General features: G+C 42.2%; 35 protein-coding genes and 1 pseudogene (1 of these 36 running past the window's edge). 4 read left to right on the top strand and 32 right to left on the bottom strand.

Annotated elements, in window-relative coordinates:
• Nucleotides 1-206: 206 nt before the first annotated feature.
• The 9 genes and pseudogenes from FZC76_RS06805 to FZC76_RS06765 form a co-directional block, all read right to left on the bottom strand.
• Nucleotides 207-1,572 (bottom strand): annotated as a pseudogene (locus FZC76_RS06805) (IS3 family transposase).
• Nucleotides 1,573-1,905: 333 nt separating this feature from the next.
• Nucleotides 1,906-2,418 carry an acyltransferase gene (locus FZC76_RS06800; RefSeq protein ID WP_148987487.1) on the bottom strand — a complete coding sequence of 171 codons (513 nt, stop codon included), beginning with the start codon at nucleotides 2,416-2,418 and terminating at the stop codon, nucleotides 1,906-1,908.
• A complete protein-coding gene (ppaX, locus tag FZC76_RS06795; protein ID WP_148987486.1) occupies nucleotides 2,411-3,061 on the bottom strand; it encodes a pyrophosphatase PpaX in 651 nt (216 codons plus the stop codon). Before ppaX ends, FZC76_RS06800 begins: the two co-directional genes overlap by 8 nt.
• Nucleotides 3,051-3,995 carry a nucleoside recognition domain-containing protein gene (locus tag FZC76_RS06790; RefSeq protein ID WP_148987485.1) on the bottom strand — a complete coding sequence of 315 codons (945 nt, stop codon included), beginning with the start codon at nucleotides 3,993-3,995 and terminating at the stop codon, nucleotides 3,051-3,053. The genes ppaX and FZC76_RS06790 overlap by 11 nt, the downstream gene beginning before the upstream one ends.
• A gap of 55 nt (nucleotides 3,996-4,050) precedes the next feature.
• Complete coding sequence (lgt, locus tag FZC76_RS06785; RefSeq protein WP_148987484.1) at nucleotides 4,051-4,917, bottom strand: prolipoprotein diacylglyceryl transferase; 867 nt, start codon at nucleotides 4,915-4,917, stop codon at nucleotides 4,051-4,053.
• A gap of 22 nt (nucleotides 4,918-4,939) precedes the next feature.
• Nucleotides 4,940-5,878: an HPr(Ser) kinase/phosphatase gene (gene hprK / locus FZC76_RS06780; RefSeq protein ID WP_060664420.1), complete on the bottom strand. Its 939-nt coding sequence runs from the start codon at nucleotides 5,876-5,878 to the stop codon at nucleotides 4,940-4,942.
• A 346-nt stretch (nucleotides 5,879-6,224) separates the two neighbouring features.
• A complete protein-coding gene (locus FZC76_RS06775) occupies nucleotides 6,225-6,587 on the bottom strand; it encodes a phage holin family protein (protein WP_187441979.1) in 363 nt (120 codons plus the stop codon).
• A complete protein-coding gene (locus tag FZC76_RS06770; protein ID WP_148987483.1) occupies nucleotides 6,584-6,784 on the bottom strand; it encodes a PspC domain-containing protein in 201 nt (66 codons plus the stop codon). The genes FZC76_RS06775 and FZC76_RS06770 overlap by 4 nt, the downstream gene beginning before the upstream one ends.
• 1 nt (nucleotide 6,785) lies before the next feature.
• Nucleotides 6,786-8,000, bottom strand: a complete 1,215-nt coding sequence (locus FZC76_RS06765; RefSeq protein ID WP_148987482.1) for a DUF4097 family beta strand repeat-containing protein — start codon at nucleotides 7,998-8,000, stop codon at nucleotides 6,786-6,788.
• Nucleotides 8,001-8,296: 296 nt separating this feature from the next.
• On the opposite strand from FZC76_RS06765, the gene FZC76_RS06760 reads away from it, so the two are divergent.
• Nucleotides 8,297-8,704, top strand: coding sequence for a hypothetical protein (locus FZC76_RS06760; RefSeq protein ID WP_148987481.1), 408 nt, complete (start codon nucleotides 8,297-8,299; stop codon nucleotides 8,702-8,704).
• Between the two features lie 68 nt (nucleotides 8,705-8,772).
• Here the strand turns inward: FZC76_RS06760 and uvrA are convergent, their stop codons facing one another.
• On the bottom strand, nucleotides 8,773-11,649 hold the full coding sequence (gene uvrA / locus FZC76_RS06755) for an excinuclease ABC subunit UvrA (protein ID WP_148987480.1): 2,877 nt from the start codon (nucleotides 11,647-11,649) through the stop codon (nucleotides 8,773-8,775).
• A gap of 7 nt (nucleotides 11,650-11,656) precedes the next feature.
• A complete protein-coding gene (gene uvrB, locus FZC76_RS06750) occupies nucleotides 11,657-13,636 on the bottom strand; it encodes an excinuclease ABC subunit UvrB (RefSeq protein ID WP_148987479.1) in 1,980 nt (659 codons plus the stop codon).
• Nucleotides 13,637-13,847: 211 nt separating this feature from the next.
• Here uvrB and FZC76_RS06745 point away from each other — a divergent pair, with 211 nt between their 5' ends.
• Entirely contained in the window at nucleotides 13,848-14,369 is a 522-nt protein-coding gene (locus tag FZC76_RS06745; RefSeq protein ID WP_148987478.1) for a hypothetical protein, read from the top strand.
• Between the two features lie 23 nt (nucleotides 14,370-14,392).
• Here FZC76_RS06745 and FZC76_RS06740 read toward each other — a convergent pair whose 3' ends face one another.
• From FZC76_RS06740 to FZC76_RS06730, 3 genes are all read right to left on the bottom strand, one after another.
• On the bottom strand, nucleotides 14,393-14,611 hold the full coding sequence (locus FZC76_RS06740; protein WP_148987518.1) for a DUF2198 family protein: 219 nt from the start codon (nucleotides 14,609-14,611) through the stop codon (nucleotides 14,393-14,395).
• Between the two features lie 97 nt (nucleotides 14,612-14,708).
• Complete coding sequence (locus FZC76_RS06735) at nucleotides 14,709-15,131, bottom strand: hypothetical protein (protein WP_148987477.1); 423 nt, start codon at nucleotides 15,129-15,131, stop codon at nucleotides 14,709-14,711.
• Nucleotides 15,132-15,447: 316 nt separating this feature from the next.
• A complete protein-coding gene (locus FZC76_RS06730; protein WP_148987476.1) occupies nucleotides 15,448-17,025 on the bottom strand; it encodes a peptide chain release factor 3 in 1,578 nt (525 codons plus the stop codon).
• A 150-nt stretch (nucleotides 17,026-17,175) separates the two neighbouring features.
• Between FZC76_RS06730 and FZC76_RS06725 the strand changes: the two genes are divergently transcribed.
• Nucleotides 17,176-17,445 carry a hypothetical protein gene (locus FZC76_RS06725; RefSeq protein ID WP_262372460.1) on the top strand — a complete coding sequence of 90 codons (270 nt, stop codon included), beginning with the start codon at nucleotides 17,176-17,178 and terminating at the stop codon, nucleotides 17,443-17,445.
• Nucleotides 17,446-17,752: 307 nt separating this feature from the next.
• Here the strand turns inward: FZC76_RS06725 and gntK are convergent, their stop codons facing one another.
• The 3 genes from gntK to gnd form a co-directional block, all read right to left on the bottom strand.
• Nucleotides 17,753-19,291 (bottom strand): gluconokinase, encoded by a 1,539-nt coding sequence (gene gntK, locus FZC76_RS06720; protein WP_187441978.1) that lies wholly within the window; start codon nucleotides 19,289-19,291, stop codon nucleotides 17,753-17,755.
• Nucleotides 19,292-19,351: 60 nt separating this feature from the next.
• A complete protein-coding gene (locus FZC76_RS06715) occupies nucleotides 19,352-20,698 on the bottom strand; it encodes a GntP family permease (RefSeq protein ID WP_148987474.1) in 1,347 nt (448 codons plus the stop codon).
• Between the two features lie 236 nt (nucleotides 20,699-20,934).
• Nucleotides 20,935-21,831, bottom strand: coding sequence for a phosphogluconate dehydrogenase (NAD(+)-dependent, decarboxylating) (gene gnd / locus FZC76_RS06710; RefSeq protein ID WP_148987473.1), 897 nt, complete (start codon nucleotides 21,829-21,831; stop codon nucleotides 20,935-20,937).
• A gap of 172 nt (nucleotides 21,832-22,003) precedes the next feature.
• Here gnd and FZC76_RS06705 point away from each other — a divergent pair, with 172 nt between their 5' ends.
• A complete protein-coding gene (locus tag FZC76_RS06705) occupies nucleotides 22,004-22,861 on the top strand; it encodes a MurR/RpiR family transcriptional regulator (protein WP_148987472.1) in 858 nt (285 codons plus the stop codon).
• Nucleotides 22,862-23,084: 223 nt separating this feature from the next.
• On the opposite strand, the gene FZC76_RS06700 is transcribed toward FZC76_RS06705, so the two are convergent.
• The 15 genes from FZC76_RS06700 to secA all read right to left on the bottom strand — a co-directional run.
• The gene (locus tag FZC76_RS06700) at nucleotides 23,085-24,092 is read right to left on the bottom strand and encodes a DUF1646 family protein (protein ID WP_148987471.1); all 1,008 of its coding nucleotides are present in this window, start codon (nucleotides 24,090-24,092) and stop codon (nucleotides 23,085-23,087) included.
• Between the two features lie 142 nt (nucleotides 24,093-24,234).
• Complete coding sequence (locus FZC76_RS06695) at nucleotides 24,235-25,140, bottom strand: hypothetical protein (protein ID WP_148987470.1); 906 nt, start codon at nucleotides 25,138-25,140, stop codon at nucleotides 24,235-24,237.
• A 51-nt stretch (nucleotides 25,141-25,191) separates the two neighbouring features.
• Nucleotides 25,192-26,643: an MBOAT family O-acyltransferase gene (locus FZC76_RS06690; RefSeq protein ID WP_148987469.1), complete on the bottom strand. Its 1,452-nt coding sequence runs from the start codon at nucleotides 26,641-26,643 to the stop codon at nucleotides 25,192-25,194.
• A gap of 43 nt (nucleotides 26,644-26,686) precedes the next feature.
• Nucleotides 26,687-28,081, bottom strand: coding sequence for an AMP-binding protein (locus tag FZC76_RS06685; protein ID WP_148987468.1), 1,395 nt, complete (start codon nucleotides 28,079-28,081; stop codon nucleotides 26,687-26,689).
• Nucleotides 28,074-28,322 carry an acyl carrier protein gene (locus FZC76_RS06680; protein ID WP_148987467.1) on the bottom strand — a complete coding sequence of 83 codons (249 nt, stop codon included), beginning with the start codon at nucleotides 28,320-28,322 and terminating at the stop codon, nucleotides 28,074-28,076. Before FZC76_RS06680 ends, FZC76_RS06685 begins: the two co-directional genes overlap by 8 nt.
• 254 nt (nucleotides 28,323-28,576) lie before the next feature.
• Nucleotides 28,577-29,773 carry a PDZ domain-containing protein gene (locus FZC76_RS06675; RefSeq protein WP_148987466.1) on the bottom strand — a complete coding sequence of 399 codons (1,197 nt, stop codon included), beginning with the start codon at nucleotides 29,771-29,773 and terminating at the stop codon, nucleotides 28,577-28,579.
• A 90-nt stretch (nucleotides 29,774-29,863) separates the two neighbouring features.
• Nucleotides 29,864-31,342: a S41 family peptidase gene (locus FZC76_RS06670; RefSeq protein WP_148987465.1), complete on the bottom strand. Its 1,479-nt coding sequence runs from the start codon at nucleotides 31,340-31,342 to the stop codon at nucleotides 29,864-29,866.
• 311 nt (nucleotides 31,343-31,653) lie between these two features.
• On the bottom strand, nucleotides 31,654-32,997 hold the full coding sequence (locus FZC76_RS23760; RefSeq protein ID WP_148987464.1) for a murein hydrolase activator EnvC family protein: 1,344 nt from the start codon (nucleotides 32,995-32,997) through the stop codon (nucleotides 31,654-31,656).
• A gap of 105 nt (nucleotides 32,998-33,102) precedes the next feature.
• Nucleotides 33,103-33,996, bottom strand: a complete 894-nt coding sequence (gene ftsX, locus FZC76_RS06660) for a permease-like cell division protein FtsX (protein ID WP_148987463.1) — start codon at nucleotides 33,994-33,996, stop codon at nucleotides 33,103-33,105.
• Complete coding sequence (gene ftsE / locus FZC76_RS06655) at nucleotides 33,986-34,672, bottom strand: cell division ATP-binding protein FtsE (RefSeq protein WP_148987462.1); 687 nt, start codon at nucleotides 34,670-34,672, stop codon at nucleotides 33,986-33,988. The genes ftsX and ftsE overlap by 11 nt, the downstream gene beginning before the upstream one ends.
• Before the next feature lie 392 nt (nucleotides 34,673-35,064).
• Nucleotides 35,065-37,488, bottom strand: a complete 2,424-nt coding sequence (locus FZC76_RS06650; RefSeq protein ID WP_316246592.1) for a S8 family serine peptidase — start codon at nucleotides 37,486-37,488, stop codon at nucleotides 35,065-35,067.
• A 304-nt stretch (nucleotides 37,489-37,792) separates the two neighbouring features.
• Nucleotides 37,793-38,125 carry a cytochrome c551 gene (cccB, locus tag FZC76_RS06645; protein WP_148987461.1) on the bottom strand — a complete coding sequence of 111 codons (333 nt, stop codon included), beginning with the start codon at nucleotides 38,123-38,125 and terminating at the stop codon, nucleotides 37,793-37,795.
• 60 nt (nucleotides 38,126-38,185) lie between these two features.
• Nucleotides 38,186-39,055, bottom strand: a complete 870-nt coding sequence (locus FZC76_RS06640) for a YitT family protein (protein WP_148987460.1) — start codon at nucleotides 39,053-39,055, stop codon at nucleotides 38,186-38,188.
• 238 nt (nucleotides 39,056-39,293) lie between these two features.
• Nucleotides 39,294-40,392, bottom strand: a protein-coding gene (gene prfB, locus FZC76_RS06635; protein ID WP_148987459.1) for a peptide chain release factor 2 whose coding sequence is annotated in 2 segments (ribosomal slippage) — nucleotides 39,294-40,319 and nucleotides 40,321-40,392 — 1,098 coding nt in all. Because the reading frame shifts where the segments join, the coding sequence is not laid out codon by codon here.
• A 501-nt stretch (nucleotides 40,393-40,893) separates the two neighbouring features.
• Nucleotides 40,894-42,267, bottom strand: partial view of a preprotein translocase subunit SecA gene (gene secA, locus FZC76_RS06630; RefSeq protein WP_148987458.1) — the 3' portion only. Its footprint extends 1,137 nt past the window's final position; the window shows 1,374 of its 2,511 coding nt (coding positions 1,138-2,511); its start codon lies off the right edge, out of view; the stop codon is at nucleotides 40,894-40,896.

Genomic DNA, 42,267 nt, shown 5'->3' with positions numbered 1-42,267 from the left:
GGAGATGAAGACCTCCGTGACGAGGAAAAAAGAGTAGAGAGGTCCTCATAGAGTTGATGAAGACCTGGGTGACGTGGAAAAAAGAGTAGAGAGGTCCACATAGGGGTGATGAAGACCTCCGTGACGAGGAAAAAGGAGTAGAGAGGTCCTCATAGAGGTGATGAACTGCCCCCCGTCAAGTAGACACTCGAAATAATAAAACAAGACTAAGCTGTCTTAGCCCTGTATTCTAAAGGGCTAAGGCCGTTTAATCGTTTTTGATAACGGTCATGATTATAAAAATGAATGTACTCATCAATCGCCTCTTTAAGGTCCTCAAACGTTTCATATTTCTCTAAATAATACTTCTCGCATTTCAATGTCCCCCAAAAAGACTCTATTGGTCCATTATCAATACATCGTCCCACTCGGGACATACTATGAGTCATCTTTGCTTTATCAATTTTTCTTTTGAATTCAAGGTGGGTATATTGAAACCCTCGATCACTATGTAAAAGCGGTTGTTCACCATTCAACATGGCAGTTGCTTGATCCAAGGTTTTAAACACTAGCTGATTGTTATTTTTAAGTCCTAAAACGTAACTAATAATAGCCCCATCAAATAAATCCCGAATCGCACTCAAATAAGCCTTTGTGGCCTTACCGAACTTAAACTCTGTAACGTCCGTCACCCACTTTTCATTTGGCTTTTCCGCTTGGAATTCTCGGTTTAGCAAGTTTTGGGTAATATGATTAGGGATCGCTTTTTTGTAACGGCTCTTTTTTCTTCGAATAATGCTTTGAATGCCTAAAACACGCATTAATCTATAGATTCGTTTATGGTTATAAGATGTTCCTAATCTTCGATTTAAAGTAATGGTCACTCTCCGATAGCCATAAATCCCCTTCACTTTTTCGAATAAAGTAGTAATCTCTTTTATTAATTTTTCACTTTCCCGTTCACGTTTTGAAGGCTCGCGTTTCAACCATTTGTAATAGGCAGACCGGGAAATCTCCGCAATGTCACAGAGCATCACGATAGAAAACCCTTCTTCTTGTTCAAGTTCGTGAATAGCTAAATACTTCTCCTCATGGCGTATCTGACTTATTTTTGCCTCCTTTCGATCTCCTCCAGCTTTTTTAGAAATGCGTTCTCAGCTCGCAATCGTTCATTTTCCCTTTCCAGCCTCTGCATCTCACGTTTTATCTTCTGTTCAGGAGAAAGTTCCACTTCTTCCTTTTTCCTCCCACGTTTATCCTGGAGGGCTTCTTCGCCACCATTCTCATACTTTTTCACCCATTGATATACTTGTTGGTAAGAGACCTTGAAATCCATTTTTGGAGGACAGATTTACTTGATATTTCATACTTCCTAACAAGTTCTTTTTGAGAGTACCCCCCGTTAAGGTATTCACGGACTACCCTCAGCTTATATTCCTTCGTATACTCCTTCGAGGTAGGGTATAAACCTTTCTCCCCCAGACTCTCATACCTATCTATCCAATTATATATAGTGGAGGGACTAACATTATTTATATGGGCTAAATCTGTAATAGTGTGCGTTCGTTTTTCCCAAGCCTTTATGACATTGATCTTGACAGAGAAAGAACTGGCATTTTTTTACATAATAAATACTCCCCTTAGCGGAAACAGATTTTTGTTTTTTTATCTGTCTACTTAAAAGGGAGCATATCAGTATGAAGACTTCTCTGGCTCAAAATTCGTGCTAGACAGGTCTTCATACAGGGTATGAAGACTTCTCTGGCTCAAAATTCGTGCTAGGCAGGTCTTCATACAGGGTATGAAGACTTCTCTGGCTCAAAATTCGTGCTAGACAGGTCTTCATACAGCTTATGAAGACTTCTCTGGCTCTTTGGAAAGGCCCTCAATATACTCTTAACTTTACCCAACCTTACAGCCTGCCTGTTAAAACCTCATCCGCTCCTGCATTTCCTCTTTCGTGTAGATGACGCGCATTGGGTTTCCGCCAACGAAGGCACCTTCTGGGACGTCTTTATGTACAAGGGTGCCGGCGGAGACGATGGCCCCGTCTCCGATGATGACACCGGGAAGGATCGTCGTGTTGGCACCAATCATAACTTCGCTTCCTATTTCGACATCGCCGAGACGGTATTCCTTGACCAGATATTCGTGGGCAAGGATGGTGGTGTTATAGCCAATGACGGTGTTCCGGCCGACGCTTATTTTTTCCGGGAACATGACATCAAGCATGACCATTAAGGCAAAGGAGGTTTGCTCGCCTACCTTCATGCGTAAAAATGTGCGGTAGAGCCAGTTTTTCATTCCTAAAAAGGGCGTGTATCTGGCAATCTGAATGACAGCAAAGTTTTTCACGACTTTTATAAAAGGAACGGTTTTGTAAACATGCCATAGGGAATTCGCGCCCTCCACCGGGTAGCGGGTCGTCCTTCTACTCACCCTCGGTCACTCCTACAAGTGGCAACAAGTCTTGCATATGAGTGAGCATATAATCAGGTTCAAAGGATTGAAGGTATTCGACTCCTTTAATTGTCCAGCTTACTGCTGCCGTTTTCGTTCCGGCATTTTTTCCTGCTAAAATGTCGTGAAAGTTGTCGCCTACCATGATTGCCTCTTCAGGCGTTGAGCCAAGCTGCTGCAGGGCAAGGTGGATTGGTTCCGGATCTGGTTTGGCATTTGAGACATCATCAAGGCAGACGACCACATCAAAAAACTGGTCAAGGCCCGTCAACTTAAGTCCCATTACTACAGTCTGACGCATTTTTGTTGTCACAATTCCAAGCTTCAGGCCTTTTTCATGCAAAAGCTTTACTGTTTCCAATACCCCTTCAAACTCTGTTACATACTCGTCATGTTTGGTCATATTGAAGTCGCGATAATGGGCAATCATTTCGTCCACTTTTGACTCATCCATTTTTACGAATGTATCGTATAGAGGAGGGCCGAGGAAAGTAAGGACATCATCGCGGCCATACTGATCTGGATAATAATGATTTAATGTGTGAAGGAACGACTCAATAATAAGGTCGTTTGTATCTATTAGTGTTCCATCTAGATCAAAAAGCACGGTGTTAATGGTCATAAGAGGCTTCCTTTCTTTTTGCAAGTTCTAGCCGTTTCCAAATGAAAGCCACGGCAATCGTGAGGAGAATGGCTGTTGTAATTCGAATCGCTAGTAGCGGCCATACAGGGATGCCAAGCGGAATGAATATAAGCGTATCCTCCACCACCGCATGACAGGCAACGAGAAAAATAAACGCAAGTGTCAAATCCTTCTTACTTACATTATCCTCTTTAACCGCCTGAATCATAACTCCTGCTCCATAGGCAAGGCCAATTACTAGACCGGCCGCCATGGTAGTTGACGTATTCTCTTTCATCCCAAGCACACGGGTAAACGGCCCCATCCACTTAGAGAACACAGCCAACCAACCAAGCTCCTTCATATATTGCACAAGAACCATAAGCGGAATGACGATAATTGCAAGCTGCAGGATACCCATCAGACCACGTTGTGTGGCATCAAGGATAATAGGGAAAAAGCCTGTTACAGCCTCTTCAGATTTTGCGACCATGCCATACTGAGCAAGTTCGCCTCCACCTTTCCAAACCAAATTGATGATAATGCCCGCAGAAAAAGCTAGGCCGAGTCGGACAGCTAAAATCACCCATATTTTCAACCCTACTTTTGCCGCTACGGTGGACTCTACTAAAAGATTATGGGAAAACGAGAGCATCACAGCCAAAATAAAGACTTCTTTTACGGTAAGGTCCAAGGTAAGGATGGCACCGATTCCAGCATACAGGTTAAGAAAATTCCCGATGACAAGCGGGATGGCTGCTTCACCTGACAGGCCGAAAATCCCCATAATCGGCGCGATTGCTTTTATAAGATATTGCAGGACCGGTGTATGCTGAAGAATGCCGACAAGGAGTGTGACTGGAAAAATAACTTTCCCCAGTGTCCACGTCGTCCCCAGCCCCACCTTCAGCCCGCGTTTAAATGTTTGCATCATGAAGCTCCTCCCCCTTTGAAGTAGCCGCTCCATTTTTTTCTGTTGGAGGCTTTGCTTATTTGGTCGCTTCAGGTGTATTTTTCTTTGAGTCCATGTAACGTTCTTTATTTTCTGGATCTAAGTAACGTCTGTTAGCCATTCCAAGCACACGACGCACAATGATAAGTGCGATGGCAAGGACGACCAGTCCAATGGAAATAACTTGTGCTACTCTTAAAGACTCCGTCAGCATCAAGCTGTCTGTACGCATTCCTTCAATAAAGAAGCGTCCGATCGAATACCAAATCACATAACTTAAGAAGAGTTCCCCACGTCTTAGATTCACTTTTCTCAGTAAAAGAAGCAATCCGAAACCAAACAAATTCCAAATAGATTCATAAAGGAAAGTTGGGTGGTAGTACGTCCCGTTAATGTACATTTGGTCGATGATGAAATCCGGTAGGTAAAGCCCCTCCAAGAATTCTCTTGTCACTTCCCCACCATGGGCTTCCTGGTTCATGAAGTTCCCCCAACGGCCAATTGCCTGACCGAGGATGATACTTGGTGCACCAATATCGGCAATCTTCCAGAACGAAATCCCCCGAATTCTTGCAAAAATAACCCCAGTGGTGATGGCTCCAATCAGACCGCCGTGAATCGCAAGTCCACCTTCCCAGATCTTCAAAATATCGCCAGGGTTTTGAGAATAATGATCCCACTGAAACGCAACATAATATAGTCTTGCACAAAGAATAGCAATCGGAATGGCAAACAAAACAAGGTCGACGAATACATCTTTATTAAGTCCACGTCTTTCAGATTCCCTTGTGGCAATCCATAATCCAAGCAGTGCTCCTGTACCAATAATGGCTCCATACCAGTAAACCGTAATCGGCCAACTGATCATGACCGGATTTAACGGCTCAATGTTTCCTAACAACATGTTCCCCACACTCCATTATTTTTTAAATGTCTTCATGCTCATTTTCATTATTAATAACACCTGACAAACGGTTGGAGAATTGTTCGGCAGCATTCATGCCCATTCTCTTCAAGCGGAAATTCATCGCTGCTACTTCAATGATTACAGCCAAGTTTCGTCCAGGACGAACAGGTACCGTTAAGCGAGTCACTTCAGAATCAATGATCTTCATTTTTTCTTCATCCAACCCAACACGGTCGTACTGCTTGTTTTTATCCCATAGCTCAAGATTAATGACAAGCGTAATGCGTTTGTAGCTGCGCACCGCTCCCGCTCCGAAAAGGGTCATCACGTTGATGATACCAAGACCCCTGATTTCAAGCAGATGTTCAATCAGTTCCGGTGAATTACCAATAAGTGTATCCGTATCTTCCTGTCTGATTTCGACGCAATCATCAGCCACCAATCGATGCCCTCTTTTTACAAGCTCAAGTGCCGTTTCACTTTTACCAACACCACTTTTCCCGGTGATAAGCACGCCGACTCCGTAAATGTCGACAAGGACGCCGTGTACTGCGGTTGTCGGTGCAAGCTTCCCTTCTAAATAATTCGTCAGATGGGAAGACAGCCTTGTCGTTTTCATCGGTGAGCGCATAAGTGGCACACTTTCGTACTCTGCCGCTTCCACGAGTTCAGGCGGAACTTCCATGTCTCTTGACACAATGATGCCCGGAGTGATGTCTGTGCAGAGCTGACTCATACGCTCTCTTTTTTCCTTCGGTGTAAGCCTTTCAAAAAAAGACAGCTCCGTTTTTCCGAGCAACTGAATTCTCTCTGCCGGATAGTAGGTAAAATAACCGGCCATCTCTATACCAGGTCGGGAAATATCGCTTGTTGCAATCGGACGATTCACGCCCTCTTCCCCACCAATCAATTCAAAATTAAACTTCTCAATTAGATCCTTTGTCCGAACCTTTGGCACAGCCAAAACCTCCTTCAGTATGGAAACACCCTGATGTGTATGTAAAAATGAGTGTTACGCTTCCTATGTAAATCAACCTTTTCTCATTTTAGCACTATTTGACTTTTTTATTAAGTGGGAGCTTTGGAGGAGGGGATTTATATGAGGATTTGGAATCTCTGAGCTGGTGATTGGAGCAAAAGGCGTAGACTCCAGCGGGAAAGTAGCGACAATGTTGAGACCCCGCAGGCTTGCCGAGGAGGCTCAAGGTCGCCCCCGCGGAAAGCGAAGCCGTTTGCGGAAAACAACAGCGGTTTCATACAGAGAAAAAACGCGAACCCTGAATCTTTCAGGTTCGCGTTTCATGTTAATTCTTTTTCTGCAATGGCTCGACAATCGCCTTCTGGATTAACAGATTTAAAATCGAAATGACTATCGCTGCTAAAATGGCTGTACCGAAACCATCAATATTGAATGCATCCCCCATCAAGAAAGCAGTCAACATAAGCGTAATCGCATTAATCACAAACAAGAACAACCCCAAACTAAGCAGCGTAACAGGCAAAGTCAAAATGACCAGGATTGGTTTTACAATGGTATTCAACACTGCCAAAATCAAACTTGCAATGATTGCTGCACCGACACCGCTCAGTTGGAACGAGTCAAAATAGCCCGCAACCACAATCAATATCAATGCATTAACGAGAATACTGATAGCCCACCTCATCAGTGTATCTCTGACTCTTCATTAGGAAGTAGAAAAGTTAAAACAAAGTACGTGACAATCAGGGGCATTATTCCTGTTGGGAACAACAGAATGACAAAAATAACACGCAATAGATTGGAATCTACCCCTAGATATTTCCCTAGACCTCCAAGCACACCCGCAAGCTTGCGGTCGTTTTTGGAACGAATAAGACGTTTCATATTACTTCACCTCATATGGTTTGATTAAAATAGAGCCTGTTGTCGTTTCCGCAAGAATGTATGTGAGCGGAGCATCTTCCTTTTTCGCCTTAAAATGAAGCGCCTTTTGCACCACTTCATTTTTCTCCTCCACAACATCCATTCCTGGAACCTCACAAGTAAAGCTTCCAAGATTCGTTTTCAATTCAGCTTCCAACGCATTTTCAATTGGAATGAACAGATCCACGCTACCCGTTTTGGTTTTCGCCATAATGGAACGGACGGAAGATCCAGTCAACTCTCCAACCACATTCCCATTAAAGCTTTGCACATCGAGCTTTTCAATATCTCCGCGAACCTTCAACATGCCGTTAATCGTTTCCGCTTCGATTTCTTTCGCGTCGCAATCTGTCAATTTAATATGACCGTTTGCCGTTTCCGCTTCAATGTAATCGCTTCTTAAGTTCTCCCATGTTAACGAGCCATTTGCCGATTTCATTTTCATCGACTTTACCTGTAAACCTTCCCCTGATATCGGCCCATTAAACATGCGAATATTCAAGCTATCATATTTCTCTTCTGGTACATAAACCGTTGCATTCACTTTTATATGCTTCTTCTGTACAGAAAAACGCAGTTTCCCAGCTTCTATGGAAAATAGTACTTCACTCAGGAAAGCTTTCCGCGCATCATCTTGTGAGTTCTCCTCATAAACCTTTGCCTCACACTCTATCTTCACATCGTTCTCTTTCCAAGGAACCACCTTAACCGCGCCATTCGCCACATCAAGGTCGATATGCTGCAAATGCACATCCGATTGTTGGAAAATATGTTGGATTGAGATAGAAGGACCAAAGTTAAAATCCAAGTCCAAATCTTTAATCTTCTGCAACGCACTTCCAACAAAATCTAAGATATTATTTTTAAAAGAGGACGCCTGCTTGCTGTAAGAATCAAATTTTGATTTATCAAAAGAGCTGGAGCCACCTGACGAAGAGCCTGCTGATTCATTTTTTGAATTAGAATTAGAGAAAACCTTGGTAGATAGGGCCTTAAAAATATTATCCTCCGCTTCCTGAGACCCTTTTGCATCCTTCGCAAGCTCAGAAACAATTTCATCCTGTCGCAAACTCTTCTCTTCACTATTCTTCTCCAAACTCTCCAATAAAATAATCGCCTCTTCCGCTGTCAGCTTCCCTTCCTCCACCAACTTCAAAATACGCTTACGCTCTTCCATACATAACATCCTCCTCTTATATAAACTCCATTAAACATTCCTAAAAACATCTACAGTATTTCTACGACTGATTAAACTAAAAGTTTCACTTTCTGCTTCTACTCTTAGTTTGGCATAAAATTTGCGAAAAGGGGTCAGACCCCGGCAGGATTTTTTATACCCATGTCGTACGCCTCAAGTCTTATTAGTTTGTTGCATATAATAAATCAATTTGTATTCTTTGAGTCTCCTTCACTCAAGGTGGTATAATGGTTCTAGTTTCTGGGTATAGATTGTGTGGAAGGAGTGAAATGGATATGGATTTTATTATGGATCATTTGTTGACAATCATTATTGTTCTGGTCATTTTATTTGTGGTGATCCCTTTCTTGAAAAGCATTTTATCTAAACTTGTTATGATTGGGCTGATACTTGCCGGCTTGATTTTCTTTGGTGTACTGGGTCCTGATTTCACTGAGTCTTCCTCTAATTATGTGGAGAATACCATTCGTCCAGTCGTGACGAACGAAATAGATAAAGCAAATTTTCACTATGATGAAGTGTCAAAAGAGTACAAGATTCAAAGTGCCTCATTTCATCTTAAAGGAAAACTAAACGAAAATACTGGCGAAATTCGTTTCAAAGACAAAACCTATGAGATGGATGTTCGATTCTTACAAGATATTATTGAAAAGAAAGTTCAAGAACAAGAGACAAACCAGTAGAAATATAAAAAAGGAGGATGGTTGCCTAATTGGCTTAACCTTCCTCCTTTTTCATCTAATTCTCAAAGTCACCCTTTACTAACCGCTTCGACTTGTTTTACTTTCTGATCCATTCGATCACGGTCACGTAGTAAAACCGGTCGGAGGTATTGCCCAGTATAAGAAGCTTCGACCTCAATGACCTCTTCTGGTGTACCGGTGGCAATAATACTGCCTCCTTTGTCTCCACCTTCAGGACCAAGGTCGACCATGTAATCCACCGCTTTGATAACATCTAAATTATGCTCAATTACGAGAACGGTATCCCCATTCTCTACTAGTCGTTGTAGCACCTTCAACAGTCTCGAGATATCATCCACATGTAAGCCTGTCGTCGGTTCATCCAAGATATATAGAGAGCGACCTGTAGATCTACGGTGCAACTCTGATGCAAGTTTGACACGTTGCGCTTCCCCACCAGATAGAGTGGTTGCCGGTTGACCGAGTGTAATATAACCTAAGCCAACATCGTAAATAGTCTGCAGCTTCCTCTTAATTTTCGGTATGTTTTCAAAGAAACTCACTGCATCCTCAACGGTCATTTTCAAAATATCATCTATATTTTTCCCTTTATACTGCACTTCAAGCGTTTCACGATTATAACGTTTACCATGACACACTTCACACGGCACATACACATCAGGAAGAAAATGCATTTCAATCTTGATAATTCCATCCCCACGACATGCCTCACAGCGGCCACCCTTCACATTGAAAGAGAAACGACCTTTCTTATATCCTCGCACTTTCGCTTCATTGGTAGAAGCAAATACATCACGGATATCATCAAATACCCCTGTGTAGGTCGCTGGGTTAGAACGTGGCGTTCTTCCAATTGGAGACTGATCGATATCAATTACTTTATCAAGGTGGTCAATTCCCCGGATCTCTTTATGTTGGCCAGGTTTGGTTTTCGCATTATGCAAACGCTGCGCAAGAGCCTTATGCAAAATTTCATTGATCAGCGTACTTTTCCCTGATCCTGACACCCCTGTTACTGCCACAAAACACCCAAGCGGAATTTTCACATCTACATTACTCAAGTTGTTTTCGTTCGCACCGATTATTTCAATGAAGCGGTCCTTGACGACTTTTCTTTCTGTCGGAAGTGGAATGAACTTCTTGCCTGACAGATATTGACCGGTCAAAGAGCTTTCGTCGTTCATTACTTCCTCAGGTGTACCAGCTGAAATTACCTGACCTCCATGAACACCTGCCCCTGGTCCGATATCAAGCAAATAATCCGCTGCCATCATGGTGTCTTCATCATGCTCGACTACAATTAACGTATTACCTATATCACGCATGTTCTTAAGCGTTTGAATCAATCGGTCATTGTCTCGCTGATGAAGTCCGATAGACGGCTCATCCAGGATATAAAGAACTCCGGTAAGTCTTGAACCAATTTGGGTTGCCAGACGAATCCGTTGTGCTTCTCCACCAGAAAGCGTTCCGGCAGCACGACTCATCGTCAAATAATCCAGCCCGACATTATTCAAGAAGCCGAGGCGTTCCTCGATTTCACGCAAAATCATATTGGCAATCTTTCTTTCCTTTTCCGTCAGCTCAAGGCTCTCAAAGAAATCCAGAGCTTCGACTATAGAAAAGTTCGTCACATTTCCGATATGCCTATTGTTGATAAGTACGGATAAACTTTCTAACTTCAAACGGTTCCCTTTACAAGTAGGACATGGTTGCTGAGCCATATACTTTTCCATCTGTTCACGGATGTAGTCGGAACTCGTCTCCTTATAGCGTCTTTCCACATTGGGGATAACTCCCTCAAAGATGATATAGTTTTCCCTCACTTGGCCAAAGTCATTTTCGTAGCGGAAGTAAATTTCTTCCTTACCACTACCATAAAGAATTTTATCCAAAAGATTCTTGGGGATATCCTTTACTGGTACCTCCATGTCAATGCCGTAGTGATTGCAAACAGCTTGCAGCATTTGTGGATAATATTGTGAACTTGTTGGCTCCCAAGGTGCAAGTGCATGCTCTTTGAGGCTGAGGTTCTTATTAGGCAACACCAAATCAATGTCCACTTCAAGCTTTGTGCCTAAACCATCACATTTCTGGCATGCTCCATAAGGGCTGTTAAAGGAAAACATTCTTGGTTCTAATTCACCAATAGAGAATCCACATTGTGGACAAGCGTGATGCTCGCTGAAGAGCAGTTCCTCTTCCCCAATTACATCCACAATCACCTTTCCTTCCCCAAGCCTGATAGCCGATTCTAATGAATCTGACAGACGGGTTTCTACGCCTTCTTTTACAACGATACGGTCTATTACTACTTCAATGGAATGCTTTTTGTTCTTTTCCAACTCAATATCGTCGGATATTTCCATCATTTCACCGTTCACCCGCACCCGCACATAACCTTGCTTTTTTATATCCTCAAGTGTTTTCACATGCGTCCCTTTACGGCCTTGAATCACAGGCGCTAAAATTTGAAGTTTGGTCCGTTCGGGGTATTCCATGATACGGTCTACCATTTGTTCGATGGTTTGAGAAGATATCTCGATACCGTGTTTTGGACATGTCGGCCTACCTACCCTTGCAAAAAGAAGACGAAGATAATCATAGATTTCGGTTACCGTTCCCACGGTTGAACGAGGGTTACGGCTTGTCGTTTTCTGATCAATAGAGATGGCAGGGGAAAGCCCTTCAATGGCATCCACATCCGGTTTGTCCATCTGTCCAAGGAATTGGCGCGCATAGGCAGATAGGGACTCCACATAACGGCGTTGTCCTTCTGCATAGATGGTGTCAAAGGCTAGAGAGGATTTCCCCGATCCTGAAAGCCCCGTGAGCACCACTAATTTATCGCGGGGAATCGTTACATCAATGTTTTTTAGGTTATGGGCTCTGGCCCCTTTTACTACTATTTTATCCATTGCCATCCTTATGTCATCCTTCCGCTTTGAGCTCCAAGATGAGGTCACGAAGCTCGGCTGCACGTTCGAAATCGAGCGCTTTTGCCGCATCTTTCATTTCCTGCTCCATGCTTTCTATGAGCTTTTCTCTTTCTTTCTTGTTCTTCGGTCTGAGTGTTGGTACTTTGCCTTCGTAATTGCCATCTTCCTCGGCTACGAAAGTCGCTCGGATAAGTTCCGGAACCTTTTTCTTGATCGTTGTCGGCGTTATGCCATGCTCTTGGTTATAAGCCTCTTGAATTTCACGGCGACGTTTTGTTTCATTTATTGCAATATCCATGGATTTTGTTATTTTATTAGCATACATGATGACTTTACCGTTTGAGTTACGGGCCGCACGTCCGATGGTTTGAATCAAGGAGCGTTCAGAACGAAGGAAACCTTCTTTGTCTGCATCGAGAATGGTGACAAGGGAAACTTCCGGGATATCGAGACCTTCTCTCAAAAGGTTGATTCCGATCAAGACATCATGTTTACCCATTCTCAGTTCCCTAATTATCTCAATCCGCTCAAGCGTCTTGATTTCAGAATGCAGGTACGCAACTTTAATACCGAGCTCCTTCAGGTACGCGGTAAGATCCTCTGACATCTTCTTCGTCAAGGTAGTGACAAGGACCCTTTCATCCTTTTCCACTCGCTGATGAATTTCACCGATCAAGTCGTCAATTTGTCCTTTAATCGGACGAACTTCAATGATTGGATCTAGCAGTCCGGTCGGTCGGATGATCTGTTCCACCATTTTTGGTGTATGCTCTAGCTCGTATGGTCCTGGTGTTGCAGAAACATAGACAAGTTGAGCGGTTTTCTTTTCAAATTCCTCAAACCTTAAAGGACGGTTATCCTTAGCAGACGGCAGGCGGAACCCATGGTCTACCAGGACTTGCTTTCTTGCCTGGTCTCCATTAAACATCCCTCTGATTTGAGGAAGCGTAACGTGGGACTCATCAATTACCAGCAAGAAATCTTCTGGGAAGAAATCCATTAGGGTGTATGGTGTCGAGCCAGCCGGACGCAGTGTCAGGTGACGGGAGTAGTTCTCAATTCCAGAACAAAAACCCATTTCCGCCATCATTTCAAGGTCATAACGGGTCCGCTGCTCCAGTCGCTGCGCTTCTAACAGTTTGCCTGCTTCGCGAAGTTCTTCCAGTCGCTCTTCTAATTCTGCCTGAATATTGACAATGGCTTTTTTCATCTTCTCTTCGCGGGTTACGAAGTGGGAGGCCGGGAAAATGGAAACATGGTTACGATCTCCAAGAATTTCCCCTGTTAGTGCATCCACTTCTCGTATACGATCTATTTCGTCGCCGAAAAACTCCACGCGAATGCAGTGTTCGTCACGGGATGCCGGAAAAATCTCCACCACATCACCGCGAACCCGGAATGTCCCGCGCTTGAAGTCAATATCATTTCTGCTGTACTGGATGTCTACTAAGTCGCGCAGTAACACATTTCGTTCTTTTTCCATACCTGTTCTTAAGCTGACAACAAGGTCACGATATTCCTCCGGTGACCCCAAGCCATAGATACAGGACACACTGGCGATGATGATAACGTCGTTACGCTCAAAAAGGGAAGCCGTTGCCGAGTGGCGGAGCTTATCAATTTCATCATTGATGCTTGCGTCTTTTTCTATGAATGTATCAGTGGAAGGTACATACGCTTCTGGCTGATAGTAATCATAATAACTAACAAAATACTCGACTGCGTTGTTAGGGAAAAATTCCTTGAACTCACTATATAATTGCCCTGCCAACGTCTTGTTGTGGGCGATAATTAATGTCGGTTTGTTTACTGCCTGTATCACATTGGAGACAGTAAACGTCTTACCTGTACCTGTTGCGCCAAGAAGTGTCTGATGCTTTTTTCCGTTTTTGATGCCTTCTACAATCTCCGCGATCGCGGTCGGCTGATCTCCATCCGGCTTATATCCAGAAACTAACTCAAACTGTTCCATCCACAAAAAGCCTCCATTTCCGTTCATCTAACCTCTACCAATATTCTATCACAACATTGCCCTAAAAAAACAAAAATACGAACTGATATTCGTGTTTTTTATAAAAATTATCTCTTTTCTCTATACCCGTCTATGTTGCGTTTAAATAATGTTTTCTATATTCTTATCATTATCATGTATTGGGAATCGGAAACTTCATTTAGGGAGATTTATGATGAAAAAGTTTTTTGGCAGTACTAACAATAGAAAAATGTTCCGCTTAGCTTGGCTGATTATATTCATGGCGGGGTGCTCGTCCCACGATATTCCAGAAGAAACGCTAGATTTTCCTTATCTAGATGAACGTGCATTGGAACGTCCCGAGGAAGAATTGACCTACAGTGAAGTGAATGGAGCGTATGTCCATGATTTCATCAAAGCTAATAAAGACAAGTCAGTTAGGTGGACTGCAACGGTGACGCGTGTAGAAAACAATTCTACTTATGAACTGCAGGAACCGCTACTCCCGGCCATTCTTGTTACTTTTGCAGATGATTTAACCCCCCCACCTAAAGTTGGGGACGTTCTTACTTTTGAAGGAGTTCTTACAGGTTATGGAGAGACATTTGGCAAAGACCCACTTTGGGTAGTGAGACCTGCCAGACTAGTTTCCACAACAGCTGAAGAACAAGAAGCATTGTTCACCTACCAACAAGCAGCCCAACAAGCAAAAGAGGGAGCAGACCTTCCGTAATCCGGAAAAGCCGCTCCCTCTTTTTATTTGAATTTCCCTACCATTTTTCTTGCATATAAAAATCCAATCACTAAAGAAAGGACGTCCACAACAATAACAAACCATTCGTTCCCATGTCCTTTAAAAATGGAAACTAAAATGAGGGCTACCGCCAAACCTGTACCTACATACAGGTTATAGGTTACTCTTGTAAAAAGGACCACGAGCAGCGCAGGGATAATCAATGCTAAAACCAGCTTCACCAACAATCTGAAAACCTCTTTTCTATCTCATCCGAAAATCTTCTATTGTTAGTATAGCAGTTTTTTTAGCTCTGTATAAAGAGAATTCATGCACTCATTATTCCACTTCCACAGCTATCTCTGCCACGCTTCTCAATTTCTTTTGTTTATTCGCCAACTGAATTTTATTTACAAATGTAAGGAGGGACTGTCTGTCGTTATCATTTTCAATTAAAAATTCTACCAAGTATGTATATCTTCTCTTTTTTACATTTGCCTGAACTCCAAGGATATTGGCTTTAAATTCAAGCAACTGATTGGCAACCATGAATTTTAATCCTAAAAGAACATTACTGTCTTCAGGAATCTGCACCCTACTGATAAAGCGCAATTTCTCCATATTTAGCTCTTCCATGTACACTTTCGTACTGCCCGTCGTCACCTCACGGCCGTTCACTTGTAAAATGGTCATCCCACCGACTACAAAATGTCTTGTTCTGTATAGCCCTAGCCACATTAACTTATCCTTTTGATCACCCACCAAGCTGCCCCCTAATCCCGTGCTTTTTGTTATTATATCGTCCGGGGAACCAAGTTTTTTAGGGTTTCTCCTCATTTGTTGGCATTAAATTATCTAGCCAAGTGATGAAGACATTCTCAACCGCAAAAATCTCTCGAAAGTGTCTTCATTCACATCATGAAGACACTCTCAACCAAAAAACTTCCCCGGGATTGTCTTCATCACACTTATGAAGACATTTTCAACAAGAAAACTCCCTTGAAAGTGTCTTCATCCAACAAAAAAGCCCAAAACACCCTGCCTGAAAGGGTATTCTGAGCTTCATATAAATAAAAACTTAGTCCTCATCCGCCATAATATCAATCAAGCCGACTTTCGGGTTCTTATCTTGAAACCAACGTAAGGAAAAGTCATTATCAAACAATGCAACATACTGGTCGTTACGGTCTTTCACCAAAATGTTACGGGAGTCAAACAACGAAGTATCCACGTCTTGGCTTTCCAACCAACGCGGAATTTTCGAGCCAATCATGTTGTAAACGACTTCCACATTGTACTCGCCCTTCATGCGGTACTCGAATACGTCCAATTGAAGCTGACCAACCGCTCCGAGAATATAGGCTTCTGTACCGTATTGACGGAACAACTGGATGGCACCTTCCTGCACAAGCTGAGTGATACCTTTTCCGAATTGCTTCCCTTTCATGACGTTTTTCGCTTCTACTTTTACGAAAAGCTCAGGAGCAAACGTCGGGATCTCGTCGAATTCGACTTTTTGATTGCCGCCGCTGAACAGAGAGTCGCCAATCTGATACACACCCGGATCATAAATACCGATGATGTCACCAGGGTAGGCATGGTCTACCGTCTCACGGTCAGATGCCAAGAACTGTTGGGACTGAGTCAATTTAATGGATTTACCTGTTCTGCTTACCTGTACCGTCATTCCACGCTCAAACACACCGGAACAAATGCGCAAGAATGCCAAACGGTCGCGGTGAGCGGGGTTCATGTTCGCCTGGATTTTGAAAATAAAGCCCGAGAACTCTGTAGATTTCGGCTCTACTTTCCCCTCTTCTGTCTGACGCGGCTGCGGCTCGCTTGCAAGATCCAAGAACGTACGGAAAAACATTTCCACACCAAAGTTGGAGATGGCACTTCCGAAGAACACAGGAGTCTGCAAGCCATTCTTCACTTTGTTAATATCAAAGTCGTTCCCTGCTTCTTCCAACAGTTCAAAATCTTCTTTTGCTTGAATAAAAGTCGGGTGAGTAGAAATCTCCTCCACAGCATCCAGTTCCTTGAACGGAATGCGATCCTCTTCATCTTTTCCTTGATAACGAATGAACACTTCGTTGTAACGGTCGTATACACCCAAGAAGCGTTTCCCCATCCCGACAGGCCAGTTCATCGCATAAGACTCGATACCTAGTACTTCTTCAATCTCTTCTAAAAGCGCAAGCGGCTCTTTCCCTTCACGGTCCAACTTATTGATAAACGTGAAAATCGGAATACCACGCATACGACAAACCTTGAAAAGCTTGATAGTCTGTGGCTCTACCCCTTTCGTGCAGTCGATGATCATAACGGCGCTGTCCACGGCAGTTAACGTTCGATACGTATCTTCACTGAAATCTTCGTGTCCTGGGGTATCAAGAATGTTAATATGTTTATCCATATACTCAAAACTCATAACACTCGATGTTACCGAGATTCCACGTTTCTTCTCAATTTCCATCCAGTCAGATGTTGCAAATTTCCCAGACTTCTTCCCTTTTACCGTACCTGCTGAACGAATAACGTTACCGAATAAAAGAAGTTTCTCCGTCAAGGTCGTTTTCCCGGCATCAGGATGGGATATAATCGCAAAGGTTCTGCGGCGGTCTATCTCTTTATTTAAAAGTTCATTTTTCACAGTTTCCGTACCTACCTCTCAAAAATTACACAATAGTGCTATTATAACAGAAATCAGCTTGAGAAAAATATAGCAATCCAACGAAAACCTATTTCCATTATTCCTATTCTCGGTTATACTCTTTGTAAATATATGTTAGGAGTGATCATTTTGGCAAAAAGTAATGCAAAAAAGCTGCGTGACAAGCAAGTCCGAGAAGGCAAGCGCAATCCAGAAAACGGTCGCGGCACTTACGCCCTTGCAAACCTTACAACCAAAACAACCAAGACGAAAAAAGAAAAACTGAATCAGTTGTACAAAAAAGAACGACAATCTCGCTATGGTGGTGACCGGGAGAATGTCGTTCTTTATTTTTGTGTTCCATTTACGCCGCTGTTGATTTCCGCGCCAGGCTTCGCTTTCCGCGGGGCGTGTGCTTGAGCCTCCTCACTGCGCTGTGGGGTCTCAAGATACCGCTGCCTCCCGCCGGAGTCTCAGCCTTTCGCTCCAATCAACAGCTAGGTTGCTGCAATGATCAACAGAATGCTTTTACAAATCCTATCTTATATAAAAATTGCATGAAGTTTTTTCATTCAATGTTGTTTCCAGTTGATTGCGGTGGAAGGCGCGCAGACGCCCGCGGGAGGAAGGGACTGGGGAGACCCCGCAACGAAGTGAGGAGGCTCCCGGACCGCCCGCAGGCAAGCGAAGCGCCTGGAACGGAAATCAACCGCTCATCCAATCTACATCATTTCCTCTGCTGAAACGCCACCACCGCATCAAACTCCTGCTCATACAATCGGCTCAATCGGATAAACAAAGGCGTCAGTTCCTTATACACTTCCACTTCCGCTTGGTCCGGAACATACCCATTCGTCGTACCTACCATCTCATTCATCACATCAAACGAATCAATTTCACCAAGTGCATACAACCCAAGAACCGCAGCACCAAGACAAGAACTTTCCACACTTTCCGGGATACTTACTTCCTGATTGAAAATGTTAGAAAGCATCTGGCACCATACTTCTGAGCGAGCAAATCCGCCTGTTGCATGAATCTTTTCCGGAATACCGATAATCTCCTCTAATGCCAACAAGACCGTATAAAGGTTAAGATTGATTCCTTCTAATACCGCGCGCATCATGTGCTCTCTTTTATGGTGGATGCCAAGTCCATAAAAGGAACCGCGTGCGTTTCCGTTCCACAATGGTGCACGTTCACCTGTCAGATAAGGATGGAAAAGAACACCTTCCGCTCCAGGTTTCACTTGAGAAATTTTAGCTGTCATCACATCATACGGATCGACGCCAAGTGCTTTTGCCTCTTCCACTTCCGCCTGGCAAAATTCATCACGAAGCCAGCGCATAATCATGCCGCCATTGTTGACGGGTCCGCCAATAACCCAGTGGTCTTCGGTCAGTGCATAGCAAAATGTTCTTCCCTTCGGATCGGTTACCGGCTTGTCCGCGACGGTACGGATGGCGCCGCTTGTCCCAATCGTCAATGCGACCACGCCCGGCTGGACAGCGTTTACCCCAAGGTTGGAAAGCACGCCGTCATTTGCACCAATTACAAATTTCACATCAGCAGGCAGACCCAATTTCACTGACCATTCTGGTTGTAATCCTGTAATGATTTCGGTAGTTGGCACAAGACGAGACAGCTTGCTAGGTGTTACACCGGCAACTCCTAGTGCACCCGCGTCCCAATCCAATTTTTTCAGATTCAGCATTCCTGTTGCCGAAGCAATCGAATGATCCACAACGTACTCTCCAAACAACTTGTGGAACACGTACTCTTTTATGGAGATGAATTTAGATGCTTTTTCAAAAATTGCAGGGTGTTCGTTTCGCAACCAAACTAACTTAGACAAAGGAGACATCGGATGAATCGGTGTCCCTGTTCTCAGATAAATCTCATGGCCGTCCCATTCCTTTTTAATTTTCTTTGCCCACTTCTCACTTCGCTGGTCGGCCCATGTGATACTTTTGGTCAAGGGAATACCTGCTTCATCCACGGCAATCAGACTATGCATCGCCGCACTGAAGCTAACATGGGAAAGGTCTGTGGTATCGATGCCACTTTTAAGAATCGTTTCTCTGATGGAAACAGCCACCGCTTCGAGAATTTCGTCGGGATCCTGTTCAGCCGCTCCCATTTCAGGAGTGTACAAGGGATATTCCACGGCATGTTGGCTTTCTATTTTTCCTTCCTTCGTAAAAAGCACTGCCTTTGTGCTTGTTGTTCCTATATCAACGCCTAGCATGTATGTTGTCATGGCGATGTCCTCCTTGATTCAAAATCACAACGGGCCAAGGAAATAGCTCCTTGACCCTACTTTAACTTATCCTATAAATATACCAAGAATTACCGCTACTGCAAAACCTACAAGTCCGATGATGGTTTCCATGACTGTCCAAGATTTTAATGTATCTTTTACATCAAGACCGAAGTATCTGTTCACCAACCAGAATCCGGAGTCGTTTACGTGAGATAGAACCGTTGCACCGGAAGCAATGGAGATAACGATTAGACCAAGTACAGGTCCATCAAGACCCATGATACCGATTAGCGGTGTGATTAGACCTGCAGCTGTTACCATGGAAACAGTTGCGGAGCCTTGTGCTACACGGACTGCTGATGCAATCAAGAACGCAAGAACGATTGGAGGCAATGCAGAACCTGCCATCATTTCACCTAGTACATCGCCAACACCAGAGTCAATTAGTACTTGCTTGAACACCCCACCCGCACCAGTTACAAGAATGATAATACCTGCAGGTTCAAGCGCTTTAGTTGCAATGTCTTGTACATCTTGTTTTGTGTAACCGCGCTTCGTTCCAAGGAAATAGAACGTCAATAATGTTGCTATCGTTAACGCTACGAACGGGTGACCGACGAATGTTGTAATCTCTCGAACGATGTGACCTTCTTCAAAAATAACCGTTGAAAACGTATTCACTAAGATCAACACTAAAGGTACTAGAATAATAGAAGCAATCAGTCCGAAGCCTGGAAGATCCTTTTCATACACCTTATCTTCATCGATTTCCATGTATTTTGGTACAACCACATGAATTTTTTTGCCAATATATTTACCGAAAACCGGACCAGCTAGAATCATAGCCGGGATACCAGCGATAACACCAAACAGGATTACCCATCCAAGGTCTGCGCCGATTAAATCAGCTACTGCAATTGGTCCAGGTGTTGGTGGGATAAAGCTGTGCGTTACAGCAAGTCCTGCCAGCAATGGAATACCGTAGTGTAAAAGGGATTTCCCTGTTTTCTTCGCCAAGCCATACACGATTGGCACTAAAATGATGAAACCAACATCAAAGAATACGGGGATTGCTACTAAGAAACCTGTAATACCTAACGCCCACTGGGACTTTTCTTCACCGAATCTTTTCATTAAAGTTTGAGCAAGTCTTTCTGCTCCACCTGATACTTCTAGCATTTTACCGAACATCGCACCAAGTCCGACTACGACTGCCACGAAGCCGAGGGTGCCTCCCATTCCGTTTTGGACGGATGCGATTACTTCATTTAACGGCATGCCTGCTGCGATACCTACTAGTAAACTGACTAGCAGCAGGGCTACGAATGCGTGTAGTTTGGTGCGAATAACTAGGAATAGTAGGACGAATATTGCGGCTGCTGCGATTAGGATTAGCATGGATCCTGACATGTTTTGTTCCTCCTTTAGTGATCTATCATAATGAGTAAATTTGTGGTTGATTTTGCTTATGATAATACCTGAGCAAGCATTCTTGAAAGTTCGTGCCAAAATGAGGCAAGTTGATGCCAAAACACATCAAGTTCGTGCCAAAACACATCAAGTTCGTGTCAAAACGCACCGAGTTCGTGCCAAAATCACTTTTCGGCTACCATCACGCTTTGCCCAGGTAACAAAAATGCCTTTTTTTAGTTCTTCTCCACTGCGTGTCCGCCGAATTCGTTGCGAAGTGCTGCAACTACTTTCCCTGAAAAAGTGTCGGGCTCTAGGGAGCGGTAGCGCATCATAAGGGACAAGGCGATGACTGGTGCTGCGGCTTGGAGGTCGAGAGCTGTCTCTACTGTCCATTTACCCTCACCGGATGAGTGCATAACGCCTTTGATACCTTCTAATCTGGCGTCTTTGCTGAATGCATTTTCTGTGAGTTCCATCAGCCAAGATCGTACAACCGAGCCGTTGTTCCAGACTCTGGCAACTTTTTCATAGTCAAAATCGAAATCACTTTTTTCCAGGATGTCGAAGCCTTCAGCAATTGCTTGCATCATACCGTATTCGACCCCATTGTGAACCATTTTCAAGAAGTGACCGCTACCGGATTTCCCAGCATATAAGTAGCCGTTTTCTACACAAATATCTTGGAAAAGCGCCTCCACGTGTTTAAACGCTTCTTCGTTTCCACCAACCATGGTGCAAGCCCCGTTGCGAGCTCCTTCCATTCCTCCGCTTGTACCGACATCCAAGTAGTGGACACCTTTTACCGCCAGCTCTTCTGCTCGTTTTAATGTATCTTTGTAGTTGGAGTTGCCACCATCAATGATGATGTCTCCTTCTGTTACGAAACTACTAATTTCTGATAGCACATTTTCTGTAATCTCACCAGCCGGCACCATCATCCAAATCACTTTTGGAGAGTCTAGTTTGCTTAGTGCCTCCTCGATGGAGTATGCTCCGATTGCTCCTGCCTGTTCACTTTTGACAACGTTCTCATTTTCAACATCAAAAGCGACTACTTCATGATTGTTATCTATTAAATTCAACGTTAAGTTGTATCCCATTTTGCCTAAACCAATCATTGCTAGTTTCATATTAAAAGAAACTCCCTTCTCATGCACAAGTATGTATCGAAAAATATTTTTTGTATTGTTCCTATTATGAAAAAAAATTCCCCAAAATGCAAGCGTTATCAAAAAATAGTTTCTTTTTTTTTGAAACCTCTTTATGATAGATAATAGATTACTATTTCTGGAGGGTCGCACCATGAACACGCAGGAAACGCAATACTGCATGATGCGCATACGTTCCCACTATCCACAGTTTAAGGGGAAGGAGCAAGTCATCGCGGACTATATCCTCAATAATCCACAGAAAATTGTCCACAGCACCATCAACCAGGTAGCAGATGATCTCGGTGTAGCGGACTCCACCGTATTCCGTTTTTGTCAGCGGATCGGCTTTAAAGGCTACCAGGCGATGAAAATTGCACTCGCAACGGAAATTGTGGAACCAATCCAAGATATTCATGAAAATATCATGGAACACGACAGTGAAAAAACGATTGCGGAAAAAGTTTTCCGTTCCAATATAAAAACACTTGAAGATACTTTGAAAATCCTTGATGAACAGGCATTTCACGAGGTGATTGGCGCTATTTTAGGGGCTCGCAAGGTCGAGTTGTTCGGGAGTGGCGGCTCTAACGTCATTGCAATGGACGCTTACCATAAACTAATTCGGACAGGTGTTTCGGTGAACGTTCAGTCTGACACCCACATGCAGCTTATGTCAGCAAGCCAACTGACGAACGAAGACGTCGCCATCATCATTTCACATACTGGAGCATCGAAGGACATGATGCACATTCTTGAGGTGGTAAAAGCAAACGGAGTGAAGACAATCGGCATCACGAACTTTGCCAAGTCTCCTTTAAGCCAAGGTGTGGACATGGCACTCTATACGATGTCAGAGGAAACGGACTATCGCTCTGAGGCATTGGCCTCACGTATCGCCCAGCTTGCAATGATTGATGCCATTTATGTGAATGTTCTCATGGCGAAGAAGGATGAGGGGAAAGAAGCACTGCAGAAGGTTCGGGCAGCAATATCGGTAAAGCGGGTATAAATAAAGCTGGCTAGAAGTCGGGACAAACGACAAATTAGCCAGCTTTATTTTATTTCATCGGTTATTGGGGCCATGAAGACAGTTTCACAGCTTATTTCGAGGCAAAATTGTCTTCATACTCTTTATGAAGACAGTTTCAACGCTATTTTCCCAGCAGAATTGTCTTCATTCACATTATGAAGACAATCTCATACCTTTTTAAGACTCATAATTGTCTTCATTCCTACACCACCACAAAATAATAAACCACCATCGCACACAGTCCAACAGGCACCCCATGCCGTGCCCACTCTTTACTTGTAATGCCAAGCTTTCCTGCCGCTATGATATTCGGAATGTTACCAGGCACCAACATTCCCCCGCTGATCATCAGCCCAAGCAAAATCACCCGGATGACTGACGGGTCCAGTTCGGCACTTATTTCTGCAGCGGCCAGTGTCGCGTTATCTAAAATGGCGGAGGACATATTGAACCAGTACAAAACAGTAGGATCCATACCTAAAAAGTAGGCGGAGACAAATGGTTCAAATCCTGCACCAAGAAAAGTCAGTCCCATCACAAAAAAGTAAATTTTCAAACCTCGAATAAAAATTTCCTCGTAGCTTTCCTTGTCCTTCACACTCCGCTCCAGTTCGTTAGAGCCAGGTGCTTTCACCATAAAGGCAGCAAGTAAACCGAATAACAATAAAGCGAAGAAGACATCCTTGCCAATCAGCCTTAATAGGTAAAAGAAATCCCCGTTCAGCTTGCTGATTGTCACGATGGATAACGGCTCTCCAATCGGTGTCAAAGCTGCACCTAAACCTATAGAAAAACAAGCAAGAACTGTAAGCCTTATCTGCTCTCTCTTTTCGAGATCTAGCCCAACCACAATGAATACTAATAGGAGCGCTGCAATAATTGCGGTAATGACACTTGAGATTAAACCAAGAAACACAACAAGCAGAAAAATAAATAACTTAAATGGGATTCTATTTTTCAAAAAGTGAAGAATTCGGCTAAAAGGAATTTGCAACCATCTGAAAACCAGGCCTGCCATTAAGACGGCGAGTGAAATTAAGATGGGATCGGTTGCCGCGATGAAGAAAAGCTGTTCATTGTAAACTCCACTTACCATACTGGCGAGTATCCCCATGCTTAGCAGGAAAACTTCCATATTTTCTTCTATTTTCTTGACAAGTAAAGGTCCCAATAAGACGACCAGAAAAATCGAAATCAATCCGAAATCCATTTTCCACACTCCCGTTGTCTCTAGAAATTCATTAGATAACGGTTCATGTATATGCAGTTATTGGACAAACATGCCTGAGTAAAAAAGAAGAGACAGGATCCAACAAAGCTCCTGTCTCTTTGATATCATTACATATAATCTCTCATAAATAACCCAATTTCTTAAGATCCCTGTATACAATCCAAGAATACATTTTTCTTCCCTTACTATTTAGATGATTGGAATCGATAAAATAATCTTTGTTGTTTGCGAATCTTTGATCACTCATATAATTCAAAAATGGGACCTCTAAATCAAGGGACTCTAAGTACTGAAAGACCAATCTATCCATGACTTCCACAGTTAAAAATTCTTGATAAGACTGATGAACTGGCTCCATGGTTAATACTACTTGGTAGCCTTTCGCTTTACAATAATCTACAATATCTTTTAGCCGCTGGACATTTTGTTCGATGGTATTGGTTTCAACTGCTTCTTTGTATTCGTTTTCTACATCCTCATACTTTCTTTCCGAATAGTTCTTACCGTTATTTGCCCAAGGCTGATGAGCATTCCATCTAAATTCTTTCAATTTCCCCGAGAGGGCAGAGTGAAAACTCCCGCTATTTGCCCCTGGTAAGTACAAATAACTGTAATAATCAATTACATTAAACGGTTCAATATCTTTACGATCCAAAATTTTATAATAATTTCCTACGTTCTTGGTCTCAGTATTTGCGAATGTAATTTGAGAAATGGAAACGATCACTACGCCACCAGGTTTAAGATACTTGCCATATTCTTTTAACAATTTAAAGTCGTATTCAATCGTCTGAGCAGGAAGTGCTAGGTCCAGATGGGACAAACCAGTAGGCTTAAAATAATAACCGTACATGGAATGAGATGCACCCAGGTTGATGATATCAACTGGATATGGATTTTTCTTAAAAGCCAGTATTGCATGGCTAATGTTGTAATCGTAAGAATCCTTTACGAATCTATTTACTGGCATAAAAAGTAATATAACAACTGTCATGATTATTGTTAACTTGATGACTAAACGTCCCATAGCACATAGCAAATCCTTTCAAAGCATTGTTTCTTTCCCATGAAATTTGTATTAAAATCTCCCATAAATAAACCCTTCACCTGAAGCACCGAATATAAGGACTGATAGAATAATAAAAATATAGAATGCATATCTAACAAATGTCGGGCGCTGCGATAGTATTTTCCATGTTGAAACATTTTTTCTTTCAATATACTGAAATAGTTGAAAAATAATAAAGAAAAATACAAAAATCACCAAATCTAGCAGCGTAAATATTTCAAACGCTTTAACAATTCCCAATGGATTCCAGGAACTAATGGATAAGAAAAGTTTTGCATTTTCAAACGCTTGTGTGACGGAATCTGATCGATAAAAAACTCTAGAAAAGCAAACTAGCAGGAAGGTTATGGTAATTTTCACCCATTTATGGAACACGGGATTCCTATCCAAGTGAGTAAATGAAGCTGCTTTTTCACGATAATGTTTTGTATAATCCCCAAACACTCGATAAAACCCATGAATGAGACCCCAAATAACAAAAGTCCAAGCGGCTCCGTGCCAAATTCCGCTTACTAAAAAAGTAATTACAATTGCTGCATATATGTCACTTCTTTTCTTTTTCCCCTTACATAACGGGAAAAAGATATAGTCCCTTAGCCATGTAGAGAACGTTATATGCCATCTACTCCAAAAATCTGATATCGAAACAGCAAAATGCGGCTGCTTAAAGTTTTCTGTCAACTTTATCCCTAGCATTCTAGCACAACCGATGGCAATGTCACTCAATGCTGAAAAATCAGCGAACAATTGTATCGAGAATAAAATAGTACCTAGTACTATTTCTGAACCAGTCGGGTTAGGATTATCGAAAACACTAGCTACAATTGGAGCTAGTCGATCTGCAATTAATGTCTTCTTAAAAAAACCCCAGGCAATTCGTTTCATCCCATAGCTTAAATTTTCATAATTTAAACTTTGTTCCGCTTTTAATTGAGGAAGCAATTTCTTGGCACGTTCAATCGGTCCTGCAACCAGTTGTGGAAAAAAAGCAAAAAATATCGAAAAATAGCCATAATGTCTTTCCGCTTTTTGCTTTCCATGGTAGATATCCACAAGGTAACTTACTGCCTGTAACGTATAAAAGGAAATCGCTAATGGCAATACAATTTCTTGATATGGTATCGAATAATTCAAATTAAAGTAACTTGCAACAGATCGAAGCGATTCATTTACAAAATTAACATATTTAAACCAACCGAGAAAAAACAATAGCCCGGAAATTCCCACGAGCATGGCGTTTTTCTTCCGTTTTTTTGTCTTCTGTTTTTCAATAATAATTCCAGAAAAATAGGTAAAAACTGTGCTTGCAAGTAGTAACGGTATAAATTGGATACTTAAGATTGCGTAAAAAACGTAACTTGCAACTATTAAGAGAACCCATCTGAATCGATGAGGGATTAAATAATAAGTAAAAACGATAATTGCAAAAAATAAGAGAAACTCAATAGAAATAAAACCCATCCAACCACCTGTAAAAAAATAAACTTAAGATGTTTTCTATAACTTATCCAAGTTTAGGTAACTCGGAATAAAGGATTTTTCCATACTGATTACGTGGGATTTCCTCAATCCTCATAATCTTCATGCCCTTTAAGTTTAATTTTTCCTTCATTAATTTTTTAATTGGAATACCATCATCTTTTAATGTGTAAATATACATTTGGTCATCCGTCCCAGTACAAATACAATCATGACCATGCTTAGATAAAAACCCTTCCACCTCATCAAGACTGATACGGTTCCCATAGAGCTTAACCATTCTTTTGATTCGGCCACTAATATAAAAATACCCATCCTGATCAAAGTAAGCCAAATCACCTGTCCGTAAAATACCGTTATTCTCATCTTCTTTTGAAAGATCGAATACTGACTCCGCATATCCCAAAGAAACATTCTTTCCTTTATAAATCAATTCGCCCTTCACGTTAGGCTCTGTAATTTGGGACCCATTGTCGTCTTGCAAAATCAGCTCTCCACCTGGAATGGCAATACCTATGCTTCCGACTTTTTCAAGACTTTTTTCCCATGGTAAATAGGCCATACGCGCCGTTGCTTCCGTTTGACCATACATGGAAAAAAATTGAATCCCTTTCTGTTTGCACACTTCAGCAAACTTGGTCAATAGTGTTGAGCTTAATTTCCCACCAGCTTGAGTTAACTTTTTTAAACTAGGAAGATTAATATTTTCAAACTTCAGCCTATCAAGCATCTCATAGACGAAAGGAACTCCTCCAAAAGTTGTTACTTCTTGCTCTCTACATAAGTCCCAAAACTCTTTTTTCATGATAGATGCATCCGTTACAATTATCGTTGCTCCGCATATGAAATGACTATTAATGATAGAGAGGCCATAGGAGTAATTCATTGGAAGTGTTGTGATAGGTTTATCCTCTGCATGGATGTCAAGGTAATTTGCTATTGATTCGGCATTATTAAAAATATTTTTATAGCTTAGGCGAACAAATTTGGGGCTTCCAGTACTTCCAGAGGTGGTTAAAAGGAGCGCAAGACTTTCATGAAGGGTATGTTGGAAGAATGACGGACATTTAAATAATGTGTAATCTCCAAATACAAATGTACTTTCCATTTCATTTAATAGGTCTTGATTTTCACTACTCGCCCAAATGTATGTAGGCTTATAAAGGTTAATCAATTTGCGCAACTGATCTATATGGATGGAAGCGTCCAAAAGTACAGGTACCACCCCACCTCTAATAAAGCCAACATAGCCAAATAAAGATTCTTTATTATTTGAACATAAGCAAAAAACGAGCGTTCTTTCCCCTACTTCACCACAGATAGCATCAGCAATTTCTAACATTTCAGAGTAAGAATATTGTCGTTCAGCGTATACGGCGGTGTGGCTCCCAAACTCCTCCAATTTTTGAAAACTATTCATTAATAAAGTCTACTCCCAAGCGTTTCAATAACTCCATTCCTGATAGGTAAGAGTTGAAATCTGTAATCCATTCTGAATCTATGGAGACATCAAAAACATCCTCCATCTCAGCAATGAGTGCCATATGTCCGATGGAGTCCCACTCTCTTAGTTCTCCGAGAGTTAAATCTTCATTTACATCGTTTTCCTCTATGTCCAACGCATCGATAAATGCATTTCTATACTTCTCTATATTTCTCATTCATTACACCCTTTCCATCATTCACATATGTTTAAAAACATTATTTTTCAGGAGACAATAAAAACCTCACACTTATTGATAATAATAATCAATTGCATATAAAATTCTAGCATATCGCTTTTTAAAAGGTCAACAACTCTTTGATGGTATTTACCCCCACTAAGTGAAGTATTCTTTGTAAAAGTTCTTTATTTTAATATAAAAAAATTAGAGAAACGAATGATTCGTTTCTCTAAAGTGTGTTCAGGTAAAGATTACACCGCTTCCGTCTGCTTCCACTTCTTCCCTACTTGAACGAACAGCAGCCCCAATTCATGGTGATCACCTTCGTATAAAGCAGTTTGGGCAAAACGCGTTTCACCGTTTGCATCCACAACTTGGAGTTTGCAATAAGCCCTGTTTTGCTGTAGTGCTTCATAGAAGTTTGAGACGGTATTTACCGGTATATTGTTCACTTTAGTAATGATTTCTCCAATTTGAAGGTTCATTTTTTCCGCAGGACTATCTGGGATCACTCCAAGGATGACAAGACCTTTGTCACGTTGAACAAAAATTGGTTGATGTTTTTCATCCTCGGTTTTAGCCTTGTAATACAGCCATTCCCTTCCTACTACAGCAAGGACTGCTGCCAGGATGGAGGCATTTTCCCACCAAAGGCTGCCAACTCCAGTCAACAATACCACAGCGGCAAGCAGAACTAATTGTCTTCCAACGATCGGAATAGCATCAAGAGGTAAGCTTGCTTTAAGTCGTTGATAATAACCCATGCCAAACGGAACAAGCCATAAAGAAAGGGTATGTTCGCCCATTTGCAGGACCGGCCACCACTCAAAGCTAGTTTCGATTCCTCCAGAACCAACAGGCACAAATAAGAATAATGGAAGAATCCATACTTTCTGTACAACATGTGTGCCAACCGGCAACCCACGCTTACTTTTTTGAAGCTGAGGAGAAGTTTGCAGAGGTGCCTGCTTCTGAACGAACAGTCCTTCAGCCACCATGAGAATCCCCATCAGTATGGCAAGTGTCGGTAAATGCGTTGCTTCTACAGATTCGAACAAGCGTTCAAAGATGGTGACACCGGTATCCAATTTCGGAAGAAGTACCACTGCCAAAATAGTAAAACCGAATATATAAGCAGTTGAAAGCCATCTCGGTTTAATGAAAAGGGTAAAAATGATGCTAAAGATACTGAGAAGCACTAGCGTTCCAAAAGGAATGATAACACCCAAACCTAGTGTAAACACAGATAAAGCAAGTCCCACTAAAAGACTCTTTGCAGCCTTTTGAAACTCCGTCAGGCCGTATTCCACTCGTATATGAAAGTCATGACGCTCTCTTTTAACGCGAAAATATCCCAATACTACTGCAACAGCTAAGGTCACATAAAGGACAGGGTGGATGAAAAGGCGTCCCACTCCTATCAGCAATTCCCAAAACCACGTTTCCATCACCCGTTCACCGCCTAAACATACAAACTTTTCTTTTATTTTACCACAAAAAAGTCAGCTCCCACCATAGGGGAAGCTGACTGTGCTAATTTATTTAAATAATGTTTTGATGGCCTCTTTCAGTTGTACGTCATTCTCTTTTGCACGTACTGCTTCAAGAAGTTGTGCTTGCAGCTGTTCTGCTGTTTGGCTGTCAACTTTTCCTGATGTGGATAAGTCATTTTCAGCTTGGAAAGATTTCACGGCATCTTCCGTTTCCTTGCTAAAGTAACCATCTTCACGTCCCGGATCAAAGCCAAGTCCTTTGAGCATCACTTGAATATTCTTTACTTTTTCACTATTTGTATCAAGCGCCAGCTCTTCATCTTCTTCCATGCTAATTGGGTTGGCGTAGAAGTAGTCAGGCTGTTTGACAGGTACTGTCGGCTTAACGCCATCGTTATGAATCCAGTTTCCGTCAGGCGTCAACCACTTATAAAGTGTCAGCTTGAGGTTACTGCCATCGCCAAGCTCTAAGGCTTGCTGAACGGTACCTTTACCAAATGAAGCATCTCCAACTATTTCATAGTTACCTGCTTCTTTTAATGCTCCCGCAAGAATTTCTGATGCAGATGCACTTCCTTTATCAATTAACGTCACGATTTCATAAGGCTTTTTCTCTGTTAAGGAAGAGAAGAAACGTTGCTTTTCTCCATTACGCTGTTCAATTTGTACATATGGTTTTTCCTTCGTTACAAGCTCAGCTGCAATAATCTGTACTTGATCTAAAAGACCACCAGGGTTCCCACGTACATCCACTACTAAGCCATCAATGTTTTGCTCTTCCAGTGCTGCTAATTGCTCTTGAAAGTCCTTGCCTGTATCTTGTGAGAAGGAAGTTATCTGAATGTATCCCACTTTTTTACCATCTTGTTCAATAGTTTCAGAATACACCGTTTCAATCGGAATCGTATCACGTGTTACATCTACATTGAACGGTTCTTGCACGCCAGGACGTTGAATTTCAAGTGTAACAACGGTCCCTTTTTCACCGCGGATTTTAAGTACTGCTTCATATAAATCCAATCCTTCTATGTCTTGGTCATCTACTTTGAGGATTTGGTCATTCGGTTGCAATCCAGCCTTTTCAGCCGGTGAACCGCGGAATGGAGAAACAATGGTCACCTTTCCGTTTTGCATGCCTACTTCTGCTCCAATTCCTTCAAAAGAAGACTCAAGCGACTGTGTAAATTGCTCTGCCGTATCTTTATCCATATACACGGAGTATGGATCCTCCAGTGTATCGACCATTCCTTGTATTGCACCTTCTATCAGTTTTTCAGCATCTGTTTCCTCCACATAGCGCGAAGAAATAATTTCGTATGCCTGTTGAATCTTTTCCATCTGCGCTGCCGTTTTTTTCGGCGATTCCTTTGGTGCAGCTTCTTCTGTGTTATCAGTGAGAGGATTTTGCACGGAAGGTACCGCCGCAGCTGGTCCATGCCCGAACCATTGTAAACCTGCATACATTCCTGCCGCTCCAACTAGAACTGATACAACCATTAATACTGTAACAATTTTGCGATTCATGAAAGCTCCTCCTCATCCTATACCCCGTACCGTACGATAGATATGACGCAATTGTACCATAGCCGGCGTTGGTTGAAAATTATTAAAACTTATGTAAGTGGCTACGGTGTGGGTGACGTTCTTAGAATGCCTGTCCCACTTGCCAATTCCTTCGCTCCTGATGTAAAAGGCATCACACAAGAAGTGTAATGCCTTTTATAGTGTAAGTATATGTGTTGAGTGGACATATTATGTGAAGGAAACTGGAAAAGTAAAGGATGGCAGAAAAAAAACAATCTCGCTGCAAATACTAAACAGCGAGATTGTGTTAGTTAAAAATTAATGTAAGACGCAGGGTTTACTGCATTGGATTTTGAACCATTCCAAGATCCTTTGTGCAATTCAAAGTGCAAGTGAGGACCTGTTGAGAATCCAGTGTTCCCCATGTTACCAATGAATTGACCTTTAGATACGGATTGTCCCGCACTTACTCCCAAACTTTCTAAGTGAGCATATACAGTAGTCCAAGTTTGACCATCGATGTAGTGAGTGATGAAAACTACATTACCGTAAGAGCTGGAATAGTAAGCTTGGAATACGGTGCCGCTGCCTGCTGCTACGACAGGGACATTTCCGCTTCTTCCGTTTTTACCAACATCGATTCCGTAGTGCTGGGAGCCCCAACGAGTACCAAATCCAGAAGTTACACTACCCGTTGTCGGTCTTGTCCAAGATCCAGATGATACTGGTGGTGGCGGTGAAGAAATATGTTCAGGCTCGGGTTCAGGTTCTCCCTTCTCCTTAGCTGCTGCAACCGCTGCTTCGTGTTCTCTCTTACGTTGCTCTTCTAGACGTTTTCTTTCCGCTTCTTGTCTTGCACGTTCCTCTGCTTCGCGTTTCGCACGCTCTTCCGCTGCTTTAATTTCAGCACGGATTGCTTTTTCTTGTGAAGCTAGAACTTCTGCTTCGTTTTCAAGTTCGTGGATTTCATGCATTGTTGCTTGTTCTTTTTTCTTTAACTCAGCTAGAAGCTTGTCCTTCTCAGCAATTTGGTTCTTTAGTTCTACTTCCATTTTTTCTAGATCCACTAATTGCTGCTCTAATGAAGCTAGCTTTTCACGCATTTCCAGTTCCTTTGCTTCAAGGTCTTCCATATCCTTTTGATGAGCTTGTAGAATATCACGATCGGCTTGAACAATTGTTGCTACCGCACCAACGCGGTCAAGAAAATCTCCAAAGCTTTGTGCACCTAATAATACATCTAAGTAATTCACGGCTCCTCCACCTTGTTGGAAGGAACGAGCGCGATCTTCTAGAAGCTCATTTCTTTTGGCAATACGTTCTTTTAATACTTCAATTTCTTCTTTAAGTTTTTCAATCTCTTTACGAGTAGTGTCTATCTCTACTTTTTTAGTGCTGATTTTATTTTTCGTTTCTGCTACCGCTTTATCAAGGCGTTCCACTTCGGCTCTAATTTCTGCCTGCTCCGCCTGAAGCTGATTTACTTCATTTTGTTTTTCAGTTCTTGTAGATTCATTTGAAGACTGCTGATCTTTTACTTCATTCAGCCTTTGTTGCATCTCATTCGCAAAAGCTTTTTCAGATAGACCTGAACCGAAGAATCCGGAAAAGCCAATGACTGCAGCAATAGCGATTGTACCAATCTTTCTTCTCATCCCTTACTTCCCCCTAAACTCTTATGTATCCTGACAGGAACAAATTGGATGCTCCCATCAGGTTTTCTGTATTTTTCAAGCGGGTATTACAACTATAGTAATCTCTTATACTCGTAGGAATTTTCGAACGGACATCATGCTTCCCCACATACCGATAAACGCTCCGATAGCTACTAGGATTCCAATAACTTGGAATGCAAATGGGTAAAACGGAAGCAGTTGAATAAATGTACCTTGAATTCTTGGTTGAACAAGATCTATTAAATAATAGTAGGACGTCAGGATAATTCCTATTGGTACGATTGACCCGAGAATTCCTAGCCATAATCCTTCTAAGAAAAATGGCCAACGGATGAAACCGTTTGTTGCTCCAACCAATTTCATGATCTCAATTTCTTTTCTTCGGGCAAAAATAGTGATTTTAATTGTGTTGGATATTAGGAACATTGCTGTAAATACTAGTCCAAGGATTAGAGCAAGTCCCACGTTTCTCGCAATCTCAAACACTTTGAATAATCTTTCCACCGTTTCTGCACCATAAATTACTTTATGTGTAAACTCCAGCTCGTCAATTTTCTTGGCTGCTGAAATAGTTTCTTGTGGTGTTGCTGTCTTGATGATAAATACATCATATAGTGGATTATTTTGTTCGAACAGTTCGAATGCTCCACCGTCCTCACCAAAACTATCTACCAGACCTTTTAATTCTTCCTCTTTAGATGAAAAATCGACTGTTTCCACTTCCGGTAAGTTCTGTATCTGTTGCATCAGAACGTCCTGATCTTCTTTGGTGGCTGTTAGGTCGATATGAACTCTGATTTCTACATCACTTTCAATCTCCGATGCTACATTATTCAAGTTCATCATTAATACCAGGAATACTCCAACTAAAAGGAGGGTAACCGTCACGGCACTAACAGATGCAAACGTCATCCAGCCGTTACGCGCTAAGCTTTTTAAACTTTCTTTAAAGTGACGCAGTAGAGTTCTAGGCTTCATAACCGTAGTCCCCCTCTGCTTGGTCACGCACTATCTTCCCATTTTCAATTGCAATTACACGTTTCTTGATGGTGTTTACAATCTCTCGGTTGTGCGTAGCCATTACTATCGTTGTGCCTTTTTCGTTGATTTCTTCAAAGATACTCATAATTTCCCATGAAGTGTCAGGGTCAAGGTTACCTGTCGGTTCATCCGCAATCATTACTTTCGGTTTATTTACTATCGAGCGCGCAATCGAAATACGTTGCTGCTCTCCACCTGAAAGTTCGTTTGGAAGATGACGTGCTTTGTGTTTCAGCTTAACAAGATCGAGTACTTCCATGACACGTTTTTTTATATTTTTAGGACTTTCTTCTATTACTTCTAAGGCAAAGGCTACATTTTCGTAAACTGTCAGCTGAGGTAAAAGTTTGAAATCCTGAAATACCACCCCGATATTTCTTCGGAGAATAGGAACTTTGTTTTCCTTCAGCTTTGAAAGGTTAACTCCGTCTATGACAATACTTCCACTTGTAGGCTTTTCCTCCCTGTACATCATTTTAATGAACGTGGATTTACCAGCACCACTAGGTCCTACTACATAGACAAATTCGCCTGCTTTTATTTTTATATTGATACCATCCACAGCTTGTACGCCGTTTGGGTATTTTTTATAGACGTCTTGCATTTCAATCATTTAATCACCTATTGGGTCAAAGATTTGAATCACATTGCATTCCCCTATATAAAAATTTAGTAGAGAAATAATTCATTAAGCAATTACGGAAATGTCGATTATCCTAGTACACAAAAATTGCAATATGTATATTTATCTAAAATTTCCGCATAAATTCACTTTATTATTATAACATCTATTTCGACAAAATAAGAGTTTTTATTATTACAGTTTCTTTTCAAATCAAAGTCATCCTTGGTAACACAGGGATAAATTTCCTGAAAGCAGAAAAATGTCGAACGATATTTGTCGTTTTTTATGGAGAAAGAGAAAAAAACACCTTCGGGGGGCAGACCCCCGAAGGTGTTTTTGAAGTTTAGTAGAATACTATAAAGTTAATCTAATTTCTGTAGTTATTGAATGGTTAAGACGTCTGTTGCTAGGATTGCTCTGTCGAGGTTGCCTTTTTTGGCGTAGACTGCGATGCGGTAGTTGCCTGCATCTAGTTCTGTGCCGTCAACCAGGGTGCCATCCCAGTCATGGTAGTTGTAGCCTTTGCCAAGATCAGCTTCGTAAAGTGCATCTCCAACATAAGTCCCTAGTCCACCAGTAGATGTAGCAGTGTACACCCATACTTGCAATTCTTCCGCTCCACCTGGAAGGTAGGAGTAGAATTCAAAGTTGTTTTCACCCATTGGTGTGAAGCCAAAATGAGTGACACGAGGATAATCTGGCTCTCCTACAAATAGAATGGTAGGAACTTGGATTACCGTGTCGCCTTCTGATACCACTAGATGTCCTTCATAGTATCCAGGCTCAAGTTTGGAAGCATCAACTTGGACATTCACATTTACTTTTTGGGTCTTGCCAGGGTTTACACGAAGGTTCTTGCTTGTTTTTACCTTCACGTGTTTGCCTACTTCATTTTTGAATAAGAATTCCATGTTATATTTTTTTGCTTTGTTAGAAAGGTTTTGAATCTCGAATTTTTGTTTTTCTACTTGCTTGCCTTTTTTCTTGTCAAACACGCCGAATGAATAACTTCCAGGGTTCACCAGTGTTTCAGCCTGTAGCGCATCCACTACTCGAATGCTTCCCGCACCTTGAGAGTTGTGTGCATATTCTTTATCAGTTGCTGGGTCAATTAATTTTTCCGCTGTGTTCATAAGTGCAGATTTCACTTCGTACACACCCCACTCAGGGTTCGCTTGCAGGATTATCGCAACAGCACCTGCTACGTGAGGAGATGCCATACTTGTACCTTGCTTAGCTCCGTAACCGTGTGGCGCATCAGGATTGAAAGTAGGTACTGTACTTACAATGTTAACTCCAGGTGCAGAAACATCAGGCTTAATCATCCAAGTGTCCACAACCGGCCCACGGGATGAGAATCCTGCCATCGTTTCCCCTACTCTTTCAGCAAAGGCAATGTTAAAACTTACTGTTACATCAGCAGCTTTTGCTTTTAAAGCTTCACCATCAGCCTTATTCAGCATGATAGTAGGTACAGCCATTCCAGGGATTAAAGGCATAACCCCTTCCACATTATTATAAAGGACTGCTCCAACAGCTCCTACTTTCTTAGCTTCCGTCGCTTTATCAACAAAAGCGATACCAGCTCCGCGACTAATTAGAGCAACTTTCCCTGTTAAATCTTTTCCTGCAAAATCTGCAGGTGCCCCAAACCCTACATCTACTAAGTCAAAAGCTTGACCATTTAATGCAAGTAGTTCTTCCTCAGTTGGGAAACCTTGTACTGCAGAGGAAGCATAGGATACCCCGTCAGAAGATGTAGTAACTGCTGTAAAGACGTTGTAAGGAAGCTGAGTAGCTCCTACAGAAATTGCTTCACGGGAAGTACCCGGAGAACCTACCGTCCAGTTGTTTGGACCAGCGTTGCCGTTGGATGTTACTGCTACAACTCCTTCAGCCATAGCTTGATCTAGCGCAATGGAAGTTGCCCAGTCTGGCGCATTTAATGAATTACCCAAGGAAAGGTTCATCACATCTGCTCCATCAAGAACAGCACGTTCAATCGCTGCCACTACATTTTCTGTAGATCCACTTCCACCAGGTCCAAGTACGCGGTATGCAAGTAATGTAGCCTCAGGTGCCACACCTTTAATTTGTCCATTTGCCGCAACTGTACCTGCAACGTGAGTACCATGGGTTGTTTCCGCTCCACGTGGGTCACCTTTTGGTGTTTCTTGTGGGTCTGCATCATTATCTACAAAATCCCAACCAAGATACTCATTAAAATTAGGTGCTAAATCTGGATGAGTGTAATCTACTCCAGTATCAATGACTGCAACTGTCACACCCTCACCTGTGAATCCAAGATCCCATGCTTCGTTTGAACCGATGAATGGTGCAGAATCAACCATTGCAGGGCTGAATTCTTCTTCTGTCACAACCTCGGTTGTTGTATACTCTACATTCGGATAAACTGCTTTAACACCCGGAGTCGCTAGTAGACTAGGAATCTCGTTTGCAGGAATCTCAAGCGAGAATCCAGAGAATACATAATCATACTCACGTTCCACTTTACTTTTAGAAGTACGGTCTGCTACTTCTTTTTTCACTTTATCGCGAGCACTTTTCAAATTCTGTTTAGACTGTTTTTTCCCATTGTGCTTAGCTTCAACAATTGACTCTTCTTGTAATTCCACAATAACCTTAACTGCCTTCGAGGATGATAAATCAAAATCTCCTTGTAATGTTGCTAACTCAGGGTTTTCTTTTCCTGTGTTAGCAGAAACACCGTTTGCGGCAAAAGTACTGAAAACCAGTACCAAAACCAGCAAAGGCATAAATGCTGCAATAAACTTCTGCTTCAAATCATCCCACTCCCCTTTGATGTATATACGGCTAGTGTAAAATTTCTAGACAAATACTTAAGTCCCAATTACTTACGATTGTCCAAAATCTTTACAAACCAAATTATATTTTCAAGAATTTAAATTTTCAATATACTTTAGTGAATTAAACGAACAATTCCGACAATTCAGTTATAAAGCACTTACAAAATTCCACAAATGCCCAACAAAAATGCTCTATTAAGACTATTTTTTCACGTATAAAAATAGGTAAAAAAGAACATAAAAAAGAACCCTCCATTTTTTAGGAGAGTTCGGTTCATTCTTATTTGTGCTGTGCCAACCATTCCGCTAAAACAGTTGCATCCTCTTCAGGTACAAGACCTGCTGGCATGTTTCCTTGACCGTTATTGATGATGCTTTCAATTTCTTCTTGACTGTATTTGCTTCCTACTTTTTGAAGGTTTGGACCACTTGCGCCCTCCATGTTATTACCGTGACAGCCGATACAGCTTTGGTAAAGTTGCTGTGCTTCTTCATTTTCCACCATAGCGAATTCGCCACCGCCGGAAGTTTCCTGTTCTTCGTCACCGCCGCCACATGCTGCAAGTGTTAAGAGAGAAGATCCAAGTACAAAAGCCATAAAATACTTTTTCATAGGTAGGTCCCCCAATTTTGAGATGTAATAATTACCAAGATTGCTTTTATTATATCCTATTTACTCTCTTTTAAAACCCTCACCTAACACTTCAGATGCATTGGTTACGACCACAAATGCAGAAGGGTCAATGGTCCGAACCACTTGTTTCAATTTTGTGAATTCTGTCTGGTCTACCACACACATCAAAACAGACAATTCGTTTTCCGTGTAGCCTCCGTAAGCAGCAAGCTTTGTCACACCACGGTCGATTTTTGTTAATATGGCACCCTTGACTTCCTCTTCCTTCTTGGTAATAATGATGGCCATTTTGGAATACCCTAAGCCAACTTGAACAAAGTCGATTGTCTTGGATGTCACAAAAAGACCGATAAGAGCATACATTCCTAGCTCCAAATCAAACACGACTGCTGCGGAGATAACAATAAGGCCGTCAATCATTGCAACACATGCACCAAGCGTCAGTCCCGTATATTTATGGATAATCTGTGCGGCAAGGTCTGTCCCACCGGTAGAAGCACGACCACGGAAAACCAGCCCAAGCCCAAGTCCGACACCTATTCCTCCAAACAATGATCCAAGCAACGGATCCTGTGTGGCCGGAGTAATTTCACTCGTCCAAAGAACAATTAACGGCAGAGTAATCGTACCGACTAACGTCTTAAGACCAAATTGCTTTCCAAGAAGAATCACCCCTGCTAAAAAGAGCGGGATGTTAAAGCAAAGCTGCACAATTCCTGGTTCCCAGTCCAAAAGCGATTTTAATATGGTACTGATTCCACTTACTCCGCCGGAAGCAACCTGATTCGGCAGTAAGAACAGGTTGAACGCCAGTGCCACAATCGCAGACCCCAACACCACATATGTATATTCTTTCACCCGCTGATACACGGGATTCACTTGATATCCATTTCTATTTTTACGACTCAACTTTAAGCCCCCCAAATCTGTCTAAAATACACACAACGAGCAAGAGTATAGCACTCTATTATAAGGGTGTAAATGGCATTGGTATAACGTGGTAAAGCGTTAATGAGCTTGCATTTCCAAAATGCATACATTTCCTTTAGATTAACCTTAAGTTTTCCCACTATACTTTCCTTACTATTTTTAAAGTACACAAAAACACCTCCAGCCAATATAGGGCCAGAGGTGCAAACATTATCTTTTATAGTTTTGATCTCAAATAAGCATCAATAAACGGATCTAAATCTCCGTCCATGACCGCCTGTGTATTGCCGACCTCCGTGTTGGTACGGTGATCTTTTACCATGGAGTATGGATGGAACACATAGGAACGAATCTGGGAACCCCAGCCGATATCCTTCTGCTCACCGCGGATCTCATCCAGTTCCGCCTGTTGCTCATCCAACTTTTTCTGATAAAGCTTAGCTTGCAACATTTTCATTGCACGCTCACGGTTTTTAATCTGTGAACGCTCAGTTTGACACGTTACAACCACATTAGTCGGAATATGTGTAATACGAACCGCGGAATCGGTTGTATTGATATGCTGTCCACCAGCTCCACTTGCACGGTACGTATCAATTTTCAAATCTTCCGTACGGATATCAATCTCAATGTTATCGTCAAACTCCGGCATAACCTCACAAGAAACAAAGCTTGTGTGACGGCGGCCAGAAGAATCGAACGGAGAGATACGCACAAGACGATGTACCCCTTTTTCCGCTTTCAAGTATCCATACGCATTGTGACCTTTAATTAGTAGTGTCACACTCTTAATTCCCGCTTCGTCTCCTGGCAGGTAATCAAGCGTCTCCACCTTAAAGCCTTTACGTTCCGCCCAACGAGTGTACATACGTAAGAGCAGGGAACCCCAATCCTGTGACTCGGTACCGCCAGCACCTGGGTGAAGTTCAAGAATGGCATTGTTCTTGTCATGCTCACCGCTCAACAATAATTGAAGTTCAAACTTGTTGAAATCTTCGGCTACTGCTTTCACTTCACTGCCTAGCTCGGCTTGAAGCTCCGCATCCGGCTCTTCTTTAACCAATTCATAAGTCAGTTGCAGATTTTCATAGTTCTCACTCAACTCATGAAATTGTCCCACAGGCTCTTTCAATGCGTTCGCTTCGTTAATGACGACCTGCGCTGCACTCTGGTTGTTCCAGAACTCCGGATTGGACATCTCATTATCAAGCTCAGCAATTCGACGTTCTTTGGCCTCTAAGTCAAAGAGACCCCCTAAACTCGACTAATCGCTTAGCCATTTTTTCTAACTCTTGACGAATCTCTACTAATTCCATTTATTTCACCTCATAAAATTTTCACTAACACGGATTTTAACCCTTATTAAACGAACAGGGCAACTAATAGTCTATATTATCGTATTTCACCCAAATAAAAAAGTACCTGAGCAATTGTGTTCAACAGATGGAGTGATGAAAGCTGGCTAAAGAATATATTTACATTACCAAAATAGCTTTTTCAAAAGTTAATCCGAAACACGACCGCTAGACCCATTGGGAAACCTCATTTTCTATTTTCGGTTATTCAAACGTTGGTTTAAAATTAGCTATTTCAGTGTAATAAAAACACTAAAAAACCTCCAAATAGCGACCTATTTTACAATAGCAATTTCAAAAGTTAATTCCGAACGGAACAGCCGGACCCATTGGGATGCCTGCATTTCCATTTTCACTTATTCAAACGTTGGTTTAAAAAAAGCTATTTCACAAGAGATCCAGGTGCTCTTTAAACATGGAAAAAGTGAGGCCAGATAAGCCCCACTCTCCCCAAAACTGCCATTAGTTACCGCAGCAGTTTTTATATTTCTTTCCGCTTCCGCAGATGCAAGCATCATTACGGCCAACGTCCATTACTTTTTTTACTGGTTTTTTCTTTGGAGGCTCTCCGCTACCCTCTTTTGGAACAACTGCTTGGCCTTTTGCCACTTCTTCACGTTGCAGGTTGTTACGGATTTGCGCCTTCATGACATACTTGGCTACATCTTCTTCGATGGAAGCAATCATGTTTTCAAACATAGCAAATCCTTCGAACTGATACTCACGAAGCGGATCAATCTGACCGTATGCACGCAGGTGAATACCTTGACGCAGCTGATCCATTGCATCAATGTGATCCATCCACTTGCTGTCCACGGCACGAAGAACGATAACTTTCTCGAACTCACGCATTTGTTCCGGAGTAAGCTCCTGCTCTTTTTCATCATAGCGAGCTTTCACTTTCTCGATGATTAGCTCGGACATTTCCTCCGGTTCTTTACCGCGTAGATCATTTAATGTAACTGCACCTTCTTCTAAAAGGTTTGCATCTACATAGTCAACGATTCCCTGCAGGTTCCAATCCTCTGGAACTTCTTCTTTCGGAGTATAGAGTCCTACTTGACGCTCAATTGCAGAAACAAGCATTCTTTCAACCACTTCTCGTAAGTTTTCAGAATCCAACACTTCAAAACGCTGCTTGTAAATAACTTCACGCTGTTGACGAAGAACATCATCATATTGCAGAAGCTGCTTACGTGCATCAAAGTTGTTACCCTCTACACGTTTCTGCGCTGATTCCACAGCACGGGAAACCATTTTACTTTGGATCGGTTGGGTATCATCCATACCCAAACGCTCCATCATCGTTTTCATGTTGTCAGAACCAAAGCGGCGCATCAATTCATCTTCCATGGAAAGGTAGAATTGTGTCACACCAGGGTCTCCTTGACGTCCAGAACGTCCACGAAGCTGGTTATCAATACGGCGAGATTCATGACGCTCTGTTCCGATGACAGCAAGACCGCCAACCTCTGTCACACCTTCACCAAGCTTGATGTCCGTACCACGACCTGCCATGTTCGTCGCGATCGTTACAGAACCCTTTTGACCAGCACCAAGGATAATATCCGCTTCACGCGCATGGTTTTTTGCATTCAATACATCATGCTTGATTCCGCGCTTCGTTAAAAGTTTAGAGATAACTTCTGACGTTTCGATGGCAACCGTACCAACAAGCACAGGCTGTCCATTTTTATGACGCTCAGCGATATCATCCGCCACCGCATTGAACTTGCCTTCAATCGTTTTAAAAATAAGATCGGCACGGTCATCACGTACAATGTCCTTGTTCGTCGGAATCGCAATAACGCTCATATTATAGATATTTCGGAACTC

The sequence above is a fragment of the Sutcliffiella horikoshii genome, assembly GCF_008180725.1.
GTDB classification, from domain to species: Bacteria; Bacillota; Bacilli; order Bacillales; family Bacillaceae_I; genus Sutcliffiella_A; species Sutcliffiella_A horikoshii_B.
This window is presented reverse-complemented; position numbering and strand designations above follow the sequence as displayed.

Excerpts from the sequence above, each read along its gene's own strand:
- FZC76_RS06700 (WP_148987471.1), bottom strand. The coding sequence starts at position 24,092 with ATGGATTTCGGATTGATTTCGATTTTTCTGGTCGTCTTATTGGGACCT.
- FZC76_RS06770 (WP_148987483.1), bottom strand. The coding sequence starts at position 6,784 with ATGAAACGTCTTATTCGTTCCAAAAACGACCGCAAGCTTGCGGGTGTG.
- uvrB (WP_148987479.1), bottom strand. The coding sequence starts at position 13,636 with ATGGAACAGTTTGAGTTAGTTTCTGGATATAAGCCGGATGGAGATCAG.
- uvrA (WP_148987480.1), bottom strand. The coding sequence starts at position 11,649 with ATGGCAATGGATAAAATAGTAGTAAAAGGGGCCAGAGCCCATAACCTA.
- FZC76_RS06685 (WP_148987468.1), bottom strand. The coding sequence starts at position 28,081 with ATGAATAGTTTTCAAAAATTGGAGGAGTTTGGGAGCCACACCGCCGTA.
- lgt (WP_148987484.1), bottom strand. The coding sequence starts at position 4,917 with ATGTTGTTAGGAAACATTGAGCCGTTAAATCCGGTCATGATCAGTTGG.
- FZC76_RS06715 (WP_148987474.1), bottom strand. The coding sequence starts at position 20,698 with ATGTCAGGATCCATGCTAATCCTAATCGCAGCAGCCGCAATATTCGTC.
- FZC76_RS06760 (WP_148987481.1), top strand. The coding sequence starts at position 8,297 with ATGGATTTTATTATGGATCATTTGTTGACAATCATTATTGTTCTGGTC.
- ftsX (WP_148987463.1), bottom strand. The coding sequence starts at position 33,996 with ATGAAGCCTAGAACTCTACTGCGTCACTTTAAAGAAAGTTTAAAAAGC.
- FZC76_RS23760 (WP_148987464.1), bottom strand. The coding sequence starts at position 32,997 with ATGAGAAGAAAGATTGGTACAATCGCTATTGCTGCAGTCATTGGCTTT.
- FZC76_RS06705 (WP_148987472.1), top strand. The coding sequence starts at position 22,004 with ATGAACACGCAGGAAACGCAATACTGCATGATGCGCATACGTTCCCAC.
- FZC76_RS06690 (WP_148987469.1), bottom strand. The coding sequence starts at position 26,643 with ATGGGTTTTATTTCTATTGAGTTTCTCTTATTTTTTGCAATTATCGTT.
- FZC76_RS06745 (WP_148987478.1), top strand. The coding sequence starts at position 13,848 with ATGATGAAAAAGTTTTTTGGCAGTACTAACAATAGAAAAATGTTCCGC.
- FZC76_RS06675 (WP_148987466.1), bottom strand. The coding sequence starts at position 29,773 with ATGGAAACGTGGTTTTGGGAATTGCTGATAGGAGTGGGACGCCTTTTC.
- FZC76_RS06680 (WP_148987467.1), bottom strand. The coding sequence starts at position 28,322 with ATGAGAAATATAGAGAAGTATAGAAATGCATTTATCGATGCGTTGGAC.
- FZC76_RS06670 (WP_148987465.1), bottom strand. The coding sequence starts at position 31,342 with ATGAATCGCAAAATTGTTACAGTATTAATGGTTGTATCAGTTCTAGTT.
- ppaX (WP_148987486.1), bottom strand. The coding sequence starts at position 3,061 with ATGACCATTAACACCGTGCTTTTTGATCTAGATGGAACACTAATAGAT.
- cccB (WP_148987461.1), bottom strand. The coding sequence starts at position 38,125 with ATGAAAAAGTATTTTATGGCTTTTGTACTTGGATCTTCTCTCTTAACA.
- FZC76_RS06695 (WP_148987470.1), bottom strand. The coding sequence starts at position 25,140 with ATGGGACGTTTAGTCATCAAGTTAACAATAATCATGACAGTTGTTATA.
- ftsE (WP_148987462.1), bottom strand. The coding sequence starts at position 34,672 with ATGATTGAAATGCAAGACGTCTATAAAAAATACCCAAACGGCGTACAA.
- gnd (WP_148987473.1), bottom strand. The coding sequence starts at position 21,831 with ATGAAACTAGCAATGATTGGTTTAGGCAAAATGGGATACAACTTAACG.
- FZC76_RS06790 (WP_148987485.1), bottom strand. The coding sequence starts at position 3,995 with ATGATGCAAACATTTAAACGCGGGCTGAAGGTGGGGCTGGGGACGACG.
- FZC76_RS06765 (WP_148987482.1), bottom strand. The coding sequence starts at position 8,000 with ATGGAAGAGCGTAAGCGTATTTTGAAGTTGGTGGAGGAAGGGAAGCTG.